The sequence below is a fragment of the Flintibacter sp. SJQ-8 genome (assembly GCF_054108085.1).
This window is the reverse complement of sequence record NZ_JBPJWR010000001.1, coordinates 55,927-112,440: the sequence shown is the minus strand read 5'-3', so window position 1 is coordinate 112,440 and position 56,514 is coordinate 55,927. Positions and strand designations below refer to the sequence as shown.

The window sequence follows — 56,514 nt, the reverse complement described above, 5'->3', positions numbered from 1 at the left end:
TGTACCGGGAAAGTTGGAGCAGGACGGATCGCCCCATTATGTGACTGCCGATGAATACCTTTCCGGCAATGTGCGCCGCAAACTGCGTCAGGCACAGCGGGCGGCAGAACAGAACCCGGCCTATGCGGTCAATGTGGAAGCCCTTACTGCCGCCCAGCCCAAAGACCTGGATGCGTCGGAGATTGAGGTGCGTCTGGGTGCTACATGGATCAACAAGGAATATATTCAGCAGTTTATGTATGAAACCTTTCGTACCCCGTACTATCTCCAGCGCAGCATCGAGGTCAATTACTCGTCCTTTACCGCTGAATGGCAGATTACAGGAAAAACTTCTGTTCCTTATAGCGATGTAGCTGCCAATACCACCTATGGAACCAGCCGTGCCAATGCCTACAAGATCTTGGAGGACAGCTTAAACCTGCGTGATGTGCGAATTTATGACACCATTGAGGATGCGGACGGAAAAGAACGCCGGGTTCTTAATGCTAAGGAGACCACCCTGGCCGCTCAAAAGCAGCAGGCTATCCGGGAAGCATTCAAAGACTGGATCTGGAAAGACCCGGAGCGCCGCCAGACTCTGGTGCGCCAGTACAACGAGGAAATGAACTCCACCCGTCCCCGCGAGTATGATGGCAGCCATATCACTTTTGGCGGCATGAACCCGGAAATTACCCTGCGGGAACATCAGCTGAATGCCATTGCCCATGTGCTGTATGGAGGGAATACCCTGCTGGCACACGAAGTGGGAGCGGGAAAAACATTTGAAATGGTGGCCGCAGCGATGGAAGCCAAACGACTGGGCTTATGTCAGAAATCTCTCTTTGTGGTGCCAAATCACTTGACTGAGCAGTGGGCGTCGGAGTTTCTGCGCCTCTATCCTTCCGCCAACATCTTAGTCACCACCAAAAAGGACTTTGAGACCCATAACCGCAAGAAGTTCTGCGCCCGTATTGCGACCGGGGACTATGACGCCATCATCATGGGACACAGCCAGTTTGAGCGCATCCCCATCAGCCGGGAGCGTCAGGAACGGCTTCTCTATGAACAGATCGACGAGATCACCGAGGGGATCGCAGAGGTGCAGGCCAGCGGCGGCGAGCGTTTTACCGTCAAACAGCTGGAGCGTACCCGTAAGTCTCTGGAAGCCAGACTGGAAAAGCTGCAAGCCGAGGGGCGAAAAGACGATGTGGTAACCTTCGAGCAGCTGGGTGTGGACCGGCTGTTCGTGGACGAGGCCCACAACTATAAAAACCTGTTTCTATACACAAAAATGCGGAATGTGGCAGGCTTATCCACATCGGACGCGCAGAAATCCTCCGATATGTTTGCCAAGTGCCGCTATATGGATGAGATCACCGGAAACCGTGGCGTGATTTTTGCCACCGGAACCCCGGTCAGCAACTCCATGACCGAGCTTTACACCATGCAGCGTTACCTTCAGTATGAACGCCTGCAAGAGCTGAACATGACCCACTTCGACTGCTGGGCTTCCCGATTTGGGGAGACCGTCACAGCATTGGAGCTGGCACCGGAAGGCACCGGCTACCGGGCAAGAACGAGATTCAGCAAGTTCTTTAACCTGCCGGAGCTGATGAACCTGTTCAAAGAGGTGGCCGACATTAAGACTGCCGATCAGTTAAATCTCCCTACCCCGGAAGTGGAGTACCACAACATCGTGGCTCAGCCTACTGAACATCAGCAGGAAATGGTCAAAGTCCTTTCGGAGCGCGCATCGCTGGTACACAGCGGCAGCGTTGACCCGTCCCAGGACAATATGCTCAAGATTACCTCGGATGGCCGTAAGCTGGGGCTGGACCAGAGAATCGTCAACCAGATGCTGCCGGACGAACCCGGAACAAAGGTCAATCAGTGTGTGGAGAACATCATGCAGATCTGGCGGGATGGCGAAGCTGACAAGCTGACCCAGCTGGTGTTTTGCGACATTTCTACACCACAGGCAAAAGCCCCTGCAAGCAAGGCAGCAAAAACACTGGATAATCCACTGCTTCATGCACTGGAAGGCGCTGTGCCTCTGCCAGAGCAGGAACCGGCCTTTACGGTATATGACGATATTCGTCAGAAACTCATTGCCCAGGGGATGCCTGCCGACCAGATCGCTTTTATCCATGAAGCCAACACCGAGGTGCGGAAAAAGGAGCTGTTCTCTAAAGTCCGTACCGGTCAGGTGCGTGTGCTTATGGGCAGCACCGCCAAGATGGGCGCAGGCACTAATGTGCAGGACCGTCTGGTGGCACTTCATGATCTGGATTGTCCGTGGAGACCTGGAGACCTTGCCCAGCGAAAGGGCCGTATCGAGCGCCAGGGCAACCAGAACCCCCTTGTTCATGTGTACCGCTATGTGACCGAGGGAACTTTCGACGCCTATCTGTGGCAGACGGTGGAGAATAAGCAGAAATTCATCAGCCAGATCATGACTTCTAAATCGCCGGTGCGCTCCTGCGATGATGTGGATGAAACAGCCCTCAGTTTTGCTGAGATCAAGGCTCTGTGTGCCGGAGATCCCCGTATCAAAGAGCGTATGGATCTGGATGTGGAGGTGTCCCGACTGAAGCTGATGAAAGCCGACCACCAGAGCAAGCAGTATCGTCTGGAGGACCAGCTGCTCAAATACTTTCCGGAGGAGATTGAAAAGCACAAGGGCTTTATCAAGGGCTTTGAATCTGACCTGGAGGTTTTGGCAGCTCACCCGCACCCGGAGGACGGCTTTGCCGGTATGGAGATCCGTGGAGACCTGCTGACCGATAAGGAAAATGCCGGTGCAGCCCTTTTGGATGCCTGCAAGGAGGTCAAAACCTCCGATCCGGTGCAGATCGGCAGCTACCGGGGCTATGCCATGTCTGTGGAATTTTCTGCTTGGAAACAGGAATATACGCTCCTGCTAAAAGGACAGATGACCCACCGGGCAACCCTTGGTACAGACCCTCGCGGAAATCTTACCCGTATCGACAATGCCCTCGCCCAGATGCCGCAGCGTCTGGAGGCAGCAAAGGCACAGCTGGATAACCTCTATCAGCAGCAGGCTGCCGCAAAGGAGGAAGTCGGAAAGCCATTTCTTTATGAAGAAGAACTGAGAAGCAAAAACGCCCGTCTGGTGGAGCTGGATACCCTGCTCAACATCGACGGAAAGGGACAGGCACGCGCTGAAGCTGTTGTTGCCAAAAGCAAACGGCCTTCGGTGCTGGATCATCTGAAACGCCCGGTGCCGCCCCGTAGTACAGACAAGAAACCAAAACAGCATGAGGAGGTGCGATAACATGAATACCAACGATCTGAATACGGCTCTTTATGAAAAGATGGCCGCTGAGCAAGACAAATACAGGGACTGGCTGAAAAGCCAGCCCCCGGAAGAAATCCTGCACCACACCTATGAGTATACGGTCCGTGAAGACATCGTGATGGCGATGGAGGAACTGGAGCTGACCGATGCCCAGGCCCAGGCGCTTTTGGAATCTCCCTCGCCGCTGGCAGATGTGTACCACTATTTTGAAAAGCTGGAGACCGGCTATATGGATGTGATCCGAGACAGTATTGAAAGCCGAGCCAATGAGGTATGCAAAGAACCAGAAGAACTTAATCCCATGGTAGTTTATCTTCATTCTGCTTCATACGCGACTAAGCATGGAGAAACAGACGCATACTGGCTTTCTGACCAGGCAAATTTTTCTTGCAAAGTTGCCATTGAACAGGCAATCAGTGCCCATTATAGGGATAACAGGCTGGATACTGCTTCTGCGGTGCAAGAGATTTTGGAGGAATTTGGAGCAGAGCGGATGAACTTTATTCTCGCCAATACGATTCAGCATAAGGATGCAGATGGGCGGATCTCTTGTGATAACAAAGCATGGGCAAAGACCATTCCAATGCCGGAGGATAGTGCCACTTCCCAGCAATGTGTCGATCTGATAGTGGATCGAGTCAATCCGGGACTGGTGGATCTGTTTACAAGACAGGCTCGAAAGACCGTTCAGGAGAAAGAAAAAGGCTCTGTCCTGCAAAAGCTCAAACAGGAGCTGCCTGTCCATAAGCCTGCCGCCCCAAAGAAACGAGAGCCGGAGCGATAACTATGGCAAAGCGTAAGCGGGATGTTCCGGTTTTGTTTTGGGTGTCCGCAGAGGAACTGGAGATAATCCATCAAAAGATGCAGCAATACGGAACAGAAAATCTGAGTGCTTATCTGCGGAAAATGGCGCTGGATGGGTATGTGGTCAAGCTGGATCTGCCGGAGCTGAAGGAGCTTGTTTCCCTGATGCGCCGAAGCAGCAACAACTTAAACCAGCTGACCCGCAAAGTGCATGAGACTGGGCGGGTTTACGATGCTGACTTGGAGGATATATCCCAGCGACAGGAACAGTTGTGGGAGGGTGTGAAGGAAATCCTTACCCAGCTTTCTAAACTTTCATAACAGGGATAGATACTCCATTTGCGGAGGGAGGAACGGCGTTTCTTCGCCGCACCTCCCTCCGCTTTTTCTTTTTGCCGGTATCCTTGTCTTTTGCCTATCCGTACCGGATAATATGAGTAGAATAAAAAGTGAAGCAAAGGAGTGAAAACAGATGCTGACCTTTGAAAAAGTGTTAGAGATTTTTGCAGACTACCTGACCGCAGATGAAACCACCGAAGTTTATATCAGCCGCCATGGAGGTGTAAGGGTTGAATTTGATCAAGACTTTCACTATTGCACCGGAGAGGTGTGCCATACTCCCAAGGAACTGTTCGACCTCTTAGCCGATGATTACCGGACTTATCTGGAGATTGAACTGACCAAAGGAAAACGGGAAGTGACGGAAGATGATGAGAGAGAAGCGGATGCCCTGTGCAAACGGCATCTGGAGCGTTGGAAGGAGGAACTGGAATGAAGATTTTGAGGTGCCTGCTGATGATCGTAACTGCACCGGTCATTTTGGTGCTGACGCTTTTTGTCTGGCTCTGCATGGGGCTGATTTACATATCTGGTCTGGTGCTTGGTCTGCTCAGCACGGTAGTTGCTCTGCTTGGTGTGACTGTGCTGATTACCTATTCTCCGCAGAATGGTGTGATTTTGCTGGTTATGGCATTGTTGATTAGCCCGATGGGGTTGCCGCTGGCTGCGATTTGGCTGCTGGGCAAGGTGCAGAGTTTGAAATTTGCCATTCAGGATTGGGTTTATGGATAAAATCAAGCATAACAATGGGGAAAGTTAGAGAGGAATATTTCCTTATATATGAAAATAGGAGCAGGACAAAGGAAGTTTTTCCGATGTCCTGCTTCTTGCTTATTTGCCTTTGATAGCGATATATTTTTGATTTTTGCTTTTGGGTTTATCCAGTAAAGTCATTTTAAGCATTCCGCTATCAAGCAGTGGGCGTAGGTATTTCTGAGTGAAATTTTTTGTGTTTTTATATCCACAATGTTCTGCGATTTCTGCCTTTGAGAGAGGCTCCACACAAAATGCAAGAATTGCATCATGGGTCTTATCATGGGTTGCATCATGGGTCCTATCATGGGTTGCATCATGGGTCTTTTCTTGTGGACCAACTTTTTCAACCGCAACCGGAGTGAGCGGAATGACTGTACGGAACACATCACCCTCTATAGCTCTGCAATCTGTTGCTGGCGAGAAAAATTTAGGTTTATATGTTTCTGAATATCCAGGCAGTTTTTCAGTCTCACTGCCGATTTATTTGTTGGACTATCTTTCAGCGAAATTAACTGATGAGTTTGGAAAAGGTTTTGACAAATCAAATATTCGCAAGATGAGGCAGTTCTACTGTACATTCCCAATTCGAGACACACTGTGTCTTGAATTGAGTTGGTCACATTATCATCTTTTGATACGTGTAGCAGATGAACAGACACGAACCTTTTATGTGGAAGAATGCTTAAGGTCTGTGTGGAGCGTCCGACAGTTAGAACGGCAGATCGGCACGATGTACTATCAGAGAATAAATAAGAGCAACAGGGTGTCGGGATTTTCCCCGATACCCTGTTACTCTATCTCATAATCGTCGCTGTCATTTGCTTCACCTGTTGTACAGGTAAAGCATAGGTTGCTACCAGTGATGGCACTTCCCGCCGCCCAAATCGGCGCACCACAGATCATACATTTTGCACCGTTTTTCTTGGCAGTAAGTGTGTCATTCAGCGTTTTTATCAGTTCCTTTTTTCGATAGCCTTTATTATTCTTCATGACCATACTGGCAAACGCTTCAACAGAAATTGGTTGCATTATTGGGTTATACCTCCTTAAAGCATTTGGGAAATTATGCTTGTGTTTTCGGGGTTAGGCGGTCATATTGGATGATGGTCTCTCCGGTAGTTAAATTCTTTTTTTCTTTATAGAGCATGGTATAGCGCGGCTGTCCCTCTGTGTAATCTTTCTTCTCTTTCGGGAAGAAAGACCGACAGAAATATTTTCCGGTGTCCTTGTGTTCTGCAATAAAAATGTAAATGTCGCTGTTTTCCAACGGAGTTGATAATAAATAGTCCGCTTCAATTAAAGAAAATTGATTCAATTTTGCATTGTAACGGAATACTAGACGGTTATCGTCTAGGAGTTGTTCAATCAAAGCCAACGGTTCAAAGCGATTTTCAATTTGAGGCAGATAACGGCTTTTCGCTAAAGTCTCATAGGTGGTGCTTCCGATTATGATTTCATCAAATACAGAGCCACGATTTTGTTTTGCTATCCGCAAATCTTTTAGTTTTCCAAGCCCCATCAGATGATGAAAGTCCAATTTGGAAAAGCCAATCACTAACTCTACGGTTTTTCCCTTTCGGCCAATAATAATTCGATACTGTATCTCCAATAATTTTTCAAATGCTTTTGCACACTTTTGTAATTTATCCATAAAACCTCTCTGTCCATAAAGAAAGCCGCCCTGCAATGCAAGGCGGCTTTGAGCATTTTCTTTCGGCTTTGCAGCCTACTCCGGTTTGAGGTTACTGCACAACCCCTACTGAAAGCTCTGCATAACAAGGCATCCCGGTACGCTATTATGCTTCAACGCTTTGGCAGACACACGCCGTTGCCCACCTTGTACTATTATTATATGCAACTTTAGAAAATATGTCAATCCCCATGAAAAATCAAAAAATATCTTCTCGGAGTATGAGAAAGGAGGTCCCTTCTATGGCAACAACAAGAATTATGCCACTTCATGTCGGCAAGGGCCGCACAGAAAGTCGGGCGATCAGTGACATCATCGACTATGTGGCCAATCCAAAGAAAACAGATAACGGCAGACTCATTACCGGCTATGCGTGTGACAGCCGGACTGCGGATGCGGAGTTCCTTCTGGCAAAGCGACAGTACATTGCCGCTACCGGACGAGTGCGCGGTGCGGATGATGTGATTGCCTATCATGTGCGCCAGTCCTTCCGCCCCGGTGAGATTACCCCGGAAGAAGCAAACCGGCTGGGTGTGGAATTTGCCAAGCGTTTTACCAAAGGCAATCATGCCTTTGTGGTTTGTACTCACATAGACAAATCGCACATTCACAATCACATTATCTGGTCATCGGTCAGCTTAGAATATGACCGGAAATTCCGAAACTTTTGGGGCAGCACCAAAGCGGTTCGCCGGTTAAGTGACACCATTTGCATTGAAAATGGACTGTCCATTGTAGAGAATCCGAAACCTCACGGAAAGAGCTATAACAAATGGTTGGGCGATCAGGCAAAGCCCTCTCACCGAGAGCTGCTGCGTGTGGCGATTGACAACGCATTATCACAAAGTCCTGCTAATTTTGAGGAGCTGCTGAAGCTGCTGCAAGAGTCTGGCTGTGAAGTATCAAAGCGCGGGAAATCGTATCGCCTGAAGCTCCCCGGCTGGGAGAAAGCCACCCGCATGGACAGTCTGGGTGAAGGATATGAATTGGAAGATTTGCAGGCAGTTCTTTCCGGTAAGAAAGCGCATACCCCACGAAAGAAAACAGTCACACAGGCAGAGCCGCCGAAGGTCAATCTGCTGGTGGACATTCAGGCAAAATTGCAGGCAGGAAAAGGTGCTGGCTATGCGCGTTGGGCTAAGGTTTTCAATCTGAAACAAATGGCACAGACCATGAATTACCTGTCAGAGAACAATCTGCTGGAGTATGCGGTTTTGGAAGAAAAGGCTGCGGCTGCCACGGCACATCACAATGAGCTTTCGGCGCAGATTAAAGCGGCTGAAAAACGCATGGCAGAGATTGCTGTTCTGCGTACTCACATTGTAAATTATGCCAAGACCCGTGAGGTCTATGTGGCATACCGCAAGGCAGGCTACTCTAAGAAATTCCGGGAAGAACATGAGGAAGAAATTCTGATCCACCAGGCGGCAAAGAATGCCTTTGATGAGATGGGTGTCAAGAAGCTGCCCAAGGTCAAAGAGTTGCAGACAGAGTACACGAAATTGCTGGAAGAAAAGAAAAAGACCTATGCCGAGTACCGGCGTTCCCGTGAGGAAATGCGGGAGCTTTTAACGGCAAAGGCCAATGTGGATCGGGTCCTGAAAATGGAGGTAGAACAGGATGTTGAAAAAGAAAAAGACCACGGCCAGCGGTAAGCTGGTCCTGGTCAAAAGCGTTCGCAGAACGCGCAGCCACAGAATGAAATTCTGTGTTCAAAGGGGCTTGGGGGCGCTGCCCTCAACAAGCAAGCGGAGAGGAAAATCACGGAGGGATTTTGCACTCTGCGGGTCGGTGTGTATTAACACCGGCATTGCTTGCCTCTTTTTACCCGGAAATGAAAGGAGCCAGTGAGGAAACAGTCAAATTTCACTCACCGGCTCAATTCGTTTCAAATTTCTCGGATAGTTCTGTTAGTTCTTTCGCGGTCTCCTGCGTATGGTGCAAGAGGGTTTCACGCATTTCTGACGGACAGCTGCAATAAAGCATCTTCATCTGACTGGCTCCCTCATCTTCTGGAGAAACATCTGGATTGATCAGATCGTCCAGAGAGATCGGAAGCACCTTTGCCAATGCCTTCAAAATCAAATAGGATGGATTTATTTTTCCTTTTTCTATTTTTGCAATTTGCTTGATAGATACATGGCTCAGATCCGCAAGTTCTTGTTGTGTCAGGTCTTTTTTCTTTCGGGCTTCCCGCATTTTTTGCCCCAAAGCGGTCAAATCATCAATCGGCATAATCGTTCACCTCAAATATATTCTATCGTGCCGATTTGCACAAAGGAATAACCTTATTATATCGGTCGATAGGCTTGATTATGCCGATTTCTTGAAAGCAATATTTCTATACACTTGTATTGTTCGAGTATAAGAACTATAATGTGTTTTGTGGAGGTGCAAGATGGATTATATGACATTAAAAGAGGTCGCCAAGAAGTGGGGCGTGACACCTCGTAGAGTAAATTATTATTGTGCTGGTGAGCGCATCCCCGGCGCTGTGAAAATGGCTGGTGTTTGGCTGATTCCTAAAACTGCGGAGAAGCCGATTGATGGCCGGACAAAACAAGGGAAGGAGCTGCGCCATGAATAAAATTTTGATTATAGATGATGACAGAGAACTGTGCGCTTTGATTAAACGTAGCGTACAAGCAGAAAACATAGAAGCTGATTTTTGTAATACCGGAAAAGAGGGCTTGCAGAAATTAAAAGAGCAGGAGTATCAGCTTGTAGTGCTGGATGTGATGATGCCCGGTATGGATGGCTTTGAAACGCTGGAAGAAATCCGCAAAGAGAACAGCCTGCCGATTTTGATGTTTACATCCAAAAATGACAGCATTTCTAAAGTGCGGGGCTTACGGGCCGGGGCGGACGATTATCTGACAAAACCGTTTGATATGGACGAACTGATTGCCCGTATTGCGTCCCTCATTCGCCGCTACACCCGCTTTAATCATCAAGCCGGAGCTGTGCAAAAACTGGATTTTGATGGATTGCAAATTGACCTTGAAAATCGTTCTGTTACGACGGAAAATGGCACTTTTGAACTTCCGCCAAAGGAATTTGATCTGCTCCTGTACTGTGCAAAACATCAAGGGAAAATTTTGACAAAACAGCAGATTTATGAGGAAGTTTGGGGCGAAGAATATTTCTATGATGACAGTAACATTATGGCGATTATCAGCCGGCTTCGTAAAAAAATAGAAGTCAATCCTTCAAGCCCAAAATATATACAAACGGTCAAAGGGATTGGCTACCGCTTTAATAAGGAGGTGTAGCTGGTATGGAAATCATCGTTTTCTTGTCCATTGTGATTGCTGTTGTGGCTGTATTGACTTCCATCGTTCTCGTTCGGCGCGTAAAAAAGCAAATTGCAGAAATGACCGATGCACTGGTTGATGTGAAAAACGGAAATGGCAACCGGCGTATTCTGTCTGCAACAAATGAACTGACCGCACCTCTTGCCTATGAAATCAATGAAATCGTTGTGTCCTATGAAGGCAGACTTTCGATTGTACGGCAGACAGAAGAAACCAACCGCCAGCTTATGACGAGCCTTTCCCACGATGTTCGGACGCCCCTTACCACTCTGATTGGGTATCTTGACGCTGCACACAAAGGACTGGTCACAGGAAAAGACCGGGATGATTATATCGAAACCGCCCACCGGAAAGCTCACGATCTGAAAGAATATATTGATGTACTCTTTGACTGGTTCAAGTTAAATTCCAACGAGTTTGCTTTGGAGATCCAGAGCATTGAGGCCGCAGAGCTGACAAGAAATATCCTGATCGACTGGATACCGATTTTTGAGGATAAACAGGTTGATTATGACATTGATATTCCCGAACAGCCTGTCCGGGTAAGATTGGATATGGACAGCTATATGAGGATCATCAATAATCTCATTCAAAATGTAATTGCTCACAGCCATGCGGACAAAATTAAAATTGCCCTGTCAAAGCAGGGAAATCACATGGAGCTGCTGCTGGCGGATAATGGTGTGGGGATTGAAAAAGACGATTTGAAACACATTTTTGAACGGCTTTATAAATGTGATAAAGGACGCTCCGAAAAAGGCAGCGGACTTGGCCTTTCTATTGTCCATCAGCTTGTAGAAAAGATGGGTGGAAGCATAACAGTTGAAAGTTTTCCGGGAGAAGGAACTGAATTTATGTTGCTTTTTCCTTTGGAGATTTAAGCGGGTTCCCGTCTTTATGGCGGGAACCTTTGTCATTTTTGCCGGATTTCAAATTGCAAGGTTAATGCAAGGTTGCGGCAAGGTTAATGCAAGGTTGGCGTGATAGAATACCTTACAGAACAGGAGGTTTTGAATATGGATACCAATTACATCATTGAAACAAAAAATCTGACGAAGCAATACGGCTCGCAAAAGAGTGTGGCTGACTTAAATATCCATGTGAAGCGTGGGAGAATTTATGGTCTGCTGGGCAGAAACGGAGCCGGAAAAACTACTACCATGAAAATGCTGTTGGGCTTAACGAAGCCGACTTCTGGGGAGGTCAAAATCTGGGGAAAGTCTTTACAGGGGAATGAAAAGAAGCTGTTGCCCCGTATTGGCAGTCTGATTGAGTCCCCTGGCTTTTATCCCAATCTGACCGGCACAGAGAACCTGCGTATCTTTGCTACTCTGCGGGGCGTACCAAACAATCATGCCATCAAAGACGCTCTGGATTTGGTAGGATTGCCTTACAAAGATAAAAAGCTCTTTTCACAGTATTCTCTTGGTATGAAGCAGCGGCTTGCTATCGCCCTTGCTGTTATGCACGATCCGGAACTTTTAATTTTGGATGAGCCGATCAACGGTCTCGATCCCATCGGTATTGCAGAAGTACGATCCTTTATTCGGGAGCTTTGCGACGCAAGAGGAAAAACCATTTTGATTTCCAGTCACATTCTTTCGGAGATTTCCTTGCTGGCTGACGATATTGGAATTATCGACCACGGCGCATTGCTGGAAGAAGAAAGCCTTGCTGAGTTGGAGCAAAAAAGCAGTAAGCATATCCGGTTTACACTCTCTGATACTGCGCAGGCGGCAAGAATTTTGGAACGAAATTTCCATGAAAACCATTTTTCCATACAGGACGACCACAATCTGCGCCTGCACAACCTTGATCTGCCTGTGGGGAAAATTGTAACTGCCTTTGTAGAAAACGGATTGGAGGTATCGGAGGCGCATACTTGTGAGGAAAGTCTTGAAGATTACTTCAAGCGTGTGACAGGGGGCGAAGGAATTGCTTAAACTAATCAAATGCGAATTTTTGAAATTGAAACGGAAGAAATTTATTCCGCTGATTATTCTGGCTGCTTTCCTGTTTCCACTCCCGCTGACTTATCTGATGACAACGCCCTCTATGATGGAGCGATATACAGATCGGGCAGATGCTTTTGACGGACTATTTAACATGGTGTTGGGATATGGTATCCAGTTTTTACTGCCCTGCATTATCGGAGTGATTGCCGCTATCCTGTTCTTTATGGAACGCGACAACGATACATTCAAAAATCTGCGTACAATTCCCGTAACCAGCACGCAAATGGTGCTTGCAAAGATTATTGTCCTCTTTCTCTTTGGAATTGTTTTTTGTGTGGCTTCCACCATTGCGACAATTCTTTGCGGATTTGGAACATTAGAAGTTTATGGAATAGGCTATAAATTGTTTTTAGCGGTTGAAACAGGAATTTTCATTACGGCGGGAACACTCCCGTTGATTGTCCTTGTTGTCTTTTTCAGTAAGACCTATGTATTTTCCATTTTGCTGTGTGTCTTTTACAGCGTCCTGAACATGAGTGCTACGGCTTTGTTTGACACACTTCCTAAAACTATGTTATGGCTTCTGCCCACGCCACTGACTACATTTTGGAGTGCAGGAGATATGGCGGCTCATGGAATAAAAATGGACTTGGAGCAAATGACAGGGCTAATTCCTTCAACCTTTCAAGTTGTATTCATTCTTGGGATCATGGCAATCGTTTCGTTCTTACTGATTGACAGATTATATAAGCAGAGGGGGGAATAAACATGGTTCGCATTGTAAAAACAGAATTTTATAAATTGAAAAGGTATCATATTCTTTGGGCGGGTGTTGCGCTCATGCTCCTATCCGTCCTGCTGACTTTGTTTACCTCTATGGCGAATGATGGTTCTGTTTGGGATTTCGCCTATCTTACAGAACAGGTCATCAAAAACAATATGTCCATGATTTTTCCGATGTGTATCAGCCTAATTGCTGGATATATGATTTCTCGTGAGCAGACGGATGACACATTGAAAAATATTCTAACTGTGCCGATCTCTTTTAAGAAACTGCTGACCGGAAAATTGATTGTGTGCGGCGTATTGTCTATTATTTTTGGACTGATATGCAGCCTGTTTACAATCATTGCAGAAATGATTGTGGGATTTCCCGGCTTTAAGGTTTCCTTAGCTCTAAAAGCGATTTTGCAGATTACCGCGGTTAATTTCTTTTTATATCTTGCGGTTCTGCCGATTATCGCCCTTACTTGTCGGAGGGCAGGCAGCTTTTTAGTTGGTGTAATCATTGCTTTTGTCTATGGATATGGAGGGATGTTTGCCGCAGGAAATATGACATTAGCAAACCTTTATCCGATTACCGCAAGTCTCGGAATGGTAGGCTACCGTAGCTATGATACCGCAGTCAACTGGAATATCGGAACCTGTTCTTGCAGTCTTGTGCTTGCTGTTGTTATTTCTGCCATCTTGATTTTGTGCATGAAAGAGCGAGAAGCAACCCAAACAAAGAAAAAGGCCAAAAAGGTAGCACCAAAGAAAGGCTGGTGATGATTTTATGAAGAAAATAGTTTTAGCATTGGCATTTGTTCTTTTGGGAAGTTTTATGATTTCTGGCTGTTCAAAAGATGAAATTCTCGATCATTATAATAATATCGTTCAGTCGGCTGGAGCCATAGAACTTACAGGAAAGTTATCTTTGGAAGGAACAAAAGAAAAAGGGATTGATGATTATACGGGAACTTATACGGCTGATTATGAGAATTTTTCAGATACAGAGTATTTGTTCGGAGGAACTTCCATAAAGAGAGAAGCCGGTAAGGAGTTGTCTATTGATTGCACTTTGGAGATTATGGAAGGTACTGCAAAAGTATTTTGGATTTCTGGATCTGATGAAGCAGTCACTTTGATTGAAGCAACCGGAACTTATAGCGACACAATTACACTTCCTGATGGTGGAAATTATATCGGCATTGAGTGTGAGGACTTTACTGGAAACATTGAATTGAATATTGAATAACATTCTGCCGGACGACGGCAAAAGAAAAAAAGCCGTCGTATAGCAGACACATTTCCACGCGCCTATGAAGCGGCGGCTTTGAGAAGATCAGAGCCGCCGTTTCTTTTTGATTTTCAGACTGATTCTCATGCAATCAGGAGGGCGGTATATGGGAGGATACCGCCATGTCAATTTTCGTCATTCATAGCACCCATGAGCTGCACCAATTAAAAAAAGCCTTGCCCCTCCTCCGGAGAGGTATGACTTCCTATCGGCATTATCGTTCCATCTAAATCAGCAAAATAGTAGGTGCTTTTGTCGTGCCAGTTTCTCATTGTGGGGAGCTGGCGTTTTTTATTGTCGATTTTTCAGGAAAGCTCCTGAAGTATGTCGCTGCCGATCCCCGCCTCCTTTCGATTCACTCGTCAATCGCCCGTGAATTGAAATGGAGGTACATAATGAAGAAAGTCAATCTTAGGGACTTATATCCCGATATTTATAAAAATGATTACTTTGTAGAAGTAACAGAAGATGTGCTGGAGACGATCCGAACCGCTGAGCGTGCGGAAGCTGCTTATGACCGGAGGATGTATCGCTATAAGGCGTACTACTCCCTGGACTGCGACAACGGCATTGAAAATGCGATTCTGATGAAGCCCCAGACACCGGAAATGCTTCTGGAGGAAAAGCAGCTGCGGGAGCAGCTTTATGCCGCTGTGATGGCTCTGCCGGAGAAGCAGGCTAAGCGGATCTATGCCCGGTATTACCTGGGTATGCGCGTGAGTGAGATCGCCGCAGCGGAGGGTGTAGACCCAAGCCGTGTCCGTGACAGTATCCGGCGCGGTCTGAAGCAACTGGCAAAGTATTTTTAGGATAGAATAGCAATGGGCGTAAGGTCTCAAAGTGCTTCTGGCACAGGGCCTTGCGCCCCATTTGCAAGCTTGTATTCTTCGAGCAAAGGAAATATAATAAACCATATTGGGGGGAAACTATATGGATTATATGACGCTGAAAGAAGCAAGTGAAAAATGGGATGTTACCCCAAGTCAGATCAATTATTTATGCGCCGGAGGGCGTATCCCCGGCGCTGTGAAAATGGCTACCATTTGGCTGATCCCGAAAGAGGCAGAACAACCAATGGATAGGCGCTATAAAGTATTAGGAAAATCTTAATAATTTCTCATGTAAATCATTGAGAATGAAAACTTTATTCCTGCTATACTTAATCAAATAAGAAGTCAAAAAGGAGTTGAAAAAATATGTCTGAAAAGATATTAGTGATAGATGATGAACGGGATATAGCAAACTTGTTAGAAGTCTATCTGCAAAATGAAAACTACATTGTTTATAAATATTACTGTGCTAAGGACGCAATGCCATGTATTGAAAACGAAGATATTGATCTTGCCATTTTGGATGTCATGCTCCCGGATATGGACGGCTTTTCTCTGTGCCAGCTTATTCGTGAAAAATATACTTATCCCATTATTATGCTGACAGCTAAAATTGAGGAAACGGATAAGATTACAGGACTGACATTAGGAGCAGATGATTATGTGACAAAACCGTTTCGGCCTTTGGAAGTAGTTGCCAGAGTGAAAGCACAACTGCGACGTTACAAAAAATATTCTCCTGCCACAAGTGTAGAAAAAATACAGCCGGAACTTTCATACAATAAATTGCGATTGAACACACAGACTCATGAATGTCTATTGGATGGTGAAAATGTGTCACTGACTCCGACCGAGTTTTCAATTCTTAATGTTTTGTTGAAAAATGCCGGAACAGTTGTAAGCATTGAAGATTTATTTCATGCAGTATGGAAAGATGAATATTATTCCAAAAACAGTAGCACTATCACAGTGCATATCCGGCATTTGCGTGAAAAGTTAAAAGATACTTCTGATACTCCAAAATACATTAAAACAATTTGGGGAGTCGGCTATAAAATTTGAAAGGAGAACACATGAAAGAAAAGCAAAAATTTTTTGTGCCAGTTCTTTTTTTGATTTATCTGGCACTTTTGGTTTGGATAATATTATTCAAGTTGCAATTCAATATCAATGATTTAGACACGGTAAGAAGTATAAATCTAATCCCGTTTTATTACGACAAGGAAATTGGAACAGCATTTCACCTAAAAGAAGTGCTTGAAAATCTTTTGATTTTCGTTCCGATGGGTATATATCTGCAAATGCTTCTGCCTAAATGTCGGTTTCATGGTAAACTGATTATCATTGCTGGAACAAGCCTGCTGTTGGAAGGGGCTCAATATGTTTTAGCAATCGGACGGTCTGACATCACCGATCTGATTACAAATTTCATGGGTGGCCTTTTAGGACTTGCTCTATATGGTATGATGGCTCGATTGCTTAAAAACAGAGAAACAGCAGATAAACTATTTTTCATTCTGGCTGTTATTGTAAGTGTCGTTGTTGTTGGATTTTTGGCATTTATTTTGTTTTTGAATTGATAGGAGGTGCGCCATATTGAATAAAAGAACGACTACGGAAAAGCGGCTTAGTGTGCACTTGTACCTGTCATTGGTTTTATATACTGTGGTGGGATTTGGACTGGTTATCCTGCTAGATTACATTTTTTCAAAATTCAATAACAGTATCTTATCGTGGCTCTATTTGCGTATTGATGCGATTCTCATTATCTACTTGATAATAGGTTTTGTTTGCATTTTTAATTATTTCTGGAAAAAACCGTGGGGATATTTGGACGAGGTAATTTCCGCAACACAAACTGTTTATGAACAGAATGATCATGCGGTGGCTTTATCGGAACCACTTAAAGAGTTGGAAAACCAGCTAAACCAAATCAAAATGTCTGTTCTATTAAGTAAACAGGCGGCAAAACAAGCCGAGGATAAAAAGAATGAAATTATCATGTATCTGGCCCATGACATACGAACCCCATTGACAACGGTAATCGGTTATTTGAGCTTGCTCCATGAGGCCCCGGATATGCCTGAAAATCAAAAGGAAAAGTATATCAAGGTGGCACTTGATAAAGCAGACCGTCTTGAAAAACTTATCAATGAACTGTTTGAGGTAACAAAATACAACGCACATACGGTTGTACTGAAAAGGGAAACCGTAGATTTACACTGTCTAATTGCACAGGTGATCGACGAAATATACCCAACGCTGTCCGCCAATGGCAATACGGTGGTTTTCAAAGCGGATGATGATTTGTCTGTAACCGGCGATCCTGAAAAACTGGCAAGAGTGTTCAGTAATCTTTTGAGAAATGCGGCTGCATATAGCTACTCCAAAACAGAAATTAGCATATCAGCAAAGAAATCTGACCGTAATATTCAAATCATTTTTGAAAATCATGGCAAGACAATTCCACCGGAGCAGCTTGATAGCATATTTGAAAAATTCAGCCGTTTGGATGAAGCACGGCTTTCTGATACAGGCGGTGCAGGATTAGGGCTTTCGATTGCCGAAGAAATCATACATCTGCATGGCGGTACGATTACTGCTTCCAGTAAAAATGAAACTATTTCCTTTATGATTATGTTGCCTATTTCAGCTTAGGAAAATTAGAACCTAATCTTAGGAATTACTTAGGAATTTTCCTGCACAATCTTTGAGATTGTTCTGCCCTTGTTCGGTACAATGGTTACTGAACAAGGGCAGATTTTTGTTTAAGCGAAAGGAGCAAATTTATGGAACTGAAAATTGAACACATAAGCAAGCGGTTTAAAGATAAGATGGCTGTTGATGATGTTAGCCTTACATTGACAACCGGCGTATGGGGGTTGTTGGGAGCAAACGGAGCTGGTAAAACTACACTTATGCGGATGATTGCGGATATTATGGAACCGAGCAATGGGAGCATTTCTTTTGACGGAGAAGATATTCGCAAGATGGGTGCAAATTACCGCAATATCTTTGGCTTTTTGCCACAGGATTTTGGCTATTCCCGCGATTTCACGGTCAAGGATTATCTAGAATATATCGCTGCATTAAAGGATGTGTCGCCCAGAGAAACCACAAAGAAAATCAACCAGCTACTTGATATTCTTACCCTCTCCGATGTGAAAGGAAAAAAGATTGCCAAACTATCTGGCGGTATGAAACGTCGTGTGGGAATTGCACAGGCTATGCTGAATGACCCTAAAATCCTTGTTATGGATGAGCCAACGGCAGGACTTGATCCCGGAGAAAGGGTGCGGTTTAGAAACTTCATTTCAGAATTTTCACATAACCGTATTGTTCTGATTTCCACCCATATTGTTTCTGATATTGAATATATCGCAACTCGTAATGCGATTATGAAAGCTGGAAAAATTATTGATGTGGGAACGACAAACGAGTTGGTAAAACAGATTGAGGGTAAAGTATGGAGTTGTGTAATTCCTGCCCATAAGATGATGGACTATGAAATGCGTCTGAGGATTATCAATCAGCGAGGCGAGGACAATAATCAAATATCTATCCGTTATCTCGCGGATCATTCCGAGGTAAAGGGTTCCATTCCTGCGGAACCACGTTTGGAAGATTTGTATTTATGGCTGTTTCCACAAGAAGATGTCGAAAGGGAGGGAAAATAATATGCGTTTATTTTGTTTAGAAGTAAAGCGTGTCCTGAAATCACGACGCACACTTATCTTACTTGCTGTGGCTCTGGTTATGTCCATTGCTATGGCATATCTGCCGATTGCTTTTGAGTCCATCAATCGTCCAAATCCAGACGGAACAAAAACAGAACTTGATGGTATGGAGGCAATCGAATTTAAGCGAGATTTGTATTCTGCTATAAATGGAGAAGTTACTCCAGAAAAAGTAAGTGAGGCATTGAAAACTTATCAGGATTTAATAAATGAATACGGCCCTCTGGAGAGTGATACATTCCCGGTTTCTGTCAGCGTTAAACAGATTGTACCTATTCGCCCATTACTCAAAGCGTTGCCAGAACTGTATGCTGATCCGCTGACTGGAATTGGAGCTGACCTTATGGATATTGATCCGGAAGATGTCGCACAAAACTATTATCAGCGTTGTGCTACCCATTTATCAGATGTTATGAAAAATGAGCAGCGAAACCATCCAAAAGCGCAGCAACAGAGCATAGACAAGTACGCCGAGGTTGATACGCCATTCCAGCTTTATGCAGGGCTTTCCAGAGATGCTTTTGATTACATTGAACTTTATATCATGGTTCTGGCGATTTTGTGTGTTGCCATTACAGCTCCTGCTTTTTCTGGTGAGTATCAGAGCGGGGCCGATAGCATCTTGCGCTGTACAAAGCATGGTCGGTTGAAACTGGCAGTTAGCAGAATACTGGCATCTTGTGCGATCTCGGTCGTGATATTTGCTGTTGGGATTACTCTACACCTACTGATCTCAAACTTAGCATTTGGTACAAATTGTTTGGAAACATCTATGCAAATGCTGTTTTCCATTATCAACCTGCCTAATATCAATTTGGGACAACTGCAAATTTACCTTGCTCTGGCGGGGTTGCTGTCTATTGTGAGTTGCATTTGCTGCACACTTTTCCTATCCGCCAAGTGTAAAGATGCACTGTCGGTGTTGCTGATCTCCATTGTTATAATCCTTGTCCCGTTTTTTGCTTACACAGCATTAGGTGTAAATTGGATTTCTGCCATTCTCCCCTCTGCTGGAATTGGGATGCAGAACAATTTCCTGTATCAGCTTATCAATTTTAACTATTTGCATATTGGTGGAATGAGTTTTTGGACACCACATATAATTTTAATTTCCGCAGCGATTGAAGTTCCAATTTTTTTGTTTCTTGCAGTTCGTTCCTACTGTAAACATCAAGTGGCATGAGGAGGTGTTCGGGCATGAATAATGATGATTTAGATAAGTTGATAAAACGTTCTTTGAATAATGTTGCTGAGAATATTACCTTATCTGACCCCGATAGGTTACTGGAACGTATCAATCAAGATATTTTGAAAAAATCTCTTGATGATAAAAAGAAAAAAGGAAAATAATCTATCTAATCTGCCGGACGACGGCAAAAGAAAAAAAGCCGTCGTAAAGCAGACCTATTAACACGCCTAATATTATCTTTCGGTGGCTTTGAAAAATTCAGAGCCGCCGTTTCTTTTTGCTCTAAGCAGAAACACAATGACCTCATGCAATTAGCAGGGGCGGCATAAAGGAGGATGCCGCCTTGTCTATTTTCGCTTTTTTTCATAATATCCATGATCTGCACCAACTAAAAAAAGCCTTGCTCCACCTCCGGGGAAATCTGATTGCCAATCGGCATTATCATTCTATCTAAATCAGCAGAATAATGAGTTTTTTTGTTGCGCCAGTTTCTCTTTATGGAGAGCTGGCGTTTTCTATTGCTGCTTTTTCAGGAAAGCTCCCAAAGTATACCGCTGCCGTTCCCCACCTCCGTTCGGTTCACTCGTCAATCGCCCGTGAATTGAAATGGAGGTACATAATGAAGAAAGTCAATCTTAGGGACTTATATCCCGATATTTATAAAAATGATTACTTTGTAGAAGTAACAGAAGATGTGCTGGAGACGATCCGAACCGCTGAGCGTGCGGAAGCTGCTTATGACCGGAGGATGTATCGCTATAAGGCGTACTACTCCCTGGACTGCGACAACGGCATTGAAAATGCGATTCTGATGAAGCCCCAGACACCGGAAATGCTTCTGGAGGAAAAGCAGCTGCGGGAGCAGCTTTATGCCGCTGTGATGGCTCTGCCGGAGAAGCAGGCTAAGCGGATCTATGCCCGGTATTACCTGGGTATGCGCGTGAGTGAGATCGCCGCAGCGGAGGGTGTAGACCCAAGCCGTGTCCGTGACAGTATCCGGCGCGGTCTGAAGCAACTGGCAAAGTATTTTTAGGATAGAATAGCAATGGGCGTAAGGTCTCAAAGTGCTTCTGGCACAGGGCCTTGCGCCCCATTTGCAAGCTTGTATTCTTCGAGCAAAGGAAATATAATAAACCATATTGGGGGGAAACTATATGGATTATATGACGCTGAAAGAAGCAAGTGAAAAATGGGATGTTACCCCAAGTCAGATCAATTATTTGTATGCCGGTGGGCGTATCCCCGGCGCTGTAAAGATGGCTACCATTTGGCTGATTCCCAAGGATGCGGAGAAACCGGCAGACCGTCGTTTCAAAAATACAAAAAAATAATCCTCTCGTGAGGTTTCTGTGACATTTGGATGCTACACTAAAAATGAAGGAGTGTGATACAATGCGAATTTTAGTAGTCGAGGATGACCGACTTTTGAATAATACTTTGTGCTATAACCTGGATACCGCGGGCTATGTCGTGGACTCTGCATTGACAAAATCAGCAGCCAGCAACTTTCTGACCAGGCAGGACTATGACCTGATCGTACTGGATGTAAACCTGCCGGATGGGAATGGCTTTGATTTCTGCCGTGAGGTAAAGGAGCGCCGGCCGGATACGGCGGTGATCTTCCTGACCGCAAATGATATGGAGAGCGATATGCTCAAAGGCTATGAGCTGGGCGCAGAGGACTATGTGACCAAGCCATTTCCCATGAGCGTCTTTCAAAAGAAGCTGTCTGTGGTGCTGGGGAGGCTGGCAAAACAGTCTGGCGGCGGGGATAGCTATGAGGATGGTGCGCTGTCCATCAATTTCTCAGAGATGACTGCTTCCCTGTCCGGTAAGCCACTGGTGTTCACTCCATTAGAATACCGGTTGCTGAAAATCCTGACCAAAAACCCGCAGAATGTTTTGACCAGACAGGTGTTGCTTGAAAAACTGTGGGATGCCGATGGGAACTTTGTGGATGAACACGCCCTGACTGCGGCCATCAGCCGGGTGCGGAACAAAATTGAAACGGAGGGCCGCCAGTACATCAAGACGGTGTACGGTATGGGCTATATGTGGATTGGAGGGACACCGAAATGAATATGCGAAAACTCTCCATCAACAAAGCCTGCATCCTTTTGGGAACGCTTCTGCTGCTGGCAGTTGGTGCAGTCTGCACCGCTGTGTATCTGCTGACCCAGAATATAACCGCTGTCCGGTGTGTGTTCCTGTTCAGTCTCTTTGTACTGCTCTGCCTTATCTTCTTTGTGGCCCTGATCCGCCGGAAGCTGGTCCGGTTCTCCGATGCCTTTTGTGGTCAGATGGATGATATGCTCTCCGGGGATATGCAGCCCAAGCAGACGGTCGAGGAAGAAAGCCTGTTCTATAAAATCAACTACCGGCTGGGGCGGCTGTACGAGGTCATGCAGGAAAATAGAAACAGCATCGCAAAGGAACGGGCTGACCTGCAAGAGCTGATCTCCGACATTTCCCATCAGGTCAAGACCCCGATTGCCAACTTGAAGATGATCAACAACACGCTGCTTGAAAACGAGGTTCCCCCGCAGAAGCAAAAGGAATTTCTGACAGCCCAGGCCAGCCAGCTTGATAAGCTGGACTTCCTCATGCAAGCCATGATTAAAACCTCCCGCCTGGAAACGGGAGTCATTTCGCTGGAGCAAAAACAGCAGCCGGTTTATGATACCCTTGCCGCTGCCCTGGGCGGGATTTTGCTCAATGCCGAAAAGAAACAAATAGATGTGCAGGTGGAATGCCCGGAGCATTTGGATGCGCGCCATGATAGAAAATGGACAAGCGAAGCCCTGTTCAACATTCTGGATAATGCTGTGAAATACACCCCGGCAGGCGGGCAGATCCGTGTGTCGGTGGAAGGCTGGGAAATGTATGTGAAGATCGACATTGCAGATACCGGCATTGGCATCTCAGAACAGCACCAAGGGACGATTTTCAAACGGTTTTACCGGGAAGATGCGGTGCATGATGTGGACGGTATTGGGATTGGCCTGTATCTGGCCCGTGAGATTGTGACCTTGCAGGGCGGCTATATCCGGGTGGCATCGGAAGTTGGGAAAGGCTCAACCTTTTCTGTTTTCCTGCTCCGAAAGTAGCGCCGACTCGCCCCCAAAATTGAAATGTCACAGACTTGTGACATTTGGGGCCGAATTTAACGGAAATTTTTTGTGGCTCGTGACATTTCTGTGAGGTTTGGTCGTTACAATGGGTTTATCAAAAAGAAAGGATGGTGTTCTTTATGAGCATTTTGCAAACGACTGAACTGAAAAAATATTATGGCACAGAGCCGAACATTACCAGAGCCTTGGATGGTGTGACCCTCTCCATAGAAAAGGGCGAATTTGTAGCCATCGTGGGAACCTCCGGTAGCGGTAAATCCACGCTGCTGAACATGATAGGCGGATTGGATGTGCCCACCTCCGGCCAGGTGGTCGTGGATGGCAAGGAGTTGTCCAAACTCAAAGACGAGGAACTGACTGTTTTCCGCAGAAGAAAGATCGGCTTTATCTTCCAGAACTACAATCTGGTGCCAGTGCTGAATGTCTTTGAAAACATTGTGCTGCCTGTGGAACTGGACGGAAACAAGGTAGACAAGCAGTTTATGAAAGAAGTTGTTCAGATGCTGGGGCTTGAGGATAAGCTGAACAATATGCCCAATAACCTCTCCGGCGGCCAGCAGCAGCGCGTAGCCATTGCCCGCGCCTTGGTGTCAAAGCCCGCTATTGTTTTGGCTGATGAACCTACCGGCAATCTGGACAGCAAGACCAGTGCCGATGTGCTGGGGCTTCTGAAAACAACCAGCCAGAAATTCCACCAGACCCTTGTGATGATTACCCATAACAGTGAGATCGCCCAGCTTGCTGACCGCATCATTCGGATCGAGGATGGTAAGATCGTGCAGTAAAGGGGGAGGGACTATGAATGACATTCTATTTGGCAATAACAACAAGGCTGTCATCAAAAAGCTGGCAAACCGCAGCTTCCGCAGCAACAAAATGCGGAATGTGATTGCGGTCATTGCGATTGCCCTGACAACCTTTCTCTTTACGGCAGTCCTGACCATTGGCATGGGAGCCAAGGGAACGCTGGAATACAACATGGCAAAGATGATCGGCACTGGTGCGGATGCGCTGGTACAGGGTCTTTCCGAAGAACAATTCCAGCAGTTAAAAGAAAACTCCATGTTTGAAAAGGTGGGCTGTTGGGTACCTATTGAGATTATGACCAACACCAACCGGATATTTGCGGAAATTGATTACGCAGATCAGCCCCAGTTGGAGCTTCGGATGCAGACGCCGCGCACAGGTTCTGCGCCCCAAAAAGCAAATGAGGTTTTGGTTTCTGCCAACATTCTGAATGATTTGAACATCGAAGAAAAAATTGGGGCAGAAATTCCTATCGAATTTAAGAATCGTCAAAGCGGCCAGATGTATCATTTTGATATGATTGTATCCGGTATTTACGACACACCAAACGGAAAATCGGAATCAGTCATTGTTTCCAAAGCCTTCATGGAAGAAAATCCGGAGATGATGAACGAAATTGCCCAAGGGCGTGAGGGTTGTGGCATTTATGATGCTGATGTGATCATGCGGGATAGCTCCATGGTAAAGGAGCGCATCTCGGAGTTTGTCCGTAGCATTGGCGGTAATCCAGACGATAGAAGTGCTGAGAATTATGTCCGTGTAGCCCCCAACACTTTCCTTTCCAACAACAGCGGCGGCTCTATCATGTGGCTGGTAGCAGGTGTATTTGGCGTCCTATTCATGTTCTGTGGGTATCTGCTGATCTACAATGTATTCGAGATTGCAGTTACCAACGATATTCGGCAGTATGGCCTGCTACGGACGGTGGGGACTACTTCCCAGCAGATCAAGCGTTTGGTCAACCGGCAGGCGCTGTACCTGTTCCTGATTGGAACACCATTTGGCCTGTTTTTTGGCATCCTGCTCGGACGCAGTATTCTTCCTGCGGCACTCCAGATGTTTGCAGCCGATTATAGCGGTAAAAACATTGAGGTCAGCACACTTCCATATTTGGGCATTATCGCAGGTGCGATCCTGTTCTCCGGGCTTACGGTTTATATCAGCACCAGAAAGTCGGTAAAGAAAGCTTCCCGTGTGTCACCTATCGAGGCTATCCGCTATGTAGAGAAGGATACCGTTTCCATAAAGCGAAAAAAGATAGATGCCGGAGCAGTTATTCCCCGTATGGCGAAGGCAAATCTTCAGCGCAATAAGCGCCGGACGGTCTTTATTGTGATTTCTCTGACTTTGAGCATTGTTCTCCTGAACTCGGTGTTTATTTTCAGCGGCAGCTTTGATGAAGATGCCTATATCGAAAAACATACCCGAAGTGATTTTATGGTATATAGCCCCGGCATTCAAGCGGCGTTTGGAAATGACTTTGGGCATAATAGTGCTGTTCCAGAGAAAGCGGTAGAGGAAATCAAGGCACAGCCTGGAGTTACAAACGAAGCCTACCTGTACCGGAACACTTTTGAAGATGACCATGTCTCCTGCGACTGGGGAACGCCCTATGTGGTTGATAATACAAATAAGGAGCAACGAATGGTGCCGGAACACCTTAACTTAGGTGTCTACCAAACAGGAACAGAAAGGGACTCTGCTGTCCTGACTGCGGATAACCACCCTCTTGGAAATGTGTACGGCTTCTCTGAAAATATTTTGAACAAGATGGATATTATCGAGGGAGAAACCGATTTGTCTGTCCTGAAAGAGAAACTTTGGAATGGAAACAATGTAATTTTAATGGCCCAATATGGTGATAAGGGCAAGTTGGCTGGCGGGGCAGACAGTTCCTTTTATCGGGGTTTATCAGTTGGAGATACTATTCAATTTTATGAAAATGGAACTCCCACCGAGGAATTTACCATTATCGCTAAAGTCGCAGCTACTAAAGGCGAAACGACTTTGACTGGGGGCGGTTCAAATATCTCACAAATAATAGACAGTCCATTGATCTATATGTCAGAAAAGAAGTTCAAAGAGATTTATGAAACTCCTACCTTGTACGGTTTTCTCTTTGATGTAGAGGAACAGTACCAGCAGGAGATGGAAAACCATTTGGCGCAGGATACAGATGTTTCCTATACCTCTATCTTGACGATGAAGGCTACTGTTTCCAGTGTAAAAAATGTTGTCCTGCTGATTGGCGGAGTGATCGGCGCTATATTTGCCCTGGTGGGGCTGATCAACTTCATCAATCTGGTTATGACCAATATCGTTACCCGCCGTCATGAGTTTGCCACTATGCAGAGCATTGGTATGACGAACCGGCAGCTCCGAAAAATGATGATTTCGGAAAGTTTCTCCTATGTGCTTCTGGCAGGGATTGTCGGCACATTAGTTGCGGCGACACTTGGCATGACATTGCTAAGAGCATTTGTAGAAAACGGTCCTACCAGTATGATGATGACATTCCAGATAACCTTGCTGCCTGCGCTGATTATGCTGGTTCTCTTTCTGGTACTGGCGTTTATCGTTCCGGTTGTTGCACTCCGACTCCTTAACAATCGGAGTGTCGTAGAGCGGCTTCGGGTAAATGAATAACAGGCGCAGCCATATCAAGTGAATACTTCCTGCGCCGTCGTATGCGGCTGTGGGACGCGGAAAACCGGGGGATTTTTCTCCCGGTTTTTCAAATGTCACGAACTTGTGACATTTGGGGCCGAATTTAGCGGAAATTTTTTGTGGCTCGTGACATTTCTGTGAGGTTTGTTCGTTACAATGGGTCTAAGTTAAAGAAAGGATGGTGTTCTCTATGAGCATTTTGCAAACGACTGAACTGAAAAAATACTACGGCACAAAGCCGAATATCACAAAGGCCCTGGATGGTGTGAACCTCTCTGTTGAGCAGGGGGAATTTGTAGCGATTGTTGGAACCTCCGGCAGCGGCAAATCCACTCTGCTGAACATGATCGGCGGGCTGGATGTGCCTACCTCCGGCAAGGTCATTGTGGATGGGCGCGACCTCTCTACATTGAAAGATGAGCAGCTTACCATTTTCCGCAGGAGAAAAATCGGCTTCATCTTCCAGAACTACAATCTGGTACCAGTGCTAAATGTCTACGAAAACATCGTGTTGCCCGTAGAACTGGACGGAAACAAGGTAGACAAGAAGTTTATGAAAGAAGTGGTGCGGATGCTGGGGCTGGAGGATAAGCTGAACAATATGCCCAGCAATCTCTCCGGCGGCCAGCAGCAGCGTGTAGCCATCGCCCGCGCTCTGGTATCGAAGCCTGCTATCGTTCTGGCTGACGAGCCTACCGGCAATCTGGATAGTATGACCAGCAGCGATGTGCTGAGCCTGCTGAAAGTTACCAGCACAAAATTCCACCAGACCCTCGTAATGATTACCCATAATAATGAGATCGCTCAGCTTGCCGACCGCATTATTCGGATCGAGGATGGTAAGATCGTGCAGTAAGGGGGTGGGACTATGAATGATATTTTATTTGGCAACAATAATTCCAAAGTAATTACCAAGCTATCCAAACGCTATTTCAAGAAGAATAAGGTACGCAATCTGGCTGCGCTGCTGGCAATTATCCTGACTGCTTTCCTATTTACCTCTATCACTTCCCTGGCGTTCAATATGGCGTCCTCCATCCAGCTATCCCTGCAAATGCAGAAAGGCAGCAAGGCGGATGGCACTTTGGGGTATATGACGGAGGAACAATACGAGCAGCTTGTAAACAGCGATTTTGTGGAGCAGGCAGGTCACCGGCGTATCATTGGCTATGCAAGCAATACTTCCAGCCATTCCATTGAGATCAATTATGCGGACAGTGTGCAGCAGGAGCTGACCTTCTGTGTGCCTACCCACGGAGCTGCACCGGAGAAAGCGAATGAGATCGCCACTACGGATTTGGCGCTGAAGGCGCTGGGTGTAGAACCTGAGATCGGCGCAGAGGTTCCGTTGGAATTTGAACTGCGGGGGAAAACTTATCATTATGATATGGTGCTTTCCGGCTGGTGGGAAGCAAGCAATGACTCTGTGAGCGTTGCGACTGTTTCAGAGCAGTTTATAAAGGAAAACCCCGATGTGGTGCAGAACACTTATGCGGTAGACCATGAAATGTCCGGCGTTACTTTTTCTGATGTCGTGCTGAAGAATAAAGCAAATGTTCAGCAGCAGTTGAATGAGTTCGTTTACTCCATTGGCGGCAATCCAGAGGATATGGGCGCAGACAATTTCATTCTCGCATCAGAAAATCAAATGTCCCAGGGATTGACTTCATCAGAGTCCATCGTGTTTGCTGTTGTATTTATCCTGATGTTTGTCGTGTGCGGATACCTGCTGATCTACAATATCTTTGATATTTCTGTGATGCAGGATGTTCGTCAATACGGCCTGCTGCGGACGATTGGCACTTCCACACGGCAGATCAAGGGCATTGTGAACCGTCAGGCGGTCTGGCTCACGCTGATCGGACTGCCTATTGGTCTAATCGCCGGTTTCTTTGCCGGTTGGGTGCTGCTTCCTATCGTGACAGAGATCATTAACCTTGAATACTCTATGGTGGGTACATCCGTATCGACCTCGCCTCTGATCTTTGTTATCGCCGCTCTCTTTACAATTTTGACCGTGTTTATCAGCACCCGGAAGCCTGCAAAAAAGGCGGCAAAGATTTCTCCTCTGGAGGCGATCCGCTACACCGAGCAGAACGCCTATAAAAAGAGAAGTGCCAAGCGTACCAATGGAGTAAAGCTGTCCCGCATGGCCTTTTCCAACCTGGGGCGCAATCGTCGGCGTTCAGCGTTCATCATTATTTCCCTGCTTCTGTGCATCGTCCTGTTTAACTCTATCATCATTGTGACGCAAAGCCTTGATGAAGAAAAGTGGGTAAACCGTGTTACCAGAACAGATTTTAATGTCTATAACTCCGCCGCATTTAATGTAATGGAAAGCGTTCAGCACCATGAAGATACACTCTCACAGCAGGCGGTGGATCTGATTGCCGGACAGCCCGGAGTTGAGGATGAACGCTATCTTTACCGAAATACAAAAGACGATAGAAATGTGTTGGTTGACTATGGGTTTGAAGATTTAAGCGGCATAGAGCTATTCCATGAGGAAGAAGGCGTCGTAAATCAAAGCTATCAGGGATATAGCCTGTACACAAGTTCTGATACCGAAAGGCGCTATTTTGGTAATGTGATGGGAGCCTCCGAGAATTTCTGGGCGGATATGCGTATTTTTGAAGGCGAAAAAGATGCCGAAACCTTAACGCAGAAAATGGCTACCGGAGAATATGTCATTATTGGCTGCCCCATCGACAAACTGACGGAGGAACCAAAGAACACTCCGCTGACCGATCAGTTACAGGTCGGGGAGAGCATTTCCTTCTACAAGGATGGGGAACTGGTCAAAACCAGCACCATCCTTGCAAAAGCGATCCTCGTGGGAACGGAAACCGAAACGCCGACAGGCACCACCGCCCAGGCACACATCGCCGCTGATGCTCCTTTTGTATATCTGCCGGACACTGTATTTAAGGAAATCTATGACGCTCCCACGCTGCTGACTTATGGATTCAATGTGGATGAAGCCTTGCAGCCGCAGATGGAAGAATTTTTGAGCAGCTATGTGAGTGAAAATACTTCGGTTGCCTATACTTCCACCAAGCTGTTGAAAGAGCAGCTTGATTCGGTCCGCAGCATGATCCTGGTTATCGGTGGCCTAATCGGCTACATTATGGCCTTTGCAGGTCTGATTAACTTTACCAACATGATTATTACCAACATCATCACCCGCCGCCATGAGTTTGCTACCATGCAGAGCATCGGTATGACCGGCAAGCAGCTTCGCCGTCTGATGGTCTATGAGGGCATCTATTATGCCGCAGGCGCAGACATTATCGGCGGAGCAGTCGCAGCGATCCTGGCAGTCACAGTGCTAAAGAGCGCATTGAATGGCCCTTCCATGTGGTTCTTTACTCTGAATATTACATTGGTTCCCGTTCTGGTCATTGGTGTGCTTTATCTGCTGCTGGCTGCGGTCATTCCGCTAATCGTTCTCCACTTCTTTAACAAGGGAACTGTGGTGGAGCGGCTGAGGACATCGGAGTAACGGCAGAGATTGCTACAATAAATAATCATAAACCTATTGAAAGCCGGGAGGAGGCATTTCCTCTCGGCTTTCCTCAAAAAATTTGAAATCTCACAGATTGGTGAGATTTCAGCTTGTTATTTTGTCGAAATGGCGTATGCCCGTGACATTTCTGTGAGGATTGCCTGTTAAAATAAAAGAAAAGTGAAAAAGTTGCCGCACGATGGCAAAAGAAAAAAAGCCATCGTACAGCGACTATATTGTTATGCACTTTGCAACGGTGGCTTTGAAAAAATCAGAGCCGCCGTTTCCTTTCGTCTATCTAAAATGAACGACGACCCTACACCCTGCAATCTGGTACGGCGGCACATAGGAGGATGCCGCCATGTCAATTTTTGTCATTCACAATAGCCATGAGTTACACCAGCTAAAAAAAGTCTTGCCCCTCCTCCGGGGGAGTATGACTATCTATCAGTATTATCGTTCCATCTAAATCAGCAGAATAGTAGGTATTTTTGTTGCGCCGATTTCCCGTTATGGGGAGTTGGCGTTTTTTGCTGTCGATTTTTCGGGAAGGCGTGCGAAGTATGTCGCTGTCGATCCCCGCCTCCTTTCGATTCACTCGTCAACCGCCCGTGAATCGAAATGGAGGTACATAATGAAGAAAGTCAATCTTAGGGACTTATATCCCGATGTTTATAAAAACGATCACTTTGTAGAAGTAACAGAAGATGTGCTGGAGACGATCCGTGCCGCTGAGCGTGCAGAAGCTGCTTATGACCGGAGGATGTATCGCTATAAAGCGCATTACTCCCTGGACTGTGATAACGGCATTGAAAATGCGATCCTGATGAAGCCCCAGACGCCGGAAATGCTCCTGGAGGAAAAGCAGCTGCGGGAGCAGCTCTACGCCGCAGTGATGGCTCTGCCGGAGAAGCAGGCCAAGCGGATCTATGCTCGGTATTACCTGGGTATGCGTGTGAGCGAGATAGCAGTAGCGGAGGATGTAGACCCAAGCCGTGTCCGTGACAGCATCCGGCGTGGTCTGAAGCAGCTGGCAAAGTATTTTTGAAAAAGTTTCGTTTGGTGCGCTCGTTTTTTGCTCTTTTTGTCAGAGTTAATAAGAAGGACACGTTTTCCCTCTTCAACAGCACTTTGACAATTTCATAGACAGCATAACAGGTACATAACCCGTGTACGAGCGAGTGTGGAACGCCGCGAAGATAGAGCAGTCAGGGAGGTGATGAACAAAGCTGCTTTGGAGCGATCTACGATTCCACAAAACGGATGGTGGCAGATTCGGCGCGAGGACTGCACGGGGGCTTAAAGATACTTCCTCACGGCCTCCTAAAGACTTGGGGGGAACCCTGCGGCGCACGAGTAAAACGACGCTGCGGAGTTATGACAACCGCGCCAGCGGAGACCTGCTATGTTCCCAGCGTCAGGGGGCGTGGCAAATATGACGAGTAATCCGAACAGAATAACAGTAGCCGCACCAGGTTTTTATCCGAAGATTTTTTTCAGACTGGTGCGGCTGTTTAAGTATTAAGATATTAAGGAGGCGAGAGTGATGTTTGAAAAATTCCATCGAGGTGACATATATTCGGCTGATTTAAGTCCTGGTATTGGCTCCGAACAAAGTGGCTCTCGTCCTGTACTCATTCTTCAAAACAATGTGGGAAATTGTTTCAGTCCTACGATTATTATTGCAGCAATTACCAGTGTAAGTAAAAAAAGCAGAAAGTTCCCCACGCATTACCACTTAAACGACAGATGCGGTTTGATGAAACCATCTGTTGTTATGCTGGAACAGATCAGAACAATCGACAAGTCGAGGTTAAAAAACTATATTGGTCATCTAAACAAGGATGACATGGAAAACATAAACAAGACGCTCTTGTGCAGTCTGGGGATTACATAAAAGTGCCGAAAGGTCGTATCATTTTCAGGCTGTGCAAGTAGAGTTATAATTTCGTTAGGAATTGCGGAGGTGATTCTGAATGGAGAATATCCAGAATAAAAGCGCATTGATTCCTTCAGATGAAATCCGATCAGAAGAACTTCTGGCGGAACAAAAATTTGAAGCGTTTATCACTTCGCTGGCACATATCATCGAGAAATATGGTATGAGAGTGCTGGGCGAGGTTGACGGAGCTGCGTGAGAATCGCAGCTTTACATAGGATATTTTCCAAAAGTAAATTTTGGAGGTATGAATTATGAACCGATATGGAAAACGCTGTGTTTTGTATCCGAGGGTCAGCACAGAGATGCAAGTGGACGGATACAGCCTGGAAGGTCAAAAAAATATGCTGACACGATTTGCGGATCGTGAGGAAATGATCGTTGTTGATACTTATGAAGATGCCGGTAAATCCGGTAAATCCATTGAGGGACGGCCTGCCTTTCAAAAAATGCTCAGAGATATTGAGGATGGCTTGGACATTGACTATATTTTAGTGTATAAGCTGTCACGGTTTGGCCGTAATGCAGCAGATATACTTAACTCTTTGGAGCTGGTTCAATCTTATGGTGTAAATCTGATTTGCATAGAAGAAGGGATTGATTCCTCTCAGACAAGCGGAAAACTTTTGATTTCTGTACTATCTGCTGTGGCTGAAATTGAGCGTGAGAATATTATCGAGCAGACGATGAACGGGCGGCGCGAAAAGGCACGGCAAGGTGGATGGAATGGTGGCTTTGCTCCCTACGGATATACACTGGAAGATAACAAGCTGATGATTGAAGAAACAGAGGCTGTGGCAATACGGAAGATTTTTGAATTATATACTTCATCGGAAATCGGTTTGGGTGGTATTGCGAATCAGTTGAACTTACAAGGTATACGGAAAATTCCGAGGCAGAATGGCACATTAGAGGATTGGACAGGACATTTTATTAAACTGATATTGGATAACCCGGTTTATTGCGGTAAAATTGCTTATGGACGGAGAACGAAGGAAAAAGTCAAAGGCACAAAAAACGATTACCAGATGAAAAGAAATGACGATTACATTCTGACAGAGGGACAGCATAAAGGAATCGTTAGTGAGGAGGTATGGGAAAAGGCTCATGCCAAGCGTCTTAGAACCGGAGTAAAGCAACCGTCAAAAATTGGGCGGGATCGAGTTCATTTGTTATCCGGTCTGCTGAAATGCCCGGTTTGTGGAAGCCCCATGTATACGAATAAACACGCATGGACAAATAAAGATGGCACTTACAAAGAAATTTACTATTATGTATGTAGTCGGAATAGGATGGTCCGGGGTAAGCATTGTGAATATAAGGCAATGCTGAAAAAGACCGATATTGAACCGATGGTCATTGAGGCAATTCGTGAGATCGTAAGGAATGAGGAATATGCCCAGGCCATTAAAAAACGGATTGGCGTTCAGATTGACACGAAATCAGTGGATAAGGAACTGGAGGGTTATCAGGCAAAGCTGAAGGAAGTTGATCTGAATAAAACAAGATTGGAACGGGAAATTGACAGTCTCCCTGCTGATGCAAAATACCGGGAACGAAAGCTCCATGATATGACCTTGCGGTTAGATTCCCTATATGATGTCATTGTTGAGCTGGAGGAAAAAATCGAAGATGCCAGACTTCGGCGAGATGCAATTAAGCAGCAGGCAATTACTCTTGAGAATATTTACAAAATCATGGTGAATTTCGACTGCGTTTATAATATAATAAATGACGAAGAAAAGAGAAATGTGGTCACAGCCTTGATTAAGGAAATTGAAATTTACAGGAATGACGAGTCTGAATATCCGCTAAAGCGGATTGGTCTGAATTTTCCGGTGTTCAAGGATGGCGGGGAAGTTACGGAGCTTTTGTGGGACAAAGGGAATACCGTTGAGACGGTTGTCTTGCTTTCCAAGGGAGAGATCGACTCGAAAAAGGTTCGGGTTGAGTTCTCTTTGGAAGATATGGATATGTCCGAGTTCCAAGATGGAGCAACCTATCCGCAGATCAAGGAGTATGTTTTGGAGCATACCGGGTTAAAGGTTTCTAACCTTTATATTTCTCAGATAAAGAGAAAATGCGGACTGGAAGTCGGCAAGAACTACAATCTGCCGAAGTCCGAGGATTCCAGACAGCCACAATGCCCACCGGAGAAGGAAAAAGCAGTCCGAGAAGCATTCAAATATTTTGGGATGATCTAACATCCAGCAAAATGGAGGTTTCTTATGGATAGATTGATTTCTTGTGAGTTCAACATGGATAATGCCTGTGTGGAACTGAAATTTGCAAATGGTAGCATGATTGCGATTAACACCATCGCCGTGGAAAACGAGATTGCCGACAATATGTATCAGCGGTCAGAACTGGACTATCTGATCTACAATGATCCGATTGGATATGCAGACTTGATATTGAACGGTGATCCAGAAACCTATTTGAAAACTGTAACTGAATACAAACCGCTTGATAGCTAACCAACACTTTGCCCGTGGGAGAAATTCTGCGGGCATTTTTTGTATCTTTTCTGTGAACTCTATTGATTTTGATTGTCTAATGTGGTAGACTATCCATGGAGTCTAACAGTGTAGACATGGAGGGCATGAATATGGATTTTCCGAAGATTCACGAAAGTGAGTATAGGTTTTGCTTGATTATGTGGGAGCATGAGCCGGTTACTGCCGTCGAGCTTGTAAAGCTGTGTCAGAATCAGCTCGGATGGAAAAGGACTACAACTTATACCGTTATCAAGCGTCTTGGAGATCGTGGTGTGCTGAAAAACGACAATGGCACTATTACTTCTCTCGTTTCCAAAGATGAAGCTCAGGCGTGTGAGATCGACGAACTGGTTGAGAAGAAATTCGAGGGTTCTCTGCCTGCCTTTATCGCTGCTTTTACAAAGCATCAGGCTATGTCCGAAGATGAGCTTGATGAGATGCAGCGCATGATCGACCGCATCAGGAAAGGAGGTTCACAATGAACGAACTCTTTTTGAAAATCATCAACATGAGCATATCGGCAAGCTGGCTCGTCCTGGCAGTGCTGTTGCTCCGGTTTGTTTTGAAGAAAGCCCCCAAGTGGGTCAATGTCCTGCTCTGGGGCATCGTAGCAGTGCGGCTGGCTTTCCCATTTTCCATCGAGAGCGCATTGAGTCTAATTCCAAGTGCCGAAACCATTCCGCCGAACATTGGAATGAATACCACCCCTACCATCAATAGTGGAATAAATGCAATAAACAATGCTGTTAATCCTATCATCAGCCAGTCCAATACTCCGATGGCTGGTGCCAGTGTAAATCCTTTGCAAATCACCATCGGTATCTTTGAATACATCTGGATTTTCGGCATGATTGCACTTGCCTTATATACAGCTATCAGCTATTGGCGTCTGCATCGCAAAGTTGATACTGCCGTTCGCTACAAGGACAACATTTTCCAGAGCGAGAATGTAAAATCTCCGTTTGTGCTTGGCATCATAAAGCCAAGAATCTATCTCCCGTTCAACATGAACGGTCAGGATCTGGAACACGTTGTTGCCCATGAGCAGACACACATTCATCGTAAAGACCATTGGTGGAAACCCCTTGGTTTCCTCTTACTGACAATCCATTGGTTCAATCCTCTCATGTGGTTGGCTTATGTTCTACTGTGTCGTGACATTGAGCTTGCCTGCGATGAAAAAGTCATCAAGGAACTTGGCAATGAGCAGAGAGCCGATTATACGCAAGCACTTGTGGCCTGCAGCGTAAACCGCCGTATGATTGCCGCTTGCCCTCTCGCCTTTGGTGAGGTCGGCGTAAAGGAGCGTGTGAAGTCTGTGATGAATTATAAGAAGCCCGCGTTCTGGGTCATCATTTTGGCAGTCATTGCCTGTGTGATCGTTGCGGTCTGCTTTTTGACCAACCCGATGGGATTCCAATTCGATGAAGCAACACATACCATCGTTTCCGCAAATCATTTTGATATGCGAAATGCGGATGAAGCGGTGGCTATTGAAATGAATTCCGCACAGATTAGTGAGTTGAGTTCTCGACTGGCCGGGGTCAAGAACACGAATAAGAGCGATGAATATGGTGGGTTCACACCGATATATCAAATCAGCGCACTCCTAGAAGATGGCACATATATCAGAATAAACGGTTATTCTCTCTCCGACAATGATAAGGTAGATATCGAGTGGAACGAAGAACGATATGTGGTATCCGATGAGGAATTCAAAGATTATTTAAGTAGAATCTGTGCAGGTGGAGATGTTTCTTCTGCTGATAATGCGGTTGCAGGAAAAACCTATCTCTACGAAGGCGAAGGATTCATGGGCAACTTTACAATCACCCTCTATAATGATGGTACTTTCACCTATTACGAAGGAATGGCCAGCAGCTATATTGGAATTGGCTCTTGGGAACAGAACGGAGACAGCATTATCCTGACCGATGATGGGCACAGCGGCTATGGGCTGGTGAACCATTTCCGATGTGACGGTAATGACCTCGTGTTTGTTGAGCAGGACTCCAACAACTTCGTTTATGTCAAAGTTAAGGATGGCGAAAGGTTCCATTCCACGGGTGAAACTTTCAAATCCGACAATACGGCTGCGGCCGTAACCAAATGGTTTGATTACCTTGAAACCCCTGATGAAATGAAATGGGACGGTAGTCTTGAAATCAGCCTCACCAAGTTTCCAGATGCGAGCTTCCGTTGGACTTCCGGAGAGATGCTGGCTGTTAAGGGTAGTAAAAGCACTTCACTTTATACGGGGATGCCAATCTGGAACGCCTATTTCTGCGACCTCACTGGCGACGGTTTGCCTGAGTTGTGTTCTTCAATCAGTTGGGGCTCAGGCATGATTGACAACCGTGTCATTATCTATGACTATGCAAACGGAGTAAGCTATGAGCTGTCTGACAGAGGGTATTTTGATTTCACTCTCAGACAGGATCATCAAGATGGCCGCTTGTATGTAGATAAAACAAAATATCATACTGATGAACTGGTAGAAACCGGCCGACTGGTTTTCAAGAATCATTGCATTCAGATTGAAGGTTTTTCCAACGAAGCGCATCAGGTGTTCCAAGCTGAAATTCTGGAAATTCATGATGGCAATTATCTTGTGAAGCCTGTTGAAGGTAGCTGGGAATTGAGCAGTGCAGACCGAATTGAAGTGCCGATCAGAAATGTGCATCCATCACCAGAACCTGAAATCGGAGATGTGATCGAAATTGAATACGCTGGTGAAATCCTTGAAACCTATCCTGCACAAATTGCAGATGTTTATGGTATCAAGGTTATTGAGAAAAACAAAGGCTTTACCCATCTGGCAAACGATGATTAGAAAATCACAAATATCGAATAATTAGTTTTAAGCAGATAAACCGCTGCAATTCTCATTCCAAAGGGGGGGATGAATGTTGTAGCGGTTTTTTCTTTTTATGGTTCAAATGCCAGCATTGTTTTCGTTGGCAGTTTCTCGTTTTCACAGTTCAGAAGATACGCTATCACCTTGTTCGCAAAGCGATTTGTTTTCATGGTATCCCAATCAGCAAGTCGGATGATCTCTGCTGTACCGTTCTCGAAATCCAATGATATTTTGCCCCATTCTCCGTCGCAGTCTACCTGATATTCGTAGATTGCGGCGGAGATTTTCTTTTTGTGACGAGTCTTGGATTTCTGTTTCAGTTGGACGGCATGGATAGCACCCTCGGCAACCAGAAGTTCTGTCAGCTTGTCCACCGCTTTTCGGTAAGCCCGTTCTGCACCGCTGGCTGTGCTGCCCTCAAACATAACTGCCAGTTCTTCAAAGGTGGGGCGGTGCTTCCACGAGCCGACTCGCCCACAGGCCATACAGATTGCAAGACGCTTTTCAAGCAAGGTCTGCTCTCGGTAATTCAGTTTCTCAAATGCCCGCTGCACATTCTCAGCCTGTATGCCGTTCCAGAGAATGTCGGCATAGTTCCAAGTATCATCAAGGGCAACATCCTCGCCCGTTTCCTCGCCATCCTCGTCTGTTACATAGAAAGGCTGCTGATTGCGGATGCCACGGACTACTTTCAGGTATTCTTCCGCAAGGGCAAGATCACAGTTGTACTTCTTGGAAAACTCATTGACTGCATCCTTGGTGTTATGGTACAGCCAAGCCATTGATCGCACCATTTTGTAATTGGTCAGCGAAGATACTGACCACTTTTCTTCGCCCATGCGAAAACGGAGCATAGCATCCCGGATGAACGGAAAAATGTATGTAGCATACTCCGCACCCTTGGCAGGATCATAGTCCATCAGCTTTTGGAGCATCTGCTCCCGGCAGGAGAGCTTAATATCCAGAAAACGGTCTGTGTCGTACAAATCACCGCCGTCCACACCGAGAAAGCCTTTGATGCGCTTGTTGAGCTGCGGCTCGTAATAGTGAAGGAAGAACGAGAAGTATATCAAATCCTTTTCGTGCAATGCAGACAGGATATATTCGTTCAGATTGCCCACCGCTGGCGGCTCCGGTTCCAGTTGGAAGATGCGCTCTGCCACATAGGGAATGATGCCGTCATCGTGCGGATTGACTTGGTGTTTTGGTATGTATCCGGTCATATTCCATGTAAAATCATTCAGCATAGCGCACCTCCTTCCGGTTTACCATATCAGCATTCAGAACTTTCTTTGCAAATACACCATATCCACCAACTGTACACCACCTTCATATATTGGGTGGTCATAATTGTCTGTAAAGAAATTTGGTATTATGTGAGAAAGGACAAAACCACATTTTTCATAGAATGGTATTGTCAGTGGACTATCGCCCGTTCCAACTTGCAGAACAGCATATTGTCCGCTGTATTTCTCGATGATAAAGTCAATCAAAGCTTTTGCATAGCCTTTGCCTTGATGTTCTGGAACTGTTGCAATGTTCTTAATTTCAAGCACACCATTTCTTTCGCCGGTTATGACACATTCGCTTTTAACTCCATTATCATCGAGGATATACATCCTGCCATTATCAAGATAGCGATCTACCATGTTTTCCTGCTCATCAGCCAATAACAGCAAATCCAGATATTCCTTTTTGTTTTCTGTAACCTCAATAATTTTCATTGTTTATACCTATAAGTTATTTTTATTCAATGCTTCTTTCTTCAAAGCCGCCTGTCCCATCTCTTTTTCGTAATCTCCCTTGGCATAGTCTACATTGCTCAATGCCCGGAGCATCTTATCTTTTGCCAGCTTCTTCATAACCTCCGCAAGATCAGCGTCCAGAGTACCACGCTTCACATAGCGGTTTATGGTATTCAGCCGCTTCTCATAAATCTGTTTCACCGGATGATCGTCCGCAAGCTCCCGTTGTTCTCTGCCTTTTAGGTTGCCGATCTGCCGACAGGTGCGGTGCAGCTTGTCCCCCGGTGCATATTCGCCGCAGTATTTGGTGTGCCTTGCGTTGGTGGTCAGAAACCACTTTCCGCAGATTTTGCATTTCTTCGGTGCATGACCAACACACAGGCCCTCAAAGAGATCAGACCGGAACATCCCCACAAAGGATACATAGTGCATCCGCTTGACCAGCTTCGCAACTTTTTCGCCGGGACGGATGACGGATACATACTGAACGGAATTGTTCAGGGTAGACATCCAGGTATTGCCCTCCGTGATGGAAAACTCCGGCGGGAAATAATTGCCGAACATTCTGGCAAAGCCCTCTGCGGTGCGGTCAGCTTCGTTGCCGTCTGATTTTTCTGCAAAATCAAGCATGGCCGTTTGGTATTCCCCAAGGGAGTAGGCCAGATGCCCGCATACGGCGGTATAGCGCTGGAGCGTGATTGCTTCGGCATAGTTCTGGATTTCTTCAAATTGCAAAGAATTGGTTGCGGCTTTTGTGGCAAACTCCACATATTTCAAGGCATTTTCGGCAGTAAAAACCCTTTCTATCCGTTCTCTGTGCTTTGGTATGTCCATATAAGAGAACGGCGGGGTTTCGCTGAGAGTATCCAGCATCGCCAGAGTAGCTTCCCTTGCCATAGGACAGAGTGCAGAAGCGTCCTGTCCGGCGTTCAGCATTCCAAGCAGTAGATTAATTTTCTGGCATTGTTCATTCATTTTGGCAAGAGTATCCGCCGAAACATTCAGCGCATCACAGGCAAGCGTACCGACAGGAAATGTTTTGCCTTCATATATGACCGTATCCTGCCAAAAGTCCAATGTCATCAGTTCTTGGTTCATGCTTGCCCCTCCTGTCCTGTTTTTTCACTTTCTTAATTGTATCATGCTAATGTAAAGAAATCTACATCTATCAATAAGTTGTCCTGTTTTTTGAAACGGGGTTGTCCTCCGATTAGCCTGTTTTTTGAAAAATTCGGCATAACCATAATAGAAGGAGCGAAGCACCTGCCAATCACGGCGGGTGCTTCGTGCTTTCCAGAATATTATGAACGGAGGTTTTTCTATGACCATCTATGAAACCATCAAGGCGGCAATCAGCATCAAGCAAGCCGCCGAACACTATGGGCTGAAAGTAAGCCACAACGGAATGACTTGCTGCCCGTTCCACCACGACCGGCATCCGAGCTTGAAGCTGAATAAGGACTATTTCTTCTGTTTCGGCTGTGGAGCAAAGGGAGATGTGATCGACCTTATGGCAAGGCTGTTCAATATGAGCAGCTATGAGACAGCGCAAAAGCTGGCTTCGGACTTCGGGCTTAACCCGAAACCGCCCACTGCCGCAGCTATGGCCAAGCTCAAACGTCCCTATATCCGTCAGTTCCGGGAGGATGAAATGCTGTGCTTCCGGGTGCTGACGGATTATCTGCATCTGCTGGAAGATTGGAAAGTACGATACGCACCCAAGACACCGGAAAATGCTCTGGATGATCGTTTTGTGGAAGCCTGCCAGATGCACTGCCATATCGAATATATGGCAGACGTGCTGACCGTGGGCGATTTGGAAGAACGGGTGGCATTGGTGGACAAGCTGATGAAGGAGGGCAAGATTGCTTTTCTGCAAGAGTACACCGCACGAAAGAAGAAGGAGGTGGCGTACCATGGCGAAGAACCGAAAAACGCCTGATATGAACTTGCCCATGTGGTTTGATGGGCAGAACATCAACGAAGCTCTGTTTTGTGAAGAATTTCTGCATGAGCGCAGAATCATCTTTGCAAACGGAGCTTTTTTCACGCCCGATGGTAGAGTGACGGACGATCTCCCATTGCGTGGGGAGATTTACGACAAGCTGAAATTCTGTGCTGCGAACAATATCCCACGGAAGATCACCAACATTCTGGAAGTGCTGAAACTGGAAGCACAAGTGCCGGACTTTCCGCCGGAGCAGGATCGCATTCATGTGTCCAACGGTACGCTGCTGCTGAACGGAACATTTACCGAGGGCAGACCGGCTATCGTGCGAAGTCGTCTGCCTGTTGCTTACAATCTCGATGCTACTGCGCCGGTGATCTGGCTGAACTTTCTGGATGGGCTGCTCCATGCGGAGGACATCCCCACTTTGCAGGAGTTCATTGGCTACTGTCTGATTCCCTCCAACAAGGGACAGCGCATGATGGTGATTAAGGGGAACGGCGGCGAGGGCAAATCCCAAATCGGAGCTGCGCTTTCTGCTATCTTTGGCACGAATATGAAAGACGGCAGCATCGGCAAGATTTCTGAAAACCGCTTCGCCCGTGCCGATCTGGAACACATCCTGCTGTGCGTGGATGATGATATGCGGATGGAAGCTCTGCGCCAGACCAACTATGTAAAATCCATCGTGACAGCACAGGGCAAGATGGATTTGGAACGTAAAGGCAAGCAGAGTTATCAGGGCTGGATGTTCGCCCGGCTGCTGGCATTCAGTAACGGTGATCTGCAAGCCCTGTATGACCGCAGTGACGGATTTTATCGCAGACAGCTTGTGCTGACTACCAAGGAAAAGCCGGTGGACAGAGCTGACGATCCTGACCTTGCAGAGAAGATGAAAGCTGAAGCCGAGGGTATCTTCCTGTGGGCATTTGAAGGCTTACAGCGGCTTGTTGCCAACAACTTTAAGTTTACGGAGAGTGACCGTATCCGGGAAAACCGGGAAGCGGTCAAGCGTGACAACAACAATATCTTTGATTTCATGGATTCCGAGGGATATATCCGGCGTAAAGCGGATGCGTCCATCAGCTCCAAGGATTTCTATGAAATCTATCGGATGTGGTGCGAAGAAAATTCCCTTGCACCGCTGAAAGCCCGCAGCTTCAGCGACGCCATGATTGCCAATGCCAAGAAATTCAATCTGGAGCATTGCAACAACATCACCAACTCTGCCGGACGGCGGGTGTGGGGATTCATGGGCGTGGAAGCCATTGCACGACCTCATATAAATGGGTTTTACGGAGATTCGCCGTGTACGTACGTACCGGAGGACATTCCGGAGGAATGGAGGCAGGTCGAGTAAATCCCATTGCTGGTACGTATGTACGCAGCAAAAGAGCGTAAAACGTTCGTTATAGAAACAGCACATTTCCTTTATTTGGGCTGTTTCTATGTCCACAGGCTTTTGAAAAAGTGTCTGTGGGCACCGGCTGCAAGAGGAAGTTGACACAGAACAGCTTCATGCAGACGGGCTGACCATGGGAAAAGGCGCAGACATTTTCACCTTGGTCAGCAGAGGTCACCGCAGTGACCGCATTCCCCCTCGGGAGAGCCCTCGGAGAGCCCACGGCACTTTGCAGCCAGTATGGATGAAAGTGTCATAGTGGGTTATTACACTTTGAAAAAGTGCCTCTCCGTAGCTCCCCGCTGTCTGCAAATCCCAAAGGAAGGACAAAAATTCAATGGCAAGAAATGATGGAATAGACCGTACCGTAGCCAGAAATCAGGACTTGGAAACGCCTGCGGATGTGGCGAAGGTACAGGAACACAATGAGCGTGAAAAGGACAGCTACAGCAATCAGGACATCGTGCCGGAACGCACTTCTCTGAATGTCCATTTCAAAGCACCCACGGACGATTATGTAAAAATGTTTGAGCAGATGGAACAGGATGGCGTGATCTCCACCAGAGGTCTGAAACCGGATGCCGTCAAATACGGCGAGTTGATCTTCGATGTGAACTCTGCTTACTTCTACAACCACGGCGGCTATGAATTTGCGAAACAGTTTTATGCCGATGCCTACAAAGCAGCCGTGGAGATCGTGGGCGGTGAACAGTATATCCTCTCCGCTGTGATGCACGCCGATGAGCGCAACCGGGCAATGTCCGAAGCTCTGGGCGAGGATGTGTACCACTATCATCTTCATGTGGTTTATATCCCGGTGGTGAAAAAGCAGATCCTTTGGTCGAAGCGATGCAAGGATGAAGCCCTCCGGGGAACCGTCAAGGAGGTCATCACACAGGTCAGCCGCAGTAAGAAATGGGAGTCCAAGCCGGTGCTTGGTGAGAACGGAAATCCCATGTTGAATGCAAAAGGGAAAAAGATTTTGAAGTCATCCTACAGTGTGTTGCAGGATGACTTTTTCAATTTCATGCGAACTGCCGGTTACACCGATGTGGAGCGTGGAGAGCGTGGCAGCACCGAGGAACATCTGACGGTGACGCAGTTCAAGGTGCAGGCAGAACAGCAGCGTTTGGAAGCTGTGACCGGACAGGTGGCACAGGCGGAGCAGAGTTTGGAGAATGCCAAAGCTGCCACGGAGAAACAGAAAAGGAAACTGGAAGCGCTGCAAAAGGAAACCAAGACGGCAAAGACTCTTGCACTGACGGTGCAGGATATTGAAGCGATGGGCAAGAAGGCCACATTCGGAAACAATATCACTCTGACACCGGATGAATGCCGCACACTCAAAGATTATGCTGTCAGTAGCTTTGCGGAAAAGGCAGAGAAGATCAAGTACAAGCAGAAATTCGAGCAAGCGGAGAAAAGTGCAAAAACATGGAAGCAGCGGTACGATGCGCTGCATGAACAATATCAAGAGCTGAAAAAGAAAGCCCAGCCCTTCTTGGATGCACTGGAAATCGCATCCGAAAGGGTTCGGGCTTTTCTTGATGTTGTCCTCAGCAAAGGAAAAGAAACGCAGGAGCACGAACACACTGCACGGAAGCGTGGACAGGATATGGAACTTTGATGGAGGAATCGCCTATTGAAGAAATATTATGAGGAAGCGAAATATAATGCGGCATTTGACCGCTGTGTGGATGTTATGAGCCAGATGCTCCAGAAATATGGACATCAGGTTTTGGATAAATTGGAACAGGACGTTCCGCAGGAAGTGGAGCATTCCGAGGAAAGTAATCAAGCGCAGCCTTTGACGGATAAGGCTGCGTAAAAATTTACAATTTACACGTTGCGTACTTGTTGCGGATATGCTATAATATGTACGCAACGTGTATTTTTGCTTTTAGGGAGATAGGCAGATGGATTGTAAAAACAGAATTATAAAGTTGCGGGAAAGCACGGGATTAAACCGGAAGGACTTTTGCAAGTTGGTTCATATACCATACCGGACGATGACCGAGTGGGAATTGGACAACCGTCATGCACCGGATTATGTGCTGTGGCTTTTGGAGTATTATATCCGTAACGAAGGACTTGTGGTAAAAGAAATGAACGAAGGAGGTGGCGATTCTGAAAAAGAAACAACTTAAATGTTATCTATATACGAGAGTGTCCACCTCCATGCAGGTTGACGGGTACAGCTTGGATGCCCAACGTGACAAGCTGCGGAAGTATGCGGCATACGAGGATATGATCGTTGCCGGGGAGTATTCTGACGAAGGATTTTCCGGCAAGAACATCCAAGGGCGGCAGGAGTTTCAACGGATACTGAATGACATCCAGGACGGCAAAGATGATGTTTCTTATGTGCTGGTCTTTAAGCTGTCCCGATTTGGCAGAAATGCGGCGGATGTTCTGAACTCTTTGCAACTCATGCAGGATTTCGGTGTCAATCTGATCTGCGTGGAGGATGGCATTGACAGCTCCAAGGATGCAGGAAAGCTGATGATCTCTGTGCTGTCTGCGGTGGCAGAGATTGAGCGAGAAAATATCCGCACACAGACAATGGCAGGACGGGAGCAAAAGGCTCGTGAGGGCAAATGGAACGGCGGTTTCGCTCCATATGGATACAAATTGGAAAGCGGAAACCTTGTCATTGCGGAGGATGAAGTGGAGGTGATCCGGGTCATTTATGACCGCTACATCCATACCAACGAGGGCGTTGCCGGAGTAGCCAAATATCTGAACCGCAACGGTTTTATCAAGAAGCTGCGGCAGAATAACACCATTCCCGGATTTTCAAGGAACTTTGTGCAGGACGTACTGGACAATCCCGTTTATATGGGTAAAATTGCTTACGGCAGACGGAGAACCGAAAAGAAACAGGGTACAAGAAATGAGATGCACGTGGTCGAGCAGTCGGAGTTCCCTGTTTACGATGGGCAGCACGAAGCCATTATTTCCGAAGAAGATTGGTATCTGGCACAGGAGAAGCGCAAGATCAATTCCTTTAAGCGGGAAAAGGTCAACAATCCAGATCACGCCCACATCCTGTCCGGTATCTTGAAATGCCCATGCTGTGGCAAGAGTATGTACGGCAATATCGCCAAGGCACACAGCAAGGACAAGAAAACACGGTATTATTACTACTGCAAAAATACGGTTACGCCTACCGGACATGAGTGCAGCTTCCGGCTGAATATCGAGCAGACAGAGATCAACAAATTTGTGGCGAAGGTTATCTCCGCTATGGTCAATAATCCACGGTTTGTAGAAGCGATTCAGGCGAAAATCGGAACAGCAGTTGATACAGAAGATATGGAAAAGCAGATAGCTGTCCTACAAGGGCGGCTAAAGCAAGCCTTTGGAACGAAAAGCCGCTTGGAGCGTCAGATGGATACCTTGGACATCAACGATGCCCACTATGACAGAAAAATTTTGGACTTGCAGCGCCGCTATGATGAGCAGTATGATACCATAGAGGAAATTGAAGTTCAGATTGGCGAATTGCAAAGTCAGATCCGCAGCATTCAGCAGGAGAAGATTTCCGGTGACAATATCTATCGCTTGTTGCTGGCATTTGATGAAGTCTACCATTCCGCAACGGAAGCGGAGCAGAAAGAGTTTATGAAGGCCTTTATCGAGCGAATTGAGATGTTCCCGGAGAAAAGGAAAGACGGAAGTTGGATAAAGAAGATTGTATTCAACTTTCCTGTGCCTGTTGATGGTGAGGAAGTGAAAGAACTTCCCTTGGAAACTGAAACAACTGTCGAGACGGTGGTGCGGTTGGAGAGGATAAGAGGATAATTCAGTTATTCGAAAATTTCGAATAACTGCGTCTAACGAAAAAAGCTGCGTTTAACAACCTGACCCGGAGAAGAAGCGCCGCCCATCACGCTTCTCCTCCGGGTCTTATCATTTTAGAACATATAAAGGATACTATATACCCCTGCGAAGATCATGGCTCCTCCTATCAGGAAGAAGAAAAAGCCGGCGAAATAGGGGGGACGGACGGGGTCCTCCTGGATGAGCTTGGGGTTGTTGGGGTCGTAATAGCCGGTGACGCAGGCCCCCACGGGGCGGCAGGTGTCCTGGCGGCTGGCGTATCGATAGGTCTTGCCGTCCACTGTGTACTCATAGGTGGGCAGATGGACGGTGGTGCAGCCCTCCAGGCGGGTGCCGTCCTCCTGCTCCTCCCAGGTGGTCATGGTGGACTTTTCAATGTGGACGATCTTCATGGGGGTGGTGCCGGTGTAGCGCTTGCGGTCACCTTCATAGGCCCGGAAGAGATTACGGCGGTGGAACACGCCCGCCGTGATCAGCAGCAGCCCCACCACAAGAAACACCAGATCTTCCATACTCGATTCCTCCCTTTTTCTGTTCTGTCCCCATTCTATCACGGGGCGGGGGAGGGGAACATTAACCAAAGGTTAGGAAGGCCGTTGGAGAAAAAGAAATGGACATTTGCCGCCGGATCTGAGAGAATGGAAAAAACGCGAAGGGGGAGACGGGAGCATGGACGAGGAGCTGGCCTATCTGGTGCTGTCGGTGGTGGAGGAGATACCCGCCGGGCGTGTGGCGACCTATGGCCAGCTGGCCCGGCTCATCGGGCGGGAGCGGAACGCCCGGCTGGTGGCAAGGGTGCTGTCCCACGCCCAGGAGTATGGCAGCTTTCCCTGCCACCGGGTGGTGGACCACAGCGGACGCATCGCCCCCGGCTGGCCGGAGCAGGCCCATCTGCTGGCCCAGGAGGGCGTCCCCTTCCGGGACCCCACCCACGTGGACATGAAACGGGCGCAGTGGGAGGAGTGAGCTGGTCCCGCCCCACCTTTATAATTGACGGAAAAACGCAAAAATGTTAAAATGCAATACGTAAAAAATGGGGTTTTCTGCGACGAGATAGGCGTGGCGGGGAGAGAGACATCCCGAAAAGGTGGGCTTTCATGATTCAAATTGGCTTATGCGACGATGACCTGGCGATCTTGGGCCAGCTGCGGGTGCTGCTGGACCGCTATCGGGTGGAGCGGAACGCGGAGATCGCCTCGGCGGCCTTTCAAAGCCCGCTGGAGCTGCTGGCAGAGATCGAGAAGGGGATGCGGTTCGACATCCTGCTGCTGGACGTGATCATGCCCGGGGAGAACGGCATCGACGCCGCCCGGGAGATCCGCCGGTATGACAACAACGTGAAGATCATCTTCCTCACCTCCTCCGCGGAGTTCGCCGTGGAGTCCTACACCGTGGGGGCCTATTTCTATCAGCTCAAACCCATCTGGGAGGAGAGCTTTTTCCGCCTGATGGACTCGGTCATCGCCGAGTGTGAGAAGAGCAGCGGCATGAGTCTGATCCTCCGGTGCAAAAGCGGCATCACCCGGGTGGAGCTGGACAAGCTGGAATACTGCGAGGTGCTGGGCCACTCCCTGTGGCTGCATCTGGTGGGTGGCACGGTGCTGGAGAGCGTGGGGCGGATGGACCACCTGTGCGAGCAGCTGGCCGACCACCCGAATTTCCTGCGGGTCCACCGGTCCTTCCTCATCAATATGGACCATGTGAAGGCCATCGTCCCCAAGGCCATCACCATGGCCAGCCTGGCCGAGCTGCCCGTGCCCCGGGGGAAGTATGCTGAGCTGAAGGACCGGTATCTGGAGTATGCCTTCCACCGAAAGCAGGTGTTCCTGTGATCCTTTACATATGCAACACCGTGGCGGTGGGCCTGTTCGGCATCATCCTGTCCGCCGCCTTCTGCAACATCCGGTGGGACCGGAAAAACGTTCTGTGGATGGCCGCCGCCACCGTCGCCATCTATATCCTTCAGGCGGTGGTCTATTTTGGCATCGACACCACCCAGGGGCAGTATCTCTATCCCATCCACACCCACCTGACCCTGGCCATCGTGCTGTGTATCCTCAGCCGCCAGCGGCTGTGGCCGGTCATCTCGGTCCTCACGGCCTATCTGTGCTGCCAGCTGCGGCGGTGGCTGGCCCTGGTCATCGTGGCCGTTTTTAGCGGGGGAGACCGGATGCAGTACATCGCGGAGATGGCCCTCACCATCCCCCTGCTGATCCTGCTGCTGCGGGCGGCCCCGGCGGTGCGCTCCGTGTCCCGGTATTCCACCGCCGTCCAGTGCCAGTTCGGCAGCATCCCGGCCCTGTATTATGCGTTTGACTATCTCACCCGGGTGTACACCGACCTGCTGGAGAGCGGCTCTCCGGTGGTGGTGGAGTTTATGCCCTTTGTGTGTTGCGTGGCCTATATCATCTTTGTGGTACGCCTGTCGGCGGAGCAGCGGGCCAGGACCCACTTGGAGCAGCTGCAAAGCAGCCTGAATCTTCAGGTGAACCAGGCCGTGCGGGAGATCGAGGACCTGCGGGAGTCCCAGCAGAAGACCCGGGCCTATCGCCATGATCTGCGCCACCACCTGCAGTATCTGGATGCCTGTCTGGAAAACGGCCAGATCGACCAGGCCCGGAAGTATATCCGCTCCATCGACGCGGCGATCGAGGCCAGCCGTCTGACCGTCTACTGCGAGAACGAGGCGGCCAACCTGATCCTGTCCGCCTTTGCTTCCCGGGCAAAAAATCAGGACGTGTCCCTGTCCATCCACGCCCAGCTGCCCCATGTGCTGCCCATTGCGGAGAGCGACCTGTGCGTGCTGCTGTCCAACGCCCTGGAGAACGCCCTTCACGCCTGCGCCGGACTGGAGCACGGCAGCATTGTGGTGCAGACCTATGTGCAGAGCGAGAAGTTTTTCCTCCAGGTGGTCAACGACTGTCCCGGGCCGGTGCAGTTTAATCGGGGCGTGCCGGTGACGGACCGCCCGGGCCACGGCGTGGGGGTGCGCAGCATCTGCGCCATCGTGGAGCGGTATGGCGGAATGTACAGTTTTTCCGTTCAAAATGGCCATTTTGTATTGCGACTTTCCCTGTGACTCGGGGCCAAACGACATTTCAGGGCATTTTCAGGACGTTTCGTGCAGAAGCGTCCTTTTTTATTTGCCGGGGGGCTATACTGTAGCCACAGTGCAAGGCACCGGAAAAAGAGAAAAATTTGGAGGAATTTATCATGAAAAGACTGCTTACCCTGACCCTGGCCCTGGTGATGTCCCTGTCCCTGACCGCCTGCGGCGGCTCTGATGACGACGCCAGCAGCAGCGATGTGAACGACATGTCCACCAGCGTCTCTGAGCCCGCCGAGGACGGCAGCGGCGACGCCTCTGTCCCCGAGGGCCGCATCAGCGAGGAGAAGCTGGCCGAGCTGACCGAGGCCTATAACAACGTGGCCGTGCCCTATAACGAGATCGCCAACCTGGTGAATGAGAACGGCTGGATGGCCGACGAGCAGACCAACGCCGAGATGAACGCCATGAACAGCACCCTGGGCACCGTTGGCACCGCCCTGACCGAGGACATCTCCATGCTGGACGGCGTGGATGTGGACGCTCTGATCGCCGCCCTGAGCGACGAGCTGCCCGGCGCTCTGGCTGAGCTGAAGGACCGCGTCTCCGTGCCCTACGAGGGCTGATCGACCCATCTGAATGAAACGGCTGACTGTCCGGTCCTTATCCCGCGGCAGTCAGCCGTTTTGCATCAATACAGGAGGTAACATTTCATGACGATCCTAATTATCATTGTCCTTCTGGTGATCCTGGTGGCCGGGTGGGTCATGTCCACCCAGCGGCGGCTGGTGGTGATGGACGAGAACATCAACAACGCCATGAGCCAGATCGGCGTGCAGCTCTCATCCCGCTTCGACGCGCTGACCGCCCTGTTGGATCTGGCCAAGGGCTATGCCGCCCACGAGTCCCAGACCCTGATCGAGACCATCAAGTCCCGCCGCAGCGTCATCACCGCCAAGTCCACCCCCCAGGACGTGCTCCAGCAGGAGGGCGTGATCTCCGAGGCCCTGGGCCGCATCTCCATGGTGGCCGAGCGCTACCCCGAGCTGAAGGCGGACAAGGGCTATGCCAAGTGCATGGACGCGGTGGACAGCTATGAGAAGATGGTGCGCACCAGCCGCCTCATCTATAACGACTCTGTCACCAAACTGAACCGGGAGATCCGTATGTTCCCCGTCAGTCTCATCGCCGGGATGCTGGGCTTCCGCCAGCGGGACTATCTGGAGGCCCGGGAAGACAAGGCCGACATGCCCAGCATGAAGTGATGAAGACCCTGACCCGACTTTTCGCGGCCCTGCTGCTGACGGCGGGGCTGTGCGCCGTCCCGGCGGGGGCGGCCAACCAGGTGGAGCGCCTGACCACCGACGTGGCCCTGGAGCAGGACGGCTTGGCCCACGTGACTCAGGTCTTCTCCGCACAGACGGACGAGGGCACGGAGTTTTACATGGACCGGCTCACCTCCGGCGGGCTGACCTATGCCAACTTCGCCGTATCCGACGAGAACGGCCCCTACGCCGCAGAGGAAGCGGACAGCTGGGACATCGATGCGTCCTTTGAGGAGAAGGCGGGCAAGTGCGGCCTGCTGAACATCGACGGGGGCGTGGAGCTGTGCTGGGGCATCACCGACTACGGCTCCCACACCTACACGGTGTCCTATGATATCCAGGGCCTGGTGGGGGGCTATTCCGACGCCGACGGGCTGCTCTATCGCTTCATCGACCCGGACCAGGCTGTGTTCCCCACCGACGCCGACCTGACCATCCGCATGGCCGACGGCACGCCCCTGACCCAGGACAACTGCGGCATCTGGGCCTTCGGCTTTGAGGGGCAAATTCAGTTTGAGGATGGCGTCATCCACGCCTGGACGGACAGTCCCTTAGAGGGCAGCCAGTATCTGACGGTGATGACCCAGCTACAGTCCGGTCTGCTCCAGCCCCAGCGGGTGGAGGAGGACAGCTTTCAGACGGTGAAGGACGCCGCCTTTCAGGGCAGCGACTACACCGACCCGGAGGAGGAGCCGCTGACGGCCATGGACATCGTCTGGATGATCGTCTCCCTGGCGGTGATCCTGGGGGGCATCTTCGGCATTTTCGCCCTGCTCCGGGCCAGGAAGAAGGCCAAGGCCAAAAAGCAGCTGGCCAAGATCGACTATTTCCGGGACGCCCCCAACGGCGGCGACCTGAACGTGTCCTATGCCCTGGGGCTGGGCCTGAATGCCTGCACCGACGAGACCTATCTGGCCGCCCGGGTGCTGCGCCTGGTCACCCTGGGCAGCCTGGAGCCGGAGCTGGAGCCCGGGAAGAAGAACCGGGCATCCATGCGCTTTCTCCGGGAGCCCCACAACGGCGACCCCTTTGACGAGGCCCTGTACACCTTTTTACAGGCGGCGGCGGGGGCGGACGGGGTGCTCCAGGACAGAGAGCTGGAGGATTTCTGCTATGATGACCGCCACGCCAAGACCTTAAGCGACATGCTGGAGAGCTGTCATCACCAGGGGGAGCTGACCCTGTCCCGCGGCGGCTGCCTGAAGGGAAACCAGTGCCGCCGGGCCAAGGACCTGACGGCCAGGGGTCAGCAGCAGCGGGACGAGCTGCTGGGCCTGAAGCGCTATCTGCTGGACTTCTCCCTGCTGGCGGAGCGGGACGTGAAGGAGACCTTCCTGTGGCAGGAGTATATGGTCTATGCCGCTCTGCTGGGGGTGGCCAAGCAGGTGATGGAGCAGCTGCGGCGGCTCTATCCCGGCCAGCTGGACCAGGTGGAGCAGTATCAGCGCTATCTTCAGAGCACGGCCCACTGGAACGCCTATCTGGTCGGCGCGGTGGAGCGCCAGCGGCAGGAGAGCCAGGCGGCCCGCTTTGGCGGCGGGGGCGGCATCGCCTCCCTGGGCGGAGGCGGCGGCGCTTCCGGCGGGGGCGGCATGGGCACCCGATGACAAAAGAGAGAATCAACCAACGAACCAACGGAACTTTAGGAGGAAACGATCATGGGATTATTCAGTAACAAGAAGAAGCTCTGCCCCATCTGCGGCAACCCCACCCCCCGGCTGCTGCCCACCAAGATCGAAGGGGAGGCCATCTGCAAGGAGTGCGACGCCAAAGTGGATCTGCCCGCCGGGGCCATCAACAGCATGTCCCTCACCGATTTCAAGCAGTATCTGGCCGCCTTTGAGGAGAACCAGGTCCTCCAGCAGGAGTTTCACGAGACCTATCGCTTCAACATCGGCTTTTGGGGCTGCACCGTCTATGTGGACGAGGAGCACGGTCTGTTCCGCATGAAGGACGGCGTGGGCTGGGCCTTCCAGGGCAAGGACATCAAGTCCATCCGAATCTCTGAGGACAGCAGCCCCCTGTATGAGAGCGCCAGCGGCACCCTGAAGTGCTACGCCAGCCAGGTGCCCGCCCAGGTGAATGCCCTTGCCCCCCAGATCGCCCAGTTCCACATGGAGAAGCAGATGTTCCAGCGCCGGGAGGCCATGGAGGGCCTGCACCGGGCCGGACAGGAGACCCCGGAGGAGCGCCGGGACCGGCAGCGGGACAACGACCTGTATCGCCCCAAGTTCGACGTGCCCGCCCCCGTGGAGAAGTTCCGCATCGAGATCAAGCTGAACCACCCCTATTGGAAGTCCTTTGACGAGAAGATCTCCGGCCCGGAGTTTGACCGGGACTATCCCCGGGCGGCAGATTACATGAAGAGCTATCGGGAGCAGACGGAGGAGCTGCACCAGCTGGCCAAAAAGCTGATGCACATGATGGACCCCAAGGCCGGTGAGACCCAGGTGGGCGGCGCTGCCGCCGCTGCGGCCACCGCACAGTCTGCGGCCCAGGCCGTGCCCACCGTGCCCGCCGACGCCGTGGCCGAGATCCAGAAGTATAAGACCCTGCTGGACGCCGGCGTCCTCACCGAAGAGGAGTTCACCGCCAAGAAGCGGCAGCTGCTGGGCATCTGAGGAGGGAGACCATGAAGAAATATCTGTCTCTGCTTCTGGCTCTGGCCCTGCTGCCCAATCTGGCCGCCTGCGGTTCCGAGGACGTCTCCGCCGACGATACGGGGGACGGCAGCTGGGCGGTATACTGGTATCTGTGCGGCAGCGACCTGGAGTCCCAGAACGGCTGCGCCACCGCCGACCTGTCTGAAATGCTGGAGGTCCAGCTGCCGGAAAATGTGAACGTGGTCATCGAGACCGGCGGCGCCACCGCCTGGCAGAACGAGGAGATGGACCCCAGCAAGCTCCAGCGCTGGCTGTATAACAGCGATGGTTTGCAGCTGCTGGAGGAGGAGGACGCCGCCGACATGGGCGACAGCCAGACCCTCTACGAGTTTTTGGACTATGCCAACGACAACTATCCCGCCGACCACGTGGCCGTCACCTTCTGGAACCACGGCGGCGGCAGCGTCAGCGGCGCGGCCTTTGACGAGAAGTTCGACTATGACTCCCTGACCCTGGACGAGATGTATCAGGCCTTCGACGCCGTGTGGCCCGCCGACCCGGAGGACCCCGCCCTGGAGCTGGTGGGCTTTGACACCTGCCTGATGGCCACGGTGGACGTGGCGTCGGTGTTCCAGAACTTTGCCAAGTATCTGGTGGCCTCGGAGGAGGTGGAGCCGGGCAACGGCTGGCTCTACTCCGGCTGGCTGGGTGAGCTGGCCAAGGACCCCGGCATGGACGGGGCCGCCCTGGGCCGGGCCATCTGCGACAGCTTCTATCAGGGGTGCGAGGCGGTGGAGACCCAGGACCGGGTCACCCTGTCCGTCACCGACCTGACCCGTCTGTCCCCCCTGCTGGCGGCCTATGAGACCTTCGGCCAGGAGGCCCTGACCGCCGCGGCGGAGGACCCGGGCTTCTTTGCCCAGCTGGGCCGGGCCGCCGCCCAGAGCGAGAACTATGGCGGCAACACCCGGGAGCAGGGCTACACCAACATGGTGGACCTGGGCCACCTGGCCCGGCAGACCGCCTGGATGCTGCCCTCTGCCCAGGACGTGTGCGACGCCCTGGCCGACTGCGTGATCTATCAGGTGGGCGGCCAGTACCGCAGCGAGGCCACGGGCCTGAGCTGCTACTACTCCTACAGCGGCGACCTGGATGACCTGAGCGGCTATCTGGCCATGGGGGAGAGCACGGCCTTTAAGAATCTCTACACCTATGCCCTCACCGGACAGCCGGAGGATCAGGACTATGTGTCCTCTCTGGACATCGACTCCCTGCCTCAGCTGCGCACCCTGGCCGACACGGATTGGGACGGTGCGCCCCTGGACGTGGACGAGAACGGCACCGCTTTCCTCACCCTGGGCCCGGATGCCCAGGACATCCTGTCCGGCATCGGTTTCTCCCTGTTCTATGTGGACGAGGAAAACGACCAGATGATGCTGCTGGGCACCGACAACGACATGAATGCCGACTGGGACAACGGCGTGTTCTACGACAACTTCCGGGGCGTGTGGGGGGCCATCGACGGCCACATGGTCTATATGGAGCTTGCCTACGACGGCGAGGACTATAACCTGTACTCCGTGCCCATCCTGCTCAACGGCGAGGCCTATAACCTTCAGGTGGCCTATGACTTCAGCAAGGAGGAGTGGAGCATTCTGGGTGCCAGCCAGGGCCTGGACGACACGGGCATGGCCAGTAAAGAGCTGCGCCTGTTAGAGGCCGGGGACCAGATTACCACCATCTGGCAGATGTCCACCTACAGCGGCGACGACGACTTTGAAATGTACGCCGCCGAGGAGTTTACCGTCACCGACCAGACCGCCTTCAGCGAGACGGCCCTGCCCGACGGAAACTACGCCATGGTCATCACCATGCAGGACGCCGCCGGAAACGAGGCCTATTCCGACGCCGTCACCTTCCAGTGCCAAAACGGCGAGATTACCACCACGGTCTATCAGTGATCGTTTCCAAACAACAAAACCCGGGGCACACGTTCGTTAAGAGCGTGTGCCCCGGGTTTTTCTCTGTGGTTTTGTGGGAGGAAACGCTTCTGCGTTCCCCCGTGGTCTTGGCTCTTTTACATATCAAGCAGACCGGCCCTCGTCCAGAGCCTTGACTTCGTCCACGGTCAGCAGTCGAACAGACTTGGCGATCTCTTCATAGGACAGTTTGCCCAATGTGAGCAGCATACGGGCGGTCTCAACCGAATTGAGTTTGGCAGCTTCACGCGCCGCCTGATTTCTCATATCTTCCATCGCCTTGCACATAGTCGCAACTCCTTCCGTATCTTCTTTGAAATAGCGAACTCTGTCCGCCAGAATTTGATAGTGCATCTCTTCGGCGCTGGTGCAGGAAAAGTCGTGCATCAGCTGCCCGAGCGCCGTATCGTCTTTAATTTGGGCGTTTACATACAGGATATGCGATTCGTCCCCAAACAATGCGCCGGTTTCTCTGACCGTTCGATCAATGTGATAGATCGGGTGGCCATCGCCCAGCACATCATGCTCCGTGATGAAGATGACATATCTTGCCTATACTATAACATGGAAATACCAGCGGTTCAAGCTGCGTTTTTTGAACTTTTTTCAACCACTTGTTGAAGCGGAATATCAGCTCACCACGCCTCGGCAAGCAGAAAATCTGCAAGATGAACGATTTTGATGCCATTTTCGATGCCGGTGTCCATTTCGTTGAGCGTGACGACGTATTTGGGATAGTGGTCACGGATATCCATCAGGTTTCCGACCTCTCGGTCTGAAGTCATTGGAATTTGGACACAGACCTGTACATAGACCTTTTCATCCCGACGGGTTGCCACAAAGTCGATTTCCTTTGTGTCATTCTTGCCGATGAAAACATCATAGCCACGGCGCTTTAGTTCCAGAAACACGATGTTTTCCATCGCGCCGTCCAGCATCTTTCGGTTATAGCCCAGCAGAGCATACTTCAGCGACACATCGGAGAGATAATACTTCTCCTGTGTTTTCAAGATGCTCTTGCCTTGCAGATCATAGCGCTCACATGGATAGATAATGAACGCCTGCTCCAGCCAGCGCAGATAATTATAGATGCTCTCCACCGAAACTTTGCGGTGCTCACTTTTCAGGAAAGTAGAGATGGAGTTCGCGGAAAAGGTCTTGCCCATGTTCTCAATGATATACTTCACCACGCGGTCAAAAAGGTCTTGCTTGTTGATGCGGTGGCGCTTCACAATATCCCGGGAGACT

General features: G+C 48.9%; 61 protein-coding genes (2 of these 61 cut by a window edge). 51 read left to right on the top strand and 10 right to left on the bottom strand.

The features are described from left to right. From ACSAMP_RS00570 to ACSAMP_RS00550, 5 genes are all read left to right on the top strand, one after another. On the top strand, positions 1 to 3,274 hold the end of the coding sequence (locus tag ACSAMP_RS00570) for a helicase-like domain-containing protein (RefSeq protein WP_457799207.1). 4,235 nt of this gene lie to the left of the window's left edge; only the last 3,274 of its 7,509 coding nucleotides appear in the window; its start codon lies off the left edge, out of view; the stop codon is at positions 3,272 to 3,274. Beyond that, positions 3,258 to 4,082, top strand: coding sequence for a DUF3848 domain-containing protein (locus ACSAMP_RS00565; RefSeq protein WP_457799206.1), 825 nt, complete (start codon positions 3,258 to 3,260; stop codon positions 4,080 to 4,082). The genes ACSAMP_RS00570 and ACSAMP_RS00565 overlap by 17 nt, the downstream gene beginning before the upstream one ends. Further along, positions 4,079 to 4,423 (top strand): plasmid mobilization protein, encoded by a 345-nt coding sequence (locus ACSAMP_RS00560; protein ID WP_457799221.1) that lies wholly within the window; start codon positions 4,079 to 4,081, stop codon positions 4,421 to 4,423. The genes ACSAMP_RS00565 and ACSAMP_RS00560 overlap by 4 nt, the downstream gene beginning before the upstream one ends. Before the next feature lie 151 nt (positions 4,424 to 4,574). After that, complete coding sequence (locus tag ACSAMP_RS00555) at positions 4,575 to 4,877, top strand: hypothetical protein (RefSeq protein WP_032542092.1); 303 nt, start codon at positions 4,575 to 4,577, stop codon at positions 4,875 to 4,877. Beyond that, positions 4,874 to 5,173 carry a CD1845 family protein gene (locus ACSAMP_RS00550; RefSeq protein WP_032542093.1) on the top strand — a complete coding sequence of 100 codons (300 nt, stop codon included), beginning with the start codon at positions 4,874 to 4,876 and terminating at the stop codon, positions 5,171 to 5,173. The genes ACSAMP_RS00555 and ACSAMP_RS00550 overlap by 4 nt, the downstream gene beginning before the upstream one ends. A 99-nt stretch (positions 5,174 to 5,272) precedes the next feature. Here ACSAMP_RS00550 and ACSAMP_RS00545 read toward each other — a convergent pair whose 3' ends face one another. Continuing rightward, positions 5,273 to 5,581 (bottom strand): Fic family protein, encoded by a 309-nt coding sequence (locus ACSAMP_RS00545; protein WP_457799205.1) that lies wholly within the window; start codon positions 5,579 to 5,581, stop codon positions 5,273 to 5,275. On the opposite strand from ACSAMP_RS00545, the gene ACSAMP_RS00540 reads away from it, so the two are divergent. Then, positions 5,565 to 6,002, top strand: a complete 438-nt coding sequence (locus ACSAMP_RS00540; protein WP_236731275.1) for a DUF1016 N-terminal domain-containing protein — start codon at positions 5,565 to 5,567, stop codon at positions 6,000 to 6,002. The two genes, ACSAMP_RS00545 and ACSAMP_RS00540, sit on opposite strands and share 17 nt — an antisense overlap. On the opposite strand, the gene ACSAMP_RS00535 is transcribed toward ACSAMP_RS00540, so the two are convergent. Further along, positions 5,987 to 6,226 (bottom strand): hypothetical protein, encoded by a 240-nt coding sequence (locus tag ACSAMP_RS00535; protein WP_270438263.1) that lies wholly within the window; start codon positions 6,224 to 6,226, stop codon positions 5,987 to 5,989. The genes ACSAMP_RS00540 and ACSAMP_RS00535 overlap by 16 nt on opposite strands. 34 nt (positions 6,227 to 6,260) lie before the next feature. Continuing rightward, a complete protein-coding gene (locus ACSAMP_RS00530) occupies positions 6,261 to 6,848 on the bottom strand; it encodes a PBECR4 domain-containing protein (RefSeq protein ID WP_021395508.1) in 588 nt (195 codons plus the stop codon). A gap of 281 nt (positions 6,849 to 7,129) precedes the next feature. Between ACSAMP_RS00530 and ACSAMP_RS00525 the strand changes: the two genes are divergently transcribed. Beyond that, the gene (locus ACSAMP_RS00525; RefSeq protein ID WP_457799204.1) at positions 7,130 to 8,542 is read left to right on the top strand and encodes a relaxase/mobilization nuclease domain-containing protein; all 1,413 of its coding nucleotides are present in this window, start codon (positions 7,130 to 7,132) and stop codon (positions 8,540 to 8,542) included. Positions 8,543 to 8,765: 223 nt separating this feature from the next. Here ACSAMP_RS00525 and ACSAMP_RS00520 read toward each other — a convergent pair whose 3' ends face one another. Beyond that, complete coding sequence (locus ACSAMP_RS00520; protein WP_002594747.1) at positions 8,766 to 9,122, bottom strand: helix-turn-helix domain-containing protein; 357 nt, start codon at positions 9,120 to 9,122, stop codon at positions 8,766 to 8,768. Between the two features lie 163 nt (positions 9,123 to 9,285). On the opposite strand from ACSAMP_RS00520, the gene ACSAMP_RS00515 reads away from it, so the two are divergent. The 30 genes from ACSAMP_RS00515 to ACSAMP_RS00370 all read left to right on the top strand — a co-directional run bounded on the left by ACSAMP_RS00515 (position 9,286) and on the right by ACSAMP_RS00370 (position 37,351). Next, positions 9,286 to 9,474: a helix-turn-helix domain-containing protein gene (locus tag ACSAMP_RS00515; RefSeq protein ID WP_457799203.1), complete on the top strand. Its 189-nt coding sequence runs from the start codon at positions 9,286 to 9,288 to the stop codon at positions 9,472 to 9,474. Then, positions 9,467 to 10,159 carry a response regulator transcription factor gene (locus ACSAMP_RS00510; protein ID WP_021395504.1) on the top strand — a complete coding sequence of 231 codons (693 nt, stop codon included), beginning with the start codon at positions 9,467 to 9,469 and terminating at the stop codon, positions 10,157 to 10,159. The genes ACSAMP_RS00515 and ACSAMP_RS00510 overlap by 8 nt, the downstream gene beginning before the upstream one ends. A 5-nt stretch (positions 10,160 to 10,164) precedes the next feature. After that, complete coding sequence (locus tag ACSAMP_RS00505) at positions 10,165 to 11,082, top strand: sensor histidine kinase (RefSeq protein ID WP_457799202.1); 918 nt, start codon at positions 10,165 to 10,167, stop codon at positions 11,080 to 11,082. Positions 11,083 to 11,217: 135 nt separating this feature from the next. Further along, positions 11,218 to 12,144 (top strand): ABC transporter ATP-binding protein, encoded by a 927-nt coding sequence (locus tag ACSAMP_RS00500; protein ID WP_007860248.1) that lies wholly within the window; start codon positions 11,218 to 11,220, stop codon positions 12,142 to 12,144. After that, the gene (locus tag ACSAMP_RS00495) at positions 12,137 to 12,922 is read left to right on the top strand and encodes an ABC transporter permease (protein ID WP_457799201.1); all 786 of its coding nucleotides are present in this window, start codon (positions 12,137 to 12,139) and stop codon (positions 12,920 to 12,922) included. Before ACSAMP_RS00500 ends, ACSAMP_RS00495 begins: the two co-directional genes overlap by 8 nt. 2 nt (positions 12,923 to 12,924) lie before the next feature. Further along, positions 12,925 to 13,704 carry an ABC transporter permease gene (locus tag ACSAMP_RS00490; protein ID WP_457799200.1) on the top strand — a complete coding sequence of 260 codons (780 nt, stop codon included), beginning with the start codon at positions 12,925 to 12,927 and terminating at the stop codon, positions 13,702 to 13,704. 7 nt (positions 13,705 to 13,711) lie between these two features. Then, complete coding sequence (locus ACSAMP_RS00485) at positions 13,712 to 14,173, top strand: hypothetical protein (RefSeq protein ID WP_117502842.1); 462 nt, start codon at positions 13,712 to 13,714, stop codon at positions 14,171 to 14,173. 437 nt (positions 14,174 to 14,610) lie between these two features. Beyond that, positions 14,611 to 15,024, top strand: a complete 414-nt coding sequence (locus tag ACSAMP_RS00480) for a sigma-70 family RNA polymerase sigma factor (RefSeq protein ID WP_117502843.1) — start codon at positions 14,611 to 14,613, stop codon at positions 15,022 to 15,024. Positions 15,025 to 15,145: 121 nt separating this feature from the next. Further along, positions 15,146 to 15,325 carry a helix-turn-helix domain-containing protein gene (locus ACSAMP_RS00475; protein ID WP_457799199.1) on the top strand — a complete coding sequence of 60 codons (180 nt, stop codon included), beginning with the start codon at positions 15,146 to 15,148 and terminating at the stop codon, positions 15,323 to 15,325. A gap of 86 nt (positions 15,326 to 15,411) precedes the next feature. Further along, positions 15,412 to 16,107, top strand: coding sequence for a VanR-ABDEGLN family response regulator transcription factor (gene vanR / locus ACSAMP_RS00470; protein WP_117752391.1), 696 nt, complete (start codon positions 15,412 to 15,414; stop codon positions 16,105 to 16,107). Positions 16,108 to 16,118: 11 nt separating this feature from the next. Next, on the top strand, positions 16,119 to 16,625 hold the full coding sequence (locus ACSAMP_RS00465; protein WP_117752390.1) for a VanZ family protein: 507 nt from the start codon (positions 16,119 to 16,121) through the stop codon (positions 16,623 to 16,625). Positions 16,626 to 16,641: 16 nt separating this feature from the next. Continuing rightward, complete coding sequence (locus ACSAMP_RS00460; protein WP_302471741.1) at positions 16,642 to 17,703, top strand: sensor histidine kinase; 1,062 nt, start codon at positions 16,642 to 16,644, stop codon at positions 17,701 to 17,703. 131 nt (positions 17,704 to 17,834) lie between these two features. Then, positions 17,835 to 18,722 (top strand): ABC transporter ATP-binding protein, encoded by an 888-nt coding sequence (locus ACSAMP_RS00455; RefSeq protein WP_457799198.1) that lies wholly within the window; start codon positions 17,835 to 17,837, stop codon positions 18,720 to 18,722. A gap of 1 nt (position 18,723) precedes the next feature. After that, positions 18,724 to 19,965 (top strand): ABC transporter permease, encoded by a 1,242-nt coding sequence (locus ACSAMP_RS00450; RefSeq protein ID WP_121057052.1) that lies wholly within the window; start codon positions 18,724 to 18,726, stop codon positions 19,963 to 19,965. 14 nt (positions 19,966 to 19,979) lie between these two features. Next, complete coding sequence (locus ACSAMP_RS00445) at positions 19,980 to 20,132, top strand: hypothetical protein (protein ID WP_158557390.1); 153 nt, start codon at positions 19,980 to 19,982, stop codon at positions 20,130 to 20,132. A 458-nt stretch (positions 20,133 to 20,590) separates the two neighbouring features. Further along, positions 20,591 to 21,004: a sigma-70 family RNA polymerase sigma factor gene (locus ACSAMP_RS00440; protein ID WP_117502843.1), complete on the top strand. Its 414-nt coding sequence runs from the start codon at positions 20,591 to 20,593 to the stop codon at positions 21,002 to 21,004. 121 nt (positions 21,005 to 21,125) lie between these two features. Next, positions 21,126 to 21,302: a DNA-binding protein gene (locus tag ACSAMP_RS00435; RefSeq protein WP_457799197.1), complete on the top strand. Its 177-nt coding sequence runs from the start codon at positions 21,126 to 21,128 to the stop codon at positions 21,300 to 21,302. A 61-nt stretch (positions 21,303 to 21,363) separates the two neighbouring features. After that, complete coding sequence (locus tag ACSAMP_RS00430) at positions 21,364 to 22,050, top strand: response regulator transcription factor (protein WP_457799196.1); 687 nt, start codon at positions 21,364 to 21,366, stop codon at positions 22,048 to 22,050. Then, a complete protein-coding gene (locus ACSAMP_RS00425) occupies positions 22,047 to 23,078 on the top strand; it encodes a sensor histidine kinase (protein ID WP_457799195.1) in 1,032 nt (343 codons plus the stop codon). The genes ACSAMP_RS00430 and ACSAMP_RS00425 overlap by 4 nt, the downstream gene beginning before the upstream one ends. Positions 23,079 to 23,221: 143 nt before the next feature. Beyond that, entirely contained in the window at positions 23,222 to 23,887 is a 666-nt protein-coding gene (locus ACSAMP_RS00420) for an ABC transporter ATP-binding protein (RefSeq protein WP_457799194.1), read from the top strand. 13 nt (positions 23,888 to 23,900) lie between these two features. Further along, positions 23,901 to 26,555 (top strand): ABC transporter permease, encoded by a 2,655-nt coding sequence (locus tag ACSAMP_RS00415; RefSeq protein WP_370766951.1) that lies wholly within the window; start codon positions 23,901 to 23,903, stop codon positions 26,553 to 26,555. A 211-nt stretch (positions 26,556 to 26,766) separates the two neighbouring features. Next, on the top strand, positions 26,767 to 27,432 hold the full coding sequence (locus tag ACSAMP_RS00410; protein ID WP_015528521.1) for an ABC transporter ATP-binding protein: 666 nt from the start codon (positions 26,767 to 26,769) through the stop codon (positions 27,430 to 27,432). Between the two features lie 12 nt (positions 27,433 to 27,444). Continuing rightward, on the top strand, positions 27,445 to 30,078 hold the full coding sequence (locus ACSAMP_RS00405; protein ID WP_117539829.1) for an ABC transporter permease: 2,634 nt from the start codon (positions 27,445 to 27,447) through the stop codon (positions 30,076 to 30,078). Positions 30,079 to 30,715: 637 nt separating this feature from the next. Then, positions 30,716 to 31,129 (top strand): sigma factor-like helix-turn-helix DNA-binding protein, encoded by a 414-nt coding sequence (locus ACSAMP_RS00400; protein WP_117500098.1) that lies wholly within the window; start codon positions 30,716 to 30,718, stop codon positions 31,127 to 31,129. Positions 31,130 to 31,627: 498 nt separating this feature from the next. After that, entirely contained in the window at positions 31,628 to 31,978 is a 351-nt protein-coding gene (locus tag ACSAMP_RS00395) for a type II toxin-antitoxin system PemK/MazF family toxin (protein ID WP_015528524.1), read from the top strand. Positions 31,979 to 32,057: 79 nt separating this feature from the next. Then, positions 32,058 to 32,219 carry a hypothetical protein gene (locus tag ACSAMP_RS00390; RefSeq protein ID WP_004797315.1) on the top strand — a complete coding sequence of 54 codons (162 nt, stop codon included), beginning with the start codon at positions 32,058 to 32,060 and terminating at the stop codon, positions 32,217 to 32,219. A 55-nt stretch (positions 32,220 to 32,274) separates the two neighbouring features. Further along, the gene (locus ACSAMP_RS00385; protein WP_457799193.1) at positions 32,275 to 34,224 is read left to right on the top strand and encodes a recombinase family protein; all 1,950 of its coding nucleotides are present in this window, start codon (positions 32,275 to 32,277) and stop codon (positions 34,222 to 34,224) included. 24 nt (positions 34,225 to 34,248) lie between these two features. Beyond that, complete coding sequence (locus ACSAMP_RS00380) at positions 34,249 to 34,497, top strand: DUF6061 family protein (RefSeq protein WP_154250972.1); 249 nt, start codon at positions 34,249 to 34,251, stop codon at positions 34,495 to 34,497. 131 nt (positions 34,498 to 34,628) lie between these two features. Then, positions 34,629 to 35,000 (top strand): BlaI/MecI/CopY family transcriptional regulator, encoded by a 372-nt coding sequence (locus ACSAMP_RS00375; protein ID WP_368187804.1) that lies wholly within the window; start codon positions 34,629 to 34,631, stop codon positions 34,998 to 35,000. Next, complete coding sequence (locus ACSAMP_RS00370) at positions 34,997 to 37,351, top strand: M56 family metallopeptidase (RefSeq protein ID WP_457799192.1); 2,355 nt, start codon at positions 34,997 to 34,999, stop codon at positions 37,349 to 37,351. The genes ACSAMP_RS00375 and ACSAMP_RS00370 overlap by 4 nt, the downstream gene beginning before the upstream one ends. 95 nt (positions 37,352 to 37,446) lie before the next feature. Here the strand turns inward: ACSAMP_RS00370 and ACSAMP_RS00365 are convergent, their stop codons facing one another. Genes ACSAMP_RS00365 through ACSAMP_RS00355 form a run of 3 tightly spaced genes read right to left on the bottom strand, consistent with a single transcriptional unit; the run spans position 37,447 to position 40,218 of the window. After that, positions 37,447 to 38,622, bottom strand: a complete 1,176-nt coding sequence (locus tag ACSAMP_RS00365; protein WP_457799191.1) for a sigma-70 family RNA polymerase sigma factor — start codon at positions 38,620 to 38,622, stop codon at positions 37,447 to 37,449. 33 nt (positions 38,623 to 38,655) lie between these two features. Next, positions 38,656 to 39,099: a GNAT family N-acetyltransferase gene (locus tag ACSAMP_RS00360; RefSeq protein WP_118661308.1), complete on the bottom strand. Its 444-nt coding sequence runs from the start codon at positions 39,097 to 39,099 to the stop codon at positions 38,656 to 38,658. 9 nt (positions 39,100 to 39,108) lie between these two features. After that, complete coding sequence (locus ACSAMP_RS00355; RefSeq protein ID WP_457799190.1) at positions 39,109 to 40,218, bottom strand: DUF6076 domain-containing protein; 1,110 nt, start codon at positions 40,216 to 40,218, stop codon at positions 39,109 to 39,111. 223 nt (positions 40,219 to 40,441) lie between these two features. Here ACSAMP_RS00355 and ACSAMP_RS00350 point away from each other — a divergent pair, with 223 nt between their 5' ends. The 6 genes from ACSAMP_RS00350 (at position 40,442) to ACSAMP_RS00325 (ending at position 46,274) form a co-directional block, all read left to right on the top strand. Then, entirely contained in the window at positions 40,442 to 41,062 is a 621-nt protein-coding gene (locus ACSAMP_RS00350; RefSeq protein ID WP_457799189.1) for a CHC2 zinc finger domain-containing protein, read from the top strand. Continuing rightward, positions 41,037 to 42,428: a DNA primase family protein gene (locus ACSAMP_RS00345; protein WP_457799188.1), complete on the top strand. Its 1,392-nt coding sequence runs from the start codon at positions 41,037 to 41,039 to the stop codon at positions 42,426 to 42,428. The genes ACSAMP_RS00350 and ACSAMP_RS00345 overlap by 26 nt, the downstream gene beginning before the upstream one ends. A 379-nt stretch (positions 42,429 to 42,807) precedes the next feature. Then, the gene (locus tag ACSAMP_RS00340) at positions 42,808 to 44,097 is read left to right on the top strand and encodes a plasmid recombination protein (RefSeq protein ID WP_457799187.1); all 1,290 of its coding nucleotides are present in this window, start codon (positions 42,808 to 42,810) and stop codon (positions 44,095 to 44,097) included. A gap of 15 nt (positions 44,098 to 44,112) precedes the next feature. After that, positions 44,113 to 44,298: a hypothetical protein gene (locus tag ACSAMP_RS00335; protein WP_457799186.1), complete on the top strand. Its 186-nt coding sequence runs from the start codon at positions 44,113 to 44,115 to the stop codon at positions 44,296 to 44,298. 88 nt (positions 44,299 to 44,386) lie between these two features. Next, entirely contained in the window at positions 44,387 to 44,617 is a 231-nt protein-coding gene (locus ACSAMP_RS00330) for a helix-turn-helix domain-containing protein (RefSeq protein WP_040894231.1), read from the top strand. Continuing rightward, positions 44,598 to 46,274, top strand: coding sequence for a recombinase family protein (locus tag ACSAMP_RS00325; RefSeq protein WP_457799220.1), 1,677 nt, complete (start codon positions 44,598 to 44,600; stop codon positions 46,272 to 46,274). Before ACSAMP_RS00330 ends, ACSAMP_RS00325 begins: the two co-directional genes overlap by 20 nt. 113 nt (positions 46,275 to 46,387) lie before the next feature. Here ACSAMP_RS00325 and ACSAMP_RS00320 read toward each other — a convergent pair whose 3' ends face one another. Beyond that, entirely contained in the window at positions 46,388 to 46,825 is a 438-nt protein-coding gene (locus tag ACSAMP_RS00320; protein WP_457799185.1) for a DUF3592 domain-containing protein, read from the bottom strand. A 157-nt stretch (positions 46,826 to 46,982) separates the two neighbouring features. On the opposite strand from ACSAMP_RS00320, the gene ACSAMP_RS00315 reads away from it, so the two are divergent. From ACSAMP_RS00315 to ACSAMP_RS00280, 8 genes are all read left to right on the top strand, one after another. Then, the gene (locus tag ACSAMP_RS00315; protein WP_457799184.1) at positions 46,983 to 47,279 is read left to right on the top strand and encodes an MGMT family protein; all 297 of its coding nucleotides are present in this window, start codon (positions 46,983 to 46,985) and stop codon (positions 47,277 to 47,279) included. A gap of 131 nt (positions 47,280 to 47,410) precedes the next feature. Then, entirely contained in the window at positions 47,411 to 48,145 is a 735-nt protein-coding gene (locus ACSAMP_RS00310; protein ID WP_457799183.1) for a LytR/AlgR family response regulator transcription factor, read from the top strand. Continuing rightward, the gene (locus ACSAMP_RS00305; protein ID WP_457799182.1) at positions 48,142 to 49,392 is read left to right on the top strand and encodes a sensor histidine kinase; all 1,251 of its coding nucleotides are present in this window, start codon (positions 48,142 to 48,144) and stop codon (positions 49,390 to 49,392) included. The genes ACSAMP_RS00310 and ACSAMP_RS00305 overlap by 4 nt, the downstream gene beginning before the upstream one ends. Positions 49,393 to 49,526: 134 nt before the next feature. Next, the gene (locus tag ACSAMP_RS00300; RefSeq protein ID WP_457799181.1) at positions 49,527 to 49,985 is read left to right on the top strand and encodes a hypothetical protein; all 459 of its coding nucleotides are present in this window, start codon (positions 49,527 to 49,529) and stop codon (positions 49,983 to 49,985) included. Positions 49,986 to 50,072: 87 nt separating this feature from the next. After that, entirely contained in the window at positions 50,073 to 50,624 is a 552-nt protein-coding gene (locus tag ACSAMP_RS00295) for a LemA family protein (protein WP_457799180.1), read from the top strand. Next, positions 50,624 to 52,291, top strand: coding sequence for a DUF2207 family protein (locus ACSAMP_RS00290; protein WP_457799179.1), 1,668 nt, complete (start codon positions 50,624 to 50,626; stop codon positions 52,289 to 52,291). Before ACSAMP_RS00295 ends, ACSAMP_RS00290 begins: the two co-directional genes overlap by 1 nt. A 51-nt stretch (positions 52,292 to 52,342) precedes the next feature. Continuing rightward, on the top strand, positions 52,343 to 53,305 hold the full coding sequence (locus ACSAMP_RS00285) for an SHOCT domain-containing protein (protein ID WP_457799178.1): 963 nt from the start codon (positions 52,343 to 52,345) through the stop codon (positions 53,303 to 53,305). Between the two features lie 11 nt (positions 53,306 to 53,316). Beyond that, complete coding sequence (locus tag ACSAMP_RS00280; protein ID WP_457799177.1) at positions 53,317 to 55,248, top strand: clostripain-related cysteine peptidase; 1,932 nt, start codon at positions 53,317 to 53,319, stop codon at positions 55,246 to 55,248. Between the two features lie 123 nt (positions 55,249 to 55,371). Here the strand turns inward: ACSAMP_RS00280 and ACSAMP_RS00275 are convergent, their stop codons facing one another. Beyond that, positions 55,372 to 55,785 carry a hypothetical protein gene (locus tag ACSAMP_RS00275; RefSeq protein WP_457799176.1) on the bottom strand — a complete coding sequence of 138 codons (414 nt, stop codon included), beginning with the start codon at positions 55,783 to 55,785 and terminating at the stop codon, positions 55,372 to 55,374. A gap of 116 nt (positions 55,786 to 55,901) precedes the next feature. Continuing rightward, positions 55,902 to 56,514, bottom strand: partial view of an ATP-binding protein gene (locus tag ACSAMP_RS00270; protein ID WP_441796043.1) — the 3' portion only. The gene runs 587 nt beyond the window's last position; the window shows 613 of its 1,200 coding nt (coding positions 588–1,200); the start codon falls outside the window, past its right edge; the stop codon is at positions 55,902 to 55,904.

Excerpts from the sequence above, each read along its gene's own strand:
- ACSAMP_RS00315 (WP_457799184.1), top strand. The coding sequence starts at position 46,983 with ATGGACGAGGAGCTGGCCTATCTGGTGCTGTCGGTGGTGGAGGAGATA.
- ACSAMP_RS00345 (WP_457799188.1), top strand. The coding sequence starts at position 41,037 with ATGGCGAAGAACCGAAAAACGCCTGATATGAACTTGCCCATGTGGTTT.
- ACSAMP_RS00395 (WP_015528524.1), top strand. The coding sequence starts at position 31,628 with ATGTTTGAAAAATTCCATCGAGGTGACATATATTCGGCTGATTTAAGT.
- ACSAMP_RS00285 (WP_457799178.1), top strand. The coding sequence starts at position 52,343 with ATGGGATTATTCAGTAACAAGAAGAAGCTCTGCCCCATCTGCGGCAAC.
- ACSAMP_RS00475 (WP_457799199.1), top strand. The coding sequence starts at position 15,146 with ATGGATTATATGACGCTGAAAGAAGCAAGTGAAAAATGGGATGTTACC.
- ACSAMP_RS00390 (WP_004797315.1), top strand. The coding sequence starts at position 32,058 with ATGGAGAATATCCAGAATAAAAGCGCATTGATTCCTTCAGATGAAATC.
- ACSAMP_RS00300 (WP_457799181.1), top strand. The coding sequence starts at position 49,527 with ATGAAAAGACTGCTTACCCTGACCCTGGCCCTGGTGATGTCCCTGTCC.
- ACSAMP_RS00505 (WP_457799202.1), top strand. The coding sequence starts at position 10,165 with ATGGAAATCATCGTTTTCTTGTCCATTGTGATTGCTGTTGTGGCTGTA.
- ACSAMP_RS00485 (WP_117502842.1), top strand. The coding sequence starts at position 13,712 with ATGAAGAAAATAGTTTTAGCATTGGCATTTGTTCTTTTGGGAAGTTTT.
- ACSAMP_RS00520 (WP_002594747.1), bottom strand. The coding sequence starts at position 9,122 with ATGCCGATTGATGATTTGACCGCTTTGGGGCAAAAAATGCGGGAAGCC.
- ACSAMP_RS00280 (WP_457799177.1), top strand. The coding sequence starts at position 53,317 with ATGAAGAAATATCTGTCTCTGCTTCTGGCTCTGGCCCTGCTGCCCAAT.
- ACSAMP_RS00535 (WP_270438263.1), bottom strand. The coding sequence starts at position 6,226 with ATGCAACCAATTTCTGTTGAAGCGTTTGCCAGTATGGTCATGAAGAAT.
- ACSAMP_RS00355 (WP_457799190.1), bottom strand. The coding sequence starts at position 40,218 with ATGAACCAAGAACTGATGACATTGGACTTTTGGCAGGATACGGTCATA.
- ACSAMP_RS00410 (WP_015528521.1), top strand. The coding sequence starts at position 26,767 with ATGAGCATTTTGCAAACGACTGAACTGAAAAAATACTACGGCACAAAG.
- ACSAMP_RS00310 (WP_457799183.1), top strand. The coding sequence starts at position 47,411 with ATGATTCAAATTGGCTTATGCGACGATGACCTGGCGATCTTGGGCCAG.
- ACSAMP_RS00295 (WP_457799180.1), top strand. The coding sequence starts at position 50,073 with ATGACGATCCTAATTATCATTGTCCTTCTGGTGATCCTGGTGGCCGGG.
- vanR (WP_117752391.1), top strand. The coding sequence starts at position 15,412 with ATGTCTGAAAAGATATTAGTGATAGATGATGAACGGGATATAGCAAAC.
- ACSAMP_RS00430 (WP_457799196.1), top strand. The coding sequence starts at position 21,364 with ATGCGAATTTTAGTAGTCGAGGATGACCGACTTTTGAATAATACTTTG.
- ACSAMP_RS00480 (WP_117502843.1), top strand. The coding sequence starts at position 14,611 with ATGAAGAAAGTCAATCTTAGGGACTTATATCCCGATATTTATAAAAAT.
- ACSAMP_RS00340 (WP_457799187.1), top strand. The coding sequence starts at position 42,808 with ATGGCAAGAAATGATGGAATAGACCGTACCGTAGCCAGAAATCAGGAC.
- ACSAMP_RS00510 (WP_021395504.1), top strand. The coding sequence starts at position 9,467 with ATGAATAAAATTTTGATTATAGATGATGACAGAGAACTGTGCGCTTTG.
- ACSAMP_RS00445 (WP_158557390.1), top strand. The coding sequence starts at position 19,980 with ATGAATAATGATGATTTAGATAAGTTGATAAAACGTTCTTTGAATAAT.
- ACSAMP_RS00400 (WP_117500098.1), top strand. The coding sequence starts at position 30,716 with ATGAAGAAAGTCAATCTTAGGGACTTATATCCCGATGTTTATAAAAAC.
- ACSAMP_RS00500 (WP_007860248.1), top strand. The coding sequence starts at position 11,218 with ATGGATACCAATTACATCATTGAAACAAAAAATCTGACGAAGCAATAC.
- ACSAMP_RS00290 (WP_457799179.1), top strand. The coding sequence starts at position 50,624 with ATGAAGACCCTGACCCGACTTTTCGCGGCCCTGCTGCTGACGGCGGGG.
- ACSAMP_RS00425 (WP_457799195.1), top strand. The coding sequence starts at position 22,047 with ATGAATATGCGAAAACTCTCCATCAACAAAGCCTGCATCCTTTTGGGA.
- ACSAMP_RS00550 (WP_032542093.1), top strand. The coding sequence starts at position 4,874 with ATGAAGATTTTGAGGTGCCTGCTGATGATCGTAACTGCACCGGTCATT.
- ACSAMP_RS00420 (WP_457799194.1), top strand. The coding sequence starts at position 23,222 with ATGAGCATTTTGCAAACGACTGAACTGAAAAAATATTATGGCACAGAG.
- ACSAMP_RS00515 (WP_457799203.1), top strand. The coding sequence starts at position 9,286 with ATGGATTATATGACATTAAAAGAGGTCGCCAAGAAGTGGGGCGTGACA.
- ACSAMP_RS00365 (WP_457799191.1), bottom strand. The coding sequence starts at position 38,622 with ATGCTGAATGATTTTACATGGAATATGACCGGATACATACCAAAACAC.
- ACSAMP_RS00450 (WP_121057052.1), top strand. The coding sequence starts at position 18,724 with ATGCGTTTATTTTGTTTAGAAGTAAAGCGTGTCCTGAAATCACGACGC.
- ACSAMP_RS00380 (WP_154250972.1), top strand. The coding sequence starts at position 34,249 with ATGGATAGATTGATTTCTTGTGAGTTCAACATGGATAATGCCTGTGTG.
- ACSAMP_RS00330 (WP_040894231.1), top strand. The coding sequence starts at position 44,387 with ATGGATTGTAAAAACAGAATTATAAAGTTGCGGGAAAGCACGGGATTA.
- ACSAMP_RS00370 (WP_457799192.1), top strand. The coding sequence starts at position 34,997 with ATGAACGAACTCTTTTTGAAAATCATCAACATGAGCATATCGGCAAGC.
- ACSAMP_RS00565 (WP_457799206.1), top strand. The coding sequence starts at position 3,258 with ATGAGGAGGTGCGATAACATGAATACCAACGATCTGAATACGGCTCTT.
- ACSAMP_RS00455 (WP_457799198.1), top strand. The coding sequence starts at position 17,835 with ATGGAACTGAAAATTGAACACATAAGCAAGCGGTTTAAAGATAAGATG.
- ACSAMP_RS00435 (WP_457799197.1), top strand. The coding sequence starts at position 21,126 with ATGGATTATATGACGCTGAAAGAAGCAAGTGAAAAATGGGATGTTACC.
- ACSAMP_RS00440 (WP_117502843.1), top strand. The coding sequence starts at position 20,591 with ATGAAGAAAGTCAATCTTAGGGACTTATATCCCGATATTTATAAAAAT.
- ACSAMP_RS00530 (WP_021395508.1), bottom strand. The coding sequence starts at position 6,848 with ATGGATAAATTACAAAAGTGTGCAAAAGCATTTGAAAAATTATTGGAG.
- ACSAMP_RS00555 (WP_032542092.1), top strand. The coding sequence starts at position 4,575 with ATGCTGACCTTTGAAAAAGTGTTAGAGATTTTTGCAGACTACCTGACC.
- ACSAMP_RS00465 (WP_117752390.1), top strand. The coding sequence starts at position 16,119 with ATGAAAGAAAAGCAAAAATTTTTTGTGCCAGTTCTTTTTTTGATTTAT.
- ACSAMP_RS00360 (WP_118661308.1), bottom strand. The coding sequence starts at position 39,099 with ATGAAAATTATTGAGGTTACAGAAAACAAAAAGGAATATCTGGATTTG.
- ACSAMP_RS00405 (WP_117539829.1), top strand. The coding sequence starts at position 27,445 with ATGAATGATATTTTATTTGGCAACAATAATTCCAAAGTAATTACCAAG.
- ACSAMP_RS00490 (WP_457799200.1), top strand. The coding sequence starts at position 12,925 with ATGGTTCGCATTGTAAAAACAGAATTTTATAAATTGAAAAGGTATCAT.
- ACSAMP_RS00525 (WP_457799204.1), top strand. The coding sequence starts at position 7,130 with ATGGCAACAACAAGAATTATGCCACTTCATGTCGGCAAGGGCCGCACA.
- ACSAMP_RS00320 (WP_457799185.1), bottom strand. The coding sequence starts at position 46,825 with ATGGAAGATCTGGTGTTTCTTGTGGTGGGGCTGCTGCTGATCACGGCG.
- ACSAMP_RS00375 (WP_368187804.1), top strand. The coding sequence starts at position 34,629 with ATGGATTTTCCGAAGATTCACGAAAGTGAGTATAGGTTTTGCTTGATT.
- ACSAMP_RS00415 (WP_370766951.1), top strand. The coding sequence starts at position 23,901 with ATGAATGACATTCTATTTGGCAATAACAACAAGGCTGTCATCAAAAAG.
- ACSAMP_RS00540 (WP_236731275.1), top strand. The coding sequence starts at position 5,565 with ATGACTGTACGGAACACATCACCCTCTATAGCTCTGCAATCTGTTGCT.
- ACSAMP_RS00385 (WP_457799193.1), top strand. The coding sequence starts at position 32,275 with ATGAACCGATATGGAAAACGCTGTGTTTTGTATCCGAGGGTCAGCACA.
- ACSAMP_RS00350 (WP_457799189.1), top strand. The coding sequence starts at position 40,442 with ATGACCATCTATGAAACCATCAAGGCGGCAATCAGCATCAAGCAAGCC.